Here is a 45,465-nt window from a genome sequence, read left to right as displayed (position 1 = left end):
ATGCAGCGTCTGGTGATGATGGCGGAGGGGACACACCCGTACCCATCCCGAACACGAAGGTTAAGCCCTCCAGCGCCGATGGTACTTGGACCGCAGGGTCCTGGGAGAGTAGGTCGTTGCCAGGCAATTTGCGGCGGTAGCTCAGGGGGAGAGCACCACCTTGACACGGTGGGGGTCGTAGGTTCAATTCCTATCCGCCGCACCATTTATAATAGAGTGTTGCGTAGTGAATCGTCGTTTGACGAATGACTATGCAACACTCTTTTTTGTATTGAAATCGACAACTACCATGTCAAATTTATATATTTGCCAAGGTTTGTAAGATGCTTACTATGCTTTGTATCTTTTTTTCTTTGGCTTGGTGTGATAGGGTTACAAGGAGAGGAGTGAGTATCTTGTTGTTACTTATATTCATTATTTTAGTCGTTATCATTGTAATTCCTGTTCTTGTGTTCTTAGTAACCGCTTTTATTTTAGCAAGAAAACCGCAACATGCCATTATACGATCACATCCGTATTTAGGTTGGGTGCGTTATGCACTTGAAAAAGTGGGTCCTGAGTTTAGACAATATTGGTTTGATGGAGATGAACAAGGGCGTCCGTTTTCGCGCGCTGATTTTTTAGGACTTGTTTTTTCTGCAAAATATCGAACTGATTTAATTAGTTTTGGTTCGAAACGGAACTATGAAGATTCAGGATTTTACTTGGCGAATGATATGTTCCCTCTTTTAACATCAGAAATGAGCGTAAATAATACAGAGGATATTATAGCAAAGAAATACGTGGTACAAAAAGAAGGTTTATTTTCACGTAAAGAGCAGCTAGTACAAGATCATACGTCTCGTTGGTTATATTCTGAGGAAGATGCTGTGGTAGTTGGATCTGAACGCACTCATCCATGGCGTTTATACGGGATGTTTGGTGCTTCTGCTACTTCTTATGGATCTGTTGGAGAACACTATATTTTAAGTACTGGTAAGGGTGCTCATTTGGCTGGTGGGTCATGGATTAATACAGGTGAAGGTGGAGTAGCACCTGAACATTTACAGACCGGTGCTGATATTGTTTCACAAATCGGACCTGGTTTATTTGGTTATCGAACAAATGATGGAGAATTTTCATGGGAAGAATTTGAACGTAAGTCCCACGAAGAGAATATTAAGGCATTTGAACTGAAGTTTGCACAAGGTGCAAAAATTAGAGGCGGTCACTTAGAAGGCAATAAAGTAAATGATAAGGTAGCTCAAATTAGAAAAGTACCGATTGGTAAGACTGTCAATTCTCCTAACCGTTTTACTTTTCTTAAAACGAGTAGAGATGCCTTGGAGTTTATTTCTAAACTTCAAAAAGTAGGCGGAAAGCCTGTTGGCATTAAAATTGTAGTTGGGCAACAGAGTAAGCTTGATGATCTATTTGAATCCATGATTGCAATGGATGTATATCCTGATTTTATTACGGTTGATGGTGGAGATGGTGGCTCTGGGGCTACTTTTAAATCCATGGCTGATACGATGGGGTTACCTTTATTTTCAGCGTTGATCGTTGTTGTAGATACTGCATATTCGTATGGTATTCGAGATCGTTTTCGCATCTTTGCTTCGGGAAAGTTAATTGCTCCTGATAAGGTTGCAATTGCACTTGCTATTGGTGCAGATGCAGTGAACTCTGCGCGTGGTTTTATGATGGCCAATGGATGTATCATGGCTATGCAGTGTCATACGGGAAAATGCCCTACTGGTGTCACGACTACTGATCCGAAATACCAAGGTGCACTTGTACCTGAAGAAAAGAAGTGGCGTGTGATGAATTATGTTTTGAGTATGCGTCAAAGTCTTTTTGCGCTTGCTGCTGCTACTGGGATTGATAGTCCACGCAAGTTTACTCGGGAACATGTCGTTTATAAAAATGAGTACGGTCGTGCGGTACGTCTAAGTGATTTATTTCCACTCCCGGTTTCGAGATCTGCACCAGCTGTAGAACAAATTGGTCGTTCTATAGGATAATGAAAATAAACGCAAAGGTATTGGGGGATTAAGTCATATGTTAGATACACATGATACTCACTCACAGCAGGTTAACCAACCTAAGTTTTCAACGACCATGATTATGGTTAGACCTCGTCAAGAATCTCAAAAATTTGAGTTATTGTTGGTCAAACGAGCAAAAACTTTAAGAGTTTTGCCTGGCTTTATGGTCTTTCCAGGTGGTGTGATTGAGCAAGAGGATCTGCTTATGGCTGATGTCTGGTTATCCCAAAAACCTGTAATTACGTTCAACAGCATGGCACTAGATATGCAAGTGCCTTCTGACTTTGAAATAGAGAGTTCATTAGTGTTGGGAGAACATGTTGACAAGACAAAACTTTTCTGGTCACTTTACGCAACGGGGTTGCGCGAACTTTATGAAGAAACGGGCGTATTATTGCTTTCTAATATGTACAATTCGGCGCGAGTAGGTCAAGAAGGTCTAGCCGATGAGAAACTGATAGATTTACCAAGTTTGACAACATGGCGTCAGGTTGCACGCGATCTGAAATATTTGCCGCCTGCTCGATACTTTGGGAGAAGAGTGACTCCATCTCAGGTGAAGTATCGATTTGATACGCATTATTTCATCTGCACGTCACCTACAAACGTACAGTTGCAATTATCTTCTGATGAAATTGAAAGCGCAGTCTGGGCAACACCCAGTGAAATACTTAATGAGTTTGAAAAAGATGTATATCTGATGGCCCCACCTACTGTAGATGCTGTCAGTGCTCTAAATAATTATCAGACTCTTGATGAATTACTTGCTCAGGGACGAATGCCGCTGCAGGTTTATGATCAGAAACGCGTAAATGATTTTATTTCACGGATGTCGTAGACTCGATGTAATAGCTTATTTGATTGGCAACTGGATCAACTGTTACTGAGATAATCATGTCTTCTCTTATTTTTTGCAAATGTCCTTGGACAGTCTTCAAGGCTACCCAACTCATTTCTGTAGGCACTGATTCTTTATAAATCTCCTGTGTCAATTGTTCTAAGGTTTTGGGGGAACTTTGTAAAAGTGTTATGATTTGATGCTCGCGCATGAGGCGGCGTGCTTTCATCGCCGTCATTAAAGCATCAGGCTGATCAGTGACTACCCCATGTCCTGGGTATACAGTAGATGGTTTACGTGCGATTAGTTGATCGAGGGACTGTAGATAGTCGCGAAGATGACCATCTGGTGGTCCAATCCAAACAGTTCCTTGAGGTATAACTGTATCACCTGTAAACATGATTCCTGAAGTTTTATCGTGTAAAGCGATATGACCATGGGTATGTCCTGGGGTATGGATGACGTCAAGAGATTGGTTGTAATGTGTTACTGTACTGCCATTCACCAATGAAGGCATAATGTGAATGTTTTTGATTTCGATGGAGCGACTTGCATAGAGTTCTAGTAATGGTCTGTATTCTAACGGATGACAATATATTGGGCAATTTGTAAGCCTTGCTAGGTATGCTGCACCCAGGCTATGATCAGGATGGTAGTGGGTGAGATAGATACCATGCAGTTTTGCACGTCGTCTTTCGATTTGTTGCAAGATGGTCTGCGTCGAGTCAGCATATCCGGCATCTATCAACAAAGCATCTTCACAGTTATGAGTTAGCAGATAAGCATTTGCTTCGTGTTCTAACAAATGATCATTCGTGCTCACCGGAATACGATCAATCGACCACTGTTCCAAGGTACGTCATCCTTTCAAGTTTAAGATAAGGGGTTAGAGATCTATAATGAAAATATACACGAAAACAGGCGACGAGGGACAAACTAGTTTAATTTACGGTAGACGAGTTGCTAAAGACGACTTACGAGTGGAAGTATATGGGACAGTTGATGAAGCAAACTCCATCTTAGGTGTTGTGCATGCTCAAATGGTGCCTTACGCACATCAGTTACATGACTTGCAAAAGATTCTTTTGCGCATACAGCGCGATTTATTTGATGTAGGGCGTGATTTAGCTACGCCTGAAGATAAGGATGATCAACCACATGTTACAGCAGAGCATGTGGCATTATTAGAGCGAGTGATCGACCGCTTGGAAGGAGAATTAGCCCCGCTTCATCAATTTATCCTACCTGGCGGTCACATTGCAGCAAGTGAGCTCCATCATGCGCGAACTGTTGTTCGACGCGCAGAGCGCATGTGTGTGACACTCCTTCGTGAACAAGCAGCTAATCACGAGATAAGAAAGTATGTCAATCGACTTTCTGATTTATTGTTTGTTATGGCCCGGGTAGTGAATGCTCGACTAGCGATTGCAGAGCCAACTGTTGATTTTTCGGCACCTGCACAGGATGTAGAGTGATGGGATGGCGTCATGCGAAGGGTTTATTGTTAGATCTAGATGGAACTCTCATTAAAGGGAGCAGCCCCATTAACGGAGCAGTGGAATTTATGTGGGAAGTGGAGAAATTGCACATTCCATATCTCTATTGGACCAATAATTCGACAAGAACACCAGACATGGTCATTCAATTACTACATGAGCAGGGATTTCCAGGCGATGTAAACCATGTCTATACAAGTGGTACAGCGACTGCAGAGTGGCTCATAGAGCATGTGTCTAAAACCCCGACTGTCTATGTGATTGGCGAAATCGGATTGAAGCAAGTTTTACAACAAGCTGGGATTCACATCGTAGAAGGTACATCAGATTACGTGGATGCGGTTGTGTCTGGTCTTGATCGACAGGTAGATTATCTTCAATTGAGCAACGCGATGACACATGTAATAAGAGGTGCAGTATTTATTGGAACGAATTCTGATCATGCACTACCTACAGAATCAGGTGTGCTCCCGGGTGCAGGAGCGATCCTTGCATTTCTTGAGCGGGCAACCAAGTCTAGTGCATATATTATTGGTAAACCAAATCCTGCATTTGTAGTGTCTGCATGTGATCGATTGGGTGCACTTCCAGCAGATGTTGTTGTTATTGGTGATAACCCAGAAACGGACATAGCATCTGCTGTTTTAGCTGGCGCGCAAACCATTTGGGTAAAGTCAGGCATTCAATCTACAGTAACCGCAACAGCGGATCAAAAGATTGCTAGTATAGGTGATTTACTTATCTAGCAATCTATTTTTTATCTCTTGCTTTTTCTATATATAGTGCATATAATCTTAAATGCCGAGTCTATTACACTACATATAGTCATGGGGTGGAGGCATGCGTTGCCCGTTTTGTCAAGCATTAGATTCTCGAGTTATTGAATCCCGTGCAAATGATGATCAATACACCGTTCGGCGAAGACGAGAGTGTATCGCTTGTCAGCGGCGGTTTACAACCTATGAAAGGGTTGAGTTAGGGCCCTTGATGGTAGTGAAAAAGGATCGCACACGAGAAGAATTTGATCGTGAAAAGATTCGTCGGGGTATTGTACGAGCATGTGAAAAAAGACCGATTTCTTTTGTGCAAATAGAAGAAGTAGTCGATGAGATAGAGCGAGAATTACGGGCTGAGTACGAGCGAGAAGTACCATCTGCAGAAATAGGTGTAAAGGTCATGCAACGATTGCGCTCTTTTGATGGGGTAGCCTATGTTAGATTTGCAAGCGTATATCGCGAATTTCGCGATGTAGAGACGTTTGCCAAAGAGATATTGCAGTTATTGCATCAACAAGCAAATCAAGAGAACACGCAAGATTAAGTCATTCATCCATGATGTGGATGAAACTTGATCAGGAGAGTAGTTGGAGGAGGATGTAACGAAATGCCAGATATCAAACAAATATTGCCGTTTACTGAGGAAGATCAATTAGGAGTAACAGGAGAGCGCATTGTCGCCGATCGTTACTTGCTAAAAGACGCTAAGAAAGAGACGCTACAAGTCGGAAGTCTTGTGGTGGCAGTACTAGATCGCAAACGCGCATATCATGAACTTGCTCGCGTTATTGATGTCGATCAAGGCAATCGTTCAGTAACGGTACAAGTGCGTGATGGGTATGAAACAGAATTATCATTTGATCATGTGGATGTTCTACAAGAAGTGGCCCCTCGTCAGATGTGGCGACGAATTGCACATGCTGTCGCTAAAGCTACAAAGTCACCTAAACTATATGAAGATAAGTTTTATGAGTTACAGAGCCAATGGAGATACGTACCTGGAGGACGTATTAATGCTTCCATGGGAACTGGTATACAAACAACTAGTTATAATTGTTTTGTGATTCCCAATGTAGGTTCAACTGTTCGTGATTATGCGCGTTCTTTCGGACAAACACTAGAAATTCAGGCGCGTTCTGGTGGAGTCGGGATGAACCTAAGCCAAGTACCACCTGAGGGATGGGTGTCACCTGTAGAAGAACGCTCACGTAAATCGGAGTTGCTACTTGTCCTTGATACATGGCATGAGGATCTTTTGGAGTTTCTTATGCAAGATTATCCAAACAGTACAAAAGTCGTGCATGTGTCTACTGCATTTTTGCGTGCTGTTGAACATGGTGAGATGTGGACATTCGTATTTCCGGACACCACGGCACCTGAGTACGATGAGCAGTGGCAAGGTGATTTGCAGGCGTGGACAGAGGCCGATCTCCCAATTCGTTATGGAGCAACCCTTCCAGCACAAGTGATTTATGATAAAATCGTCGAAAGTGGCGCACAGATGATGCAAGACCTAATGGGAGTAGTGATGAATCCAGGCGATAGTCGCGGGACGATTGCGAGTACCCTTGCTGATATGTGGGAAGCTATGTTAGCACATAAACGCGTGGCTATGGTGTTGTCTTCTTTACGGCCACGCTATAGTTATGTACGTGGAGTCAATGGTCGCAGTTCAGGTGCGTACTCTTGGGGTCAGTTGTACGACAAGGGCAATCAAGTATTTGGACAAGGATTTGGACCTGTTGGCGTGGGTGAGATCATGAGCGTAGGCTGTCAGTTAACACTGCAAGGTGGATCTCGTCGCGGTGCACTGATGCTTATCTTAAATGATCGGCATGCAGATATTCTAAAATTCATTCGTTGTAAGCAAGTGGATGGAGTCATCACAGGAGCCAATATTTCCGTGGGGATATCTGAAGAGTTTATGGAAGCAAAGGCTAAAGATGAAGAATGGATATTAGGATATCCACCTTTAGAGTGCAGTTCAGAGTTTCACGGTGACTTCTTTGAGTGGGAGCGTCAAGAGAAACCTTTGCAGGTAACAGAATCGATTAAAACCACTAAGCTTTGGGATGAATTGATTGGTTCTGCATGGCAATCAGCAGAACCAGGTGTCGTATTTTTAGGACGATATAATGCGATGTCTAATTCACACTATTTTAATCCTATCATTGCTACTAATCCATGTGGTGAACAAGGTCTACCAGCATTTGGGATTTGTAATTTAGGAGCCGTGGTTTTAAGTCAATTTGCCGCAGGCTTTGAGGACTCAGGGGAATATGTTGAGTTTCACGATCTAGAAAAACAGTCGTATATTCGACATTGGCTGGCAAAGTATTTTGCCGCTGATCGAGTAGATTTTTTGTTGCACCATGTAAAGTGGGAAGAGCTTGAGGAAATTACGCGAACAGGGCTACGCTTTCAAGATGCAATTATTGATGCGACGTACTATCCGTTTGAAGATAATCGCCGCAATCAACTAAGTGAGCGTCGAGTTGGGTTAGGTATTATGGGGTTACACGATTTATTGATCTACTGTGGAATTCGCTATGGTTCAGAAGAGTCAGTACGATTTATTGATATTTTGCTTGGCTTAATGGCAGAGTGGTGCTATCTTGAATCGGTGGAATTGGCGAAAGAAAATGGACCATTTCCTATGTACAAGGAAGAACCATTTTTGCAATCTGGGTTTATGCAAACTATGGCGCAATATCGTCCACATGTTGTGGAAGCCATTCGAAAACATGGCGTTCGCAATGTCACTACAATGACGATTGCCCCAACAGGTACGACAGGTACGATGGTTGGCTGTTCAACTGGCTGTGAACCTTATTATGCGTGGTCCTATTACCGCAACTCTAGGCTTGGAATGTTTGAAGAGAGTGCTCTCATTGTGGAGAAATACAGGGCAGAACATGGAGGCAGTCATGATCTTCCTGATTATTTCGTTACAAGCATGGAATTATCTCCTGAAGAACACGTTCGGGTGCAAGCTGCATTGCAAACGTGGATCGACAGCAGTATTTCCAAAACCTGTAATGCTCCAAATTCGTATACCGTAGAAAACACGAAGCACTTATATGATCTTGCTTATGACCTTGGTTGCAAAGGAATAACCATTTATCGTGACGGATCACGCTCTGAGCAAGTATTGACTTTAACAGATCCTTCTAATACTGAGGCAAATGGTAGTATTGATGATCAATCTCTTATGCCACAACAAGTTGCGGCCACTTCTATGGATGGTACGAGATTATCCAATGCTGGATATACCGACGAAAGAGATTATCAAAAACGCAAGCGTCCTGATGTGCTTTATGGTGCAACATATAAGAAAGAAACGCCACTAGGGACTGCTTTTATCACGATTAATGATGATGAAAAGCATCTGGCAAGAGAAATTTTTGTGAATATTGGTAAGGCAGGATCAGATGTGTACGCGGCCAATGAAGCACTTGGGAGAGCTATTACCTTGTATTTGATGGATTCGCAGAATCCTGATAAAGAGGCTGTTTTAGTCAAGCATTTTAGCGGTATCGGTGGTCAGAGCTCCGTTGGCTTTGGAGAACGTCGCATTACAAGTGTACCGGACGCAATCGCCAAATCTTTGATTGATCACTCCGAGACGTTTCCATTACGTAACACGTCTCTTTCGGAAATGAGCGCAACGATTGAAGATGAGAACGGGATTCTCACTTCTTTGCAAGAACCAGTACACGGATCTTTGCGCGATGCGGAAGGTGGACGGGATTGGTGTCCGGAGTGTCACCAACATAGCCTTGTGCGCCATGGTGGATGCAATGAGTGCGAGGCATGTGGATACAGTAAGTGTTAAGAGATAGAGTATGATGTAGTGGCTGAACAAAGCAGGGAGATCGATGCTCTCCCTGCTTTGTTCATGCCTAACTAGTTTATTGCGGCTCCAGTGTAACCGGGTACCAGAAGGAAGAAGAGAACAAAGATAATTAAAAATACAACTGCCCAGCGAGTATAGCCTCCAAATGCACCGTACATGACAATCCCTCCACATGTTTGAGTCATGAACCTGATGGCCTTGTCAGTTGGCCCACTATTACTAGATGCAACTGGAGCTCTTTGTGATTGGACGTTTGCCCTGATCAGATATTCAGAATGTTAACAAGTGATGCTATATACTCTACACGGTTAAAAAACATGGTATGATCAATAAAGGTTATAGATTGAAAGTAGAGTGGAGTGTGTCACAGTAGAATGGAATATTTGTCTTATAGTCGTTTGTCATTATATGAGACATGTGGACTGCGATTTTATTATGAATATGTAGCACATGCAACTCCGACAGATGAGGTTCCGACGCATTATACGACTTTTGGAAAGTTGCTTCATGCACTTTATGAAGATCATGCTAATTCAAGCGGTGAAAAAGCATTTGATGAATTAAAATCGACATTTGATCAGCAATTTCCTGCTGTTTTGGATGAATTTCCTGATCGTAAAACGGCAGTAGAATTTTATAAAAATGGGATACGTGCTATTCACCGGTTTAGTGGATATAAAGTTAGTGATGTTGTTGCATCCGAACAAGAATTTTTATTGCCAATGGCACCTGGAGTTCCGCCTATTAAAGGATTTATAGATCGCGTGATCTATTCGCCTAAACACGGGTATATGGTTGCTGACTTAAAGACGGGTAAAACATTTTCTGCTCAAAATCCAAAGAAAATGTATCAATTAGTTATTTATTCAGCTGCTTGTGAGTCCATTTATGGCAAGCCTGCTGATAGTGGATACTTTGATTTTATTGTTTCGGGTCAACGCGAATGGGTGGATATCACAGAAGCAAAACGCGATCAGGCTAAGCAGTGGGTTGCACAAACGTGGAGAAAAATAGAAGAAGAGCGTTTTGATGCTAAGTATTCAAGTGGATTTTGTTCTCGCTTTTGTCCATTTCGATCCATGTGTGGAGCCTATCAAGAGCGTCAGACGCATGCAGAAATCGCTAGCGGACATGGACGTGGTTAAGGTAGTTATCGACATGTAAATAAGAGGGATGAAAACGATAGGTGGTCAGTAGCTATACGCACTCATCACCTATCGTTTTTATGTAATTTTATTCCACTTTAAGATGTCCGCTAAAATGCTCATCAATAATATGACCACAGGCTATACAGGCATATTGGTAAGTCACTTTATTGACTTGAGATGGAACGGACATACCACGTGTAACCATAACACTTGAATTCAGTTCTACTATTTTTTCTTCCCTAAATAACGTACCTCCACATTTGGGGCAAAGTATGGAATGGGCTGGTGCATCTGACATAAAAATTCCTCCTATATACATCGATCAATTGGGCTATAGAATCCATGCTTAGTATACCACTGTTTTGTCTTTGCTTTCTAAAGCTTTGTACTAAAACCATCCTTTGCGATGGATGATCAATATCGATATGCCAGCCACTACTGCCATGAGTGACAATGAGTAAGGATAACCATATGTCCAACCGTATTCTGGAATTTTAAAATTCATTCCATAGATACTAGCAATTAAATTAAGCGGTAGGAAAATGGTGGCTGCAACTGTTAGGATTTTCATTACACGATTCATTTCATTTGACTGTAATGAAGTATACCCTTCCACATTGGATAATAAGTTATCGCGAATTGTATCTAAGTCATCGATTAATTCTTCTGTGCGATCAGAGAGATCTATAAAATAAGCTTTATTTTGTATAGATGTATAAGTGAAACTATCAGTTCCGAGAATATTGAATATACGCGCTTGAGGCGCCAATAATTGTAACACAGTAAATGCTGTATGACGTGTTTCACGAATATCTAAAAAAAGGTTTGTTTGTTGATTCAAGTGATCTGACACATGTTCTGCATTACGTATGACCTGAGTGACGAGTGCTGCAAATGACTGTATAAAGCCTTGTACGATATAATAGAGAACAAGTTCTATACCTGAAGCTAGAATGTCTTCTTCTTTGGCACGCATGACCATCGCATCGATGTGCAACACGTGATCAGAACACAATGTCAAAAGAAAATGTTCACCTAATATAAAATCAACACGTACTGGTTTTATATGTATATCAGGAGTTGTGAAATAATAAAGCGAGAAAGCGACGTAGTGAGGATGAACAATAAACCTGGATCGCTTTGTATCGGTACGTTTACAATGCACAATATCAGTTTCATGCAATTCATACATAGTTTGTATTTGATTCAGTTCATTGTCATTTACATGAGACCCAAACACCCATATAGTATGATCGTTACTTGGATGTTGGAGTTCATCACTCTCTACGGTCACTCCTTGCAAAAGAGAGTGGTAAAATGTCTGTATCAGATGGAATCCTCCTTTAAAGCTGCATGGTCATGAGTACTTAGACAATGGTATACTTACACTTGTCCAAATGTGGGGGTTATATATAAGTATTGGCGAAGGGCGAAGAATGATACGTTGCGTCCATTTGTCGAAAGATCATTGCGACGAAGTTCGTAGTCACCCCGCGCGCGATTTTAGTAAGGGAAGGTGCCTCGATGGAGCGGGGAATTAAAAATTGGATGTTAGCTTCTATGGCTATTTTATTAGCTGAGGTGGGGCGTATAATAGGTGCAGAATTTCACATTCATCGAGTTGAACAGGTGATTGATGGGATAGCCATTGTCATTTTCTTAGTAGCTGCTGTGCGATTTATTGTGGATAAACGGAAACGCTAATTGACAGATTATGATACAATAAAAATGATTGACTGATCAGTCAAAGGAGGAAGTTTAATGTCAGAATTAGTGCGAATCGATAAAGAACCTGGGATTGCCATTGTAACAATTGCAAATCCACCTATGAACGTTCTTAGTAAAGCGGTTGCAGAGGGGTTGTTGCAAGCATTTCGCGATCTACAAGGTGATGTGGATGTTCGTGTGATCGTGTTAGCAGGTGAAGGGGAACGCGCCTTTATGGCTGGGGCAGATATCAAAGAGTTCCCAACTGCACTTGGTAAAGTCGGTATGGCCTATGCATTGGCGGAACAATTGCATGAACTGATGAATCTCATAGATCATATGAAGAAACCAACAATTGCAGCTCTGCATGGTTTCACTTTTGGTGGAGGGCTTGAAATGGCTTTGACATGTGATATTCGCATTTGTGACGAAGGTTCGCTGCTTGGTCTTCCTGAGATAAAACTCGGCATTTTTCCGGGAGCTGGAGGAACACAACGTCTGCCACGTTTGATTGGTGAGGCGCGCGCAAAAGAGATGATGTATACAGGTGAACCTATTGATGCAGTCAAGGCTAATCAAATTGGACTTGTTAACCGCGTTGTTCCAAAAGGGCAGTCATTACACGCAGCACTCGAATTAGCGCGTGTGATCGCACAAAGGAGTCTTTCTGCGCTCTCTTTAGTTAAGCAAGCCATTGACGAAGGCGCAGAATTGACTTTGGCACAGGGTTTGGAAAATGAGGCTAAAAGATTTGATGATGCTTTTCAAACGGCAGATAGCAAAGAAGGAATTCAAGCTTTTATAGAAAAAAGAAATCCAGTGTTTAATCAAAGGTAGTTTGACAGTCAGTTATAGTGCCTGTTCAAAAAGGGGGCAGGTAAGACACGCGCAGTGCAAGGAAGCGAGCCAAAAATATACTGAGGGTACGTTTTGGGTACGTGAGGGAGCGTTCTTGGCGCTGACGATGCAATGCGCTGGGGAGTTCTGACTCTTTTTGAACAACCTCTTATAGAATGTGTAGGTTTCGCTAAGGCTACATCAGGTGTAGATAGCCTTAACGTGCAGTCATGCTAATGTCTGAAGGGTGGAATGACAAGTGGTCGACTTTACTCGGTTAGACGAGCATTTAAAAGCAAGTGCTCGTGATCACGGCAATGATTTTGCATATTCTTATTTAGACAAGCGAGTGACTTACTCAGAATTATATAGTCGGGTTCTTAAAATTAGTGGGTATCTTTATGAAGCAGGGTACCGCAAGGGTGATGGTATTGCACTTATTTTACCAAATAGTGATGCTTTTTTAGAAATGTATCATGGTGCACTTGCAATTGGCATGTTTGTTGTTCCTCTTAATCCACTGTATACACCCAATGAACTTTTGTATATGTTAAAGGACAGCGGAGTTAAAGTGATTGTTGCACCTGTGCAGATGGCGCCTATTGCCCCTATGGTCATGCAAGCGCTTCCGGGGGTTTCATTAATTGTGGCTGGAGATTCTTACGAATCCATAGTTGCGCCCTTGATCACCTTTGATACTGTTGTTGCACATCAACCGATTCAGAAACTAGATGAAAAGTTGATGATTGATGATTTGGCTGTAGTTCTATATACATCTGGTACCACTGGTAAACCAAAAGGTGCGATGTTAACACATCAAAACCTGAGCTCTAATGCCATGATGGCAGGGATTCATCTGCGTTTTTCAGGGGATGATCGCATTGTTACTGTGCTACCTATGTTTCATGTATTTAGTTTGACTGTATGTGTGAATGCAGGAATCTTTAGCGCCGCTGAGTTAATTATATTGCCCAGATTTAGTCCCAAAGAGGTCATTAAGGTTATTGAAGAAACAAAAGCTACTATTTTTGCGGGCGTACCAACGATGTATAATTTTATTATGCAGGCAGCTGGAGATACACACGTGGACTTCCACTCACTGCGTTATTGCATTTCAGGCGGAGCCGCAATGCCTGTTGCTATACTCAATGCATTTGAGAAGCGTTTTGATGTGATTGTACTTGAAGGATACGGCTTATCAGAAGCTTCACCAGTGACAGCTTTTGCTCCTGTTGATGGTCGTCCGCGCAAGGTGGGATCCATAGGTGTATCTTTACCCATGGTTGAACAAAGAGTAGTTGATGAACAAGATCAGGAAGTCCCTGTGGGAGAAGTAGGCGAATTGGTTGTACGTGGACCTAATGTTATGAAGGGGTATTTGGGGCGGCCTGAAGATACCCAAAAAGCACTGCGTGATGGGTGGTTACACACGGGTGATATGGCTAAAATGGACGAAGATCAGTATTTTTATATAGTGGATCGCAAAAAAGACATGATTCTTGTGGGTGGCTTTAATGTGTATCCTCGAGAAGTTGAAGAGGTGCTCTTTACATGCGATGGAGTTCTTGAAGCAGCTGTTGTAGGTGTGCCTAATTCCGATTATGGGGAAGAAGTCGTAGCGTGTATTGTTCGGAAAAATGAATCGATTACAGCGGAGTACATTGAGCGTTATTGTGAATCTCATTTGGCCAAGTATAAGTTGCCAACTAGAATCTTATTTATGGATGATCTCCCCAAAAACATGACTGGAAAAGTTGTTCGTCGTGAATTGCGCGAACAACTACAGGATAAGGCCATCAATAACATGTAAGACATCCATTGACGGATGCAAGATGAGCTCATTTATCTTAAAGGATAAATGGGCACATCTTTTGTTTTAGGATGAATGTGTCTTTGTATTTTGCGTATGATTAGATTATATGGGATTTTAGGCTTGAACAAATGACTCATTAGTAAGCCATGTGTTATACTAAGATACAATTATGTCCTTATTTTAATGTGGCGATCCAGTCGGAGGTGAATTCCCGTCGTGATCCTTAATTTTACCTTCTATGTATGGGCTAGAATATGGGAGTAAGCACGGGGAGTGTGTGGGAATAACCACGAACGAATTAGTTGATTTGCTTTGGGATTTTGTTTTAATTGCCGTTAATGGCTACTTTGTTGCTGCGGAATTTGCTATTGTTCGATCGCGTAGAACGCGTTTAGAACAATATGTACAACAGGGTAATAAGATTGCTCGTCACGCGATGGATGTCATCGATAAGATTGATGCATATTTATCTGCAACACAACTTGGGATTACATTGGCTTCGCTGGGATTAGGGTGGACTGCACAGCGATCAATAACTCCAATTCTTGTGGCGATATTCGGTGAGGTTCATGACATATCTCATCGTGTTCTTGGGTTTATTTCGGCCATTATTGCTTTTTTACTGGTCACTTTTTTACAAATAGTTTTTGGTGAGCTTGCGCCTAAATCATTGGCCATATCACGTGCTGAATCCTGGTTAATGGTAACTGCTCTTCCGCTCAAGGGTTTTTATCGTGTGATGTATCCTGCGATTTGGTTACTTAATGCAACGGCAAGAAATGTGCTACGCATGGCACATATTACTGCATCCACACGAGAAATTGCACATTCAGAAGAAGAATTGCGCATGCTTGTTGCACAGAGCCATGAGAGCGGTGTGATCGATGAGACAGAGCGTGAGTTATTTAACAATGTATTTGTATTTGCTGACCGAGTTGCACGGGAAATTATGGTGCCAAGAACAGATATGATAGCATTGTTTACAGATCAAACCATCGAAGAATGCTTGGAAGAGATTCAACGTGAACGGCATACGCGATTTCCACTATGTGAAGACGATAAAGATCATGTAATTGGTATCATTCATAGTAAAGACTTGTTTAGTTTTGCGTTACAAACACCTAAACGAGAAGGATCCATTCGCTCACTTGCGCGTAAAGTGGTTAGTGTACCTGAAGCGTTAGGTATTGATGATGTGTTAAAGGTTTTGCAAAAAGAGCGATCAAGCCTGGCCATTGTCATTGACGAGTACGGCGGAACAGCAGGTATGGTTAGTTTAGAGGATGTTATCGAGGAACTTGTCGGAGAAATTCAAGATGAGTTTGATGAAGAACGGCCACCTATTGAAGAGCGAGAAGGCTATCTGTCTGTTGACGCACGCATGTTGATTGAAGAAGTTAATGAATTATTTGGTTTCTCATTGTCCGATGAAGAAGTGGATACGGTAGGTGGTTGGGTTTATGCACAACTAGTGGATCCGCTCAAAGTTGGAATTGAGGTTGAATATGAAGGGGCTCGTTTTGAAGTTGCGGAAACGGATAACTTGCGAATTACGCGGTTACATGTGTATCCCCCTGAAGTACCTTCTGACGATGAAGCAACCGATGAATGGAAAAAGGGCCAAGAAGAATAATCCTTTTTCTACATCGAATAGTAACACCCATGCATAAGAGATGTATGGTACAATAAATGATGTGGTGGCTTTAAAGAGGGATGATCCATGGGTGATAAGGTGGCGATTCGTTTTCAACCACAACGAGCTGAGATTGCAGTCGAACGCGGGCAAACAGTTCTTGAGGCTGCACGAATAGGGAAAGTCGGGCTCACGCATAAGTGTGGTGGGCATGGTACGTGTGGAACATGTAAGATTCAGATTGAAAGTAAGACACCTTTAGAGAGCCCAACAAAAGTTGAGCTTAGGCATTTGTCCGATAGTCGTCTTGAGATAGGCTTTCGTTTGGCATGTCAGTGCAAATTGACAGGTCCTGCAACAGTCATGATACCGGAAGATCCTTTGCGTCGTGTTGTACGTGAGTTGCTTGATGCACAACGGCAAGAGCGCCAACTATCTGTACTTGAATTTGAAGGACAGCCATTTGAGGCTGCAGATACGCGCGATTAGTATGATTGAAGTCACAGGAGCAGATCACATGCGCTCATCGCACATGTGATCTGCTCCTGTGTTTCTGGGGGTGAGAAGAGTGGTAGCGTACATCTATATCCTCGAGTGTTCAGATGGGACATACTACACTGGTTGGACAACACAAGTCGAGCGAAGAGTCGCCATGCACCAACGTGGAAAAGGCGCACGCTATACGCGCGCGCGATTACCTGTTACACTTTGTTATGTAGAGGAAGTAGCTGATCGCAGTTTGGCATTAAAGCGAGAATATCAAATCAAGCAATTATCACGGGTTGAAAAAGTGCGACTTATTGACTCTTCAAGTATAGGACTCGCTACTGAGATGATGGAGAATTGAAGAAACGTAGTTTTCCGTCTGTGTAAATGGTGGGATTCCTTGATAGGTGTCAACTGCCTCTGGACCAGCATTATATGCTGCAAGTGCAAGTGAAGTGTCTCCGTTATAACGATTTAATAATCCACTTAGATACTGCATTCCACCCTCTAAATTTGACACTGGATTATAAGCATTTGATACGCCGAGCATCTTGGCTGTAGAAGGCATGAGTTGCATTAATCCCATAGCACCTGAAGATGATGTAGCAGTAGAGGAAAATCCAGACTCTTGTTGTACAACTGCTGCCACAAGCTTTGGATCAAGTCCATAGCGCGGTGAAAGTTGGTTAATTAATGGCATAATAGAAGAAAACCCTGTCATTCCTGATGAATCTGGTGGGACGTTAGTTGGTTGTTGCGTTGTATCGGTCGAAACGATAGGATTACCAGGAATGCTATCTATAGGATCTGAAAGTAGAGATTGCCCTAATCCTGAAATCGAAGACATTTGACTAGGGTCAAAGTTTTGCATGGGTAGTGAAGGTAAAAGATTTAACAGATTGGAGTTTACTGAACCATCGGCTCCGTTACTGCCGCTTAATTGAGCAGAAAAATCACTTTCTAATTGCATAGTAAGCAGAGCTTCCAACAGCATAGCTGACTCCGCGGTGGAAGGGGACCATGGTGTTTGATTGCTTGAGGGTATGCTAGATTGATTTGCGGCAGTTAAATAACTTGCAAATGAGTTGGCAAGGTTAGATGTGGGTGTTGTTTTATTGCCAGTATTATTGGTGTGTGCCGGTGGCGTTAGATCGTTAACAATTCGCAAAACATTCACTTCCTTTTTTCTTTCCCCATGCTAGTAGACTCGATTATAATAAGTATGCAAGTAGTTTATCAAATGGCTGATGTGGCGTAAACCACAGATAGGAGATTGTATGCGGTTATTAAGAAAGTATTTTGTAAATGGTGTAATAACTATTGTACCGATTGGTATCGTCGTATGGGTTGTCGTCCAATTATTTAATTTCTTCGATAATATCTTAGGTAGCCAAATCACAACTATTGACCACCATTATATACCGGGTCTCGGATTGTTATTGACAGTGATTCTCATAACGATAGCAGGAGCACTTACGACACATTGGTTTAGTCGTACGCTATTTACGAGTGTGGATCATATGTTAAAGCGTGTTCCTTTTATTAAAAGTTTATATGGTCTAGTGAAAGATACGATTGAATCTGTGGTAGGTCAACGACATGCTTTTCAAAAGGTCGTATTACTCCATCTTCCAGGTTCCGATGTAGAGTTAATTGGTTTTCTCACGCGTTCAGAAGGTCTTGAAATGTTTACGCAAGAACAAGATGGCGTGCAAAGTGTTGAAAAAATGGCGGTTTTTATTCCTCAGAGTTTTCAAATGGCTGGCATAACAATACTTGTTCCAAAGGATCGAGTCAAAATTCTTGATTTACCTGTTGAAGAAGGAATCAAGTTTGTCTTTTCTGGTGGTTTATCGCGGCAACAAGAAATGAATCCGCAAGGACCTGCATTAACGCTTTTTCACATTTTTGGGGATAAAAAATCACCGCCACTCATTTGAACGATGTGGATAAGTCATGAGTCCTGACAAGGGTCACTGCTTTTTGTAGGTACTGTCTCGTCAGTGACCGTTCTTACATTGGCTTGTAGTGAACTGACAAGAAGATGCGCTAAGGGATCTACAAGTTCCTCAAGTGATTGACCATCTGGCTCGATTAACGACATCATCAAAACCTCGTGGATGGCACCAAGCCATGCGTATGCAGTCATCTGAACATTGAGTGGAGCTACAGATCCATCGTCAACGGCAGTTTGTAAATGTTTGGCGATAAGCGTTGCAAATGCGCGATGCGCTGCCATGACTTGCCGATCAAACGCCCGCCCTAGCCCCGTGGCCTCGATAAATAAGAGCCGTGTGGCTTTTTCGTGTCTTGAAAAGGTGCGCAATACAGTTTGTAATGCTCCTTCGATTTTATCTACAGCACCTTGTCGAACATCAATTGCATCGTCGACATCGCGTACAATCCGGTGTACAAGAGTTTGGAGCATAGCTTCAAAGATAGCCTTCTTACTTGGAAAGTGAAAATAGAAGGCGCCTTTTGATGTTTCTGATTCTCTTGCTATATCGTCGACTTGTGTATCTGTATATCCCTTTTCGGAAAATAAATCGACTGCCGCATCTAAAATGCGCTGTCGTGTCTGTTCTTTATCTCGCCGTTTGATAAGTCTTCCTCCTTGCTATTATTTCATTTGGAAACTATATCCTAATGTCAAAAATCTCTGACGTAATTCTTCAATATGTTCTTCGTTCCTTGTTTCTACAGCCATATCAACTTCTACATGCCCAAGGATAAGCGATTGCCCTAGTCGATGATGTTCGATAGAGACGATGTTTGCTCCCACATCAGCTACTGCTGCAACAAGGTTGGCAAGTGATCCAGGACGATCAGGAAGAGTAGTGACGAATCGTGCATGCCTTCCTGCTGCTACGAGCCCGTGTTCAATGATGCGAGAAAGTAGCATCATATCAACATTGCCACCAGATATGACAACAGCTACGTGTTTATTTTCAAAGGGAAGATGATTGGTTAAAATCGCAGCTAATGCAGATGCACTTGCGCCTTCAGAGACGACTTTGGAACGCTCCATGAGCATGACCATAGTTCTTGCAATGGCCTCATCTTCAACTACAAATACATCATCCACAAGGTTCTTCACTGTATCATAGGTTAAATTACCTGGCCGTTTGACTGCGATGCCGTCTGCAATCGTTGAAACAGTGTCAAGCGTTGTAATATCTCCTGCGTCTAGTGAGCGACGAAAACAGGCTGCACCAGAGGCTTCAACGCCGTATATCTTAATGTCAGGTTTGATGGCTTTGGCTGCAATGGCAATACCCGATATAAGCCCACCTCCTCCTATGGGCGCCACAATGGCATCTAGGTGTTGGTTCTGTTCAAGCAGTTCTAACCCAATGGTACCTTGACCTGCGATGACATCGGGATCATCAAAGGCATGAATAAAAGTGTAACCTGTTTCTTCTTGTAATTCTTTAGCTTTTGCATAGGCATCATCGTAACTTTGTCCATGCAAGACGATCTCAGCACCATAGCGGCGCGTAGCTTCAACTTTTGAAAGTGAAGCCATTTTTGGCATTACAATCGTACAAGGGATATTTAGTAGGCGGGCAGCATAAGCCACGCCTTGAGCGTGATTTCCAGCTGATGCGGCGATCACGCCGCGACTGCGCTCATCGGGTGCAAGTGCGGAAATTTTGTTATATGCACCACGAATTTTAAAAGATCCGGTACGTTGCATGTTTTCAAGCTTAAGATAAATATGATTGTGACTTAACTGACTGTACGTTTGTGAACGGTCTAAAGGCGTGGTGTCAATAACAGAAGCGAGCCGACTGGCCGCGGCTTGAATATCTGAGAACGTAACTTGCATGATTGATCCTCCCTAAATAGTTTTGCGCAAAATTGCATGACTACTTCATTTTAGGTCTTTGCGTGAGTCCTAGACTGTGTTACATTGTAGCAAAAACATGCGTAAGAAGGGAGGCAAGATTAGTTGGGAGAGCAAAAAGATGTGTTAACTTCAACTCTTTCTCTCGAAGAACGAGTGAGACGGCTAGTGCGACCAAACTTACATGTCATTAAGCCGTATGTTCCTGGTCGCCCGATTGCAGATGTGCAACGTGAATTTGGATTGCACGATGTGGTAAAACTCGCTTCCAATGAAAACCCTCTCGGGCCTTCACCAAAGGCACTTGATGCTATTTCAGACTTGCTTCTGGAGTTAAACCGCTATCCTGATGGAGCAGCTCAAGATGTGCGCACGGCAATTGCACAACATGTTCACTTACAACCTGAGCAAGTATTTGTAGGAAACGGATCAGATGAGATTATTAAAATGATTGCTGAGACGTTTTTACAACCAGGAGATGAAGTGATTGTTCCTTTTCCATCATTTGCACAGTATAACTTTGGTGCGCAAGTAATGGAAGCGAAGATTATTCCTGTTCCTTTAACTAAGCATTTTCAATATGACTTTTTAGCCATGCAGAATCAGATTACTGACAAGACCAAACTGATTTATGTATGCTCGCCCAATAACCCTACGGGTACGTGGGTAACACATACGCAAGTTAAAGAATTTCTGGAAAGCATCCCCGATGGGGTTATTGTCGTACTTGATGAGGCATATCTCGAGTATGTGGATACACCTGACCCATTGCGTTCATTAGAATTTGTGACAGAAGGTAAAACGGTTTTATCTTTACGTACTTTTTCAAAAATGTATGGCCTTGCAGGATTACGCCTTGGATACGCTCTAGGTGATGCAGGTCTAATTAAATATTTGCATCAAGTACGGGAACCCTTCAATGTAAATGCTGTGGCACAAGTAGGAGCAACTGCTGCACTACAAGATACGGAACATGTAATTAAGTGTAAAGTTGCGAATCACGAAGGCCGCTTGCAATATTACGAAGGTCTTACACAACTTGGTTTAGAGTATATTGAGACTCAAGGTAACTTTTTATTGGCTAAAGTGGGCAATGGAGTGCATGTATTTCAAGAGTTAGAGCGTCATGGTGTGATCGTACGTGCAGGCTTTCCTGGTCTTGATGAGTATATACGAATTAGTATTGGCACGGAAGAGGAAAATAGAAGATGTTTGCAAGCACTCGAACAAGCACTCAAAGAGATGTAAAATAGAGAAGTACAATAGAGATAAAATAGTTGTATAGAGAGAGGGAGTTTTGGAGATGGCTGAGGATCGATTAAGAGAATTACGTAACGAATTGGATGAAATTAATGACGATTTATTGTCCTTATTAAGTAAAAGAGCTGATATTGTTCAGCGCATTGGCCAGATTAAACAGGCGCGTGGGATGCTTACTTTTGATCCAGAGCGTGAAAAAGAACAACTTGATCACTTGGTTCAACAAAACCCAGGACCCTTTTCTGATGGTGCGATTCGTCATTTATTTAAACAAATTTTTCAGGTTTCACTTGGATTACAAGAAGAACAACGCAAACTACTTGTGAGCCGTTCTCGTACAACTGTTGACACGGTTGTGAGTGTGAAAGGAATAGAAATTGGTGGCGGAAAGCCAATTGTTGTAGCTGGGCCTTGTTCTGTAGAAACGCCAGAGCAGATGGAGAAAGTAGGCGCAGAATTACAAGCGCAAGGTATTCTTGTAATGCGTGGAGGTGCGTTTAAGCCACGGACGTCACCGTATGATTTTCAGGGTTTAGGAGAACCTGGGCTTCGTATGCTTAAACAGATAGGTCAAAAATATGGAATGGCCGTTGTTTCTGAAATTGTAAGTCCAAATGACGTAGAAATGGCTATACAGTATGTGGATATGATTCAAGTAGGGGCACGTAATATGCAGAATTTCGAGTTGTTAAAAGCGGTGGGTAGCACACGCGTACCTGTTCTTTTAAAACGTGGGTTATCTGCTACTATTGAAGAGTTAATCTATGCGGCTGAGTATATCGCTTCTCGGGGAAATGAAAAGATTGTACTGTGTGAGCGGGGGATCCGCACATATGAAAAGGCAACACGTAATACTCTTGATATCTCTGCTGTTCCGATCCTTAAACAAGAGACACATCTACCGGTGTTAGTAGATGTCACTCATTCCACAGGGCGCAAAGATATTATGACTCCAGTGGCGAAAGCCGCACTAGCAGTTGGAGCGGATGGAGTGATGGTTGAGGTTCATCCTGATCCAACAGTTGCTTTGTCAGATGCTAAGCAACAAATGAATTTTGCGGAGTTTGAATCATTTATGGCTGAGCTTCGTCAGAGTCATATGATCCCTGATCTTGAGGCCATTGTAAATCGCGGCTAGTTTTCATGATCGTAGCCATAGACAAATGCAAACAGAGTAGCCACATCCTATGTGGCTACTCTGTTTGCATTTGTCACAAACTAATCATTAACCACTTCTATAAGTGGTTGATCATGAGAGATAAAAATGGGAAACTAAATATGCAAAATAAAGTATATATAGTATTTTTATGGAGGAATGGTTTATGTACGTCGATTTGCTGATCAGTAACGATAAACCTGATCAGGATTCTACCCAGAGGGTATTTTTTTCATGGCTGTCTAATGATGAGATGTCTAGCGTTATACGTAACATCATCATGGAGTGGGGGAGGGTTGTTGGGTATAGTGAAAATCAACGCGCATTGAGTGACGTCCAGTTTCGCATATGGGAAAGTACGATGCGACTTGCCCCTTTTCCTATGATCGGGATCATCACTAAAAATAATACAAAAATCGGTTTGGTCTGTGCATCAAATTGGGCAATTGCTTCTTGCATATATATTGAGCATCTCGAAGTAGCTCCTACTGTACAGCATGAAATAGAGCGGTTAACATTAAGTGAAACATTATTGCGAGCAGTGATTGATTGTAGCATGGATTGCGGATATCACGGGTGGATTGCGTTTTCACCAAGGAACATGAATGTAAGTTTTTACACACAACTGGGGTTCTCTAAATATGATGAATTCACTTACCGAAGAATGGGCTATTATTCAAATGTGCAACTTCCACTCGTATAACCGAGTGGAAGTTTATATAGTAAGTTTGGAGAAACGGTTAAGCCCAAGGTTTATGTACCATAAGGTATCCTATTCCTCCGAGTAGTCCTAAAGCCGCTCCCATGACACAGTAACTTTCTACACGCAAAAGTTTTAATTCATCACGAGCGTATAATTTTTGGCTGTCTGCGATGATCCGCAGTCTGCGAAAAACAATGCCGCGAATGAGTAAAAAGACCAGTATGTATAGTAACATGGAAACAAGCAACCACATTTGCAATAATAATTTCCACGAAGTTACTACAAGTAGTAACGCTCCAGTAATCCACATGGTGTAGTTAGCGATGCGGTCAGTTACTTGATAACGCCGAAAAAATGATTGCACGCTTTCCACATCTTTTAGTCTCGGAATCGTGAAGAAGACGCTTATTTTTGCCAATACTGCGAGTAGATGTACGGATAATATAGAATAGAATAACATATCGAGCCTCCACTAATTGCTTATGTACATTTGTCCGTACAACAGTTTAGCACATTCTGAATTGATTTGGGAGTGAGTGAAGTTTTCATGCATATATCTATACAACCTGAAACGAAAAGGATCCTACATCATTATCACTCCTTGAGAATTTTTGAGGTAGCTGGTAATGCAGGATGAGGAATGTCAGAACAGGTGAGGATCGCCTGTATGATTGGGTCAAAAGATGATGTATACTGGGAAGAAGATGGACTTAGTATTTATGTCACCCCGAGCGTTCGACAGTATTTCGGAGAATATCTTATTTTACGAGGTACAAAGACATTTATTTTGTCTAATGGCGAAGAGTCGGTTTATCTCGGTACGGTGGATCCATCGTAAAGCAAAAAAATGTTGCCTATATCCTGCAACCTTTTTGTATTGCGAGCGTAGATACTGTTAGGAGATTAAGGGAGGTTGGGTGAGTATGGCGTTATTTAAAAGGATTCGCGATATCACAGCTGCATCGGTTAATGATATATTAGATAAGGCAGAAGACCCAGTGAAGATGGTCAATCAATTCTTGCGAGATATGGAATCGGATATTAACGAAGCAGAAGGTGCAGTAGCAAAGGAAATTGCTGTAGAAAAACGATTTTTAGAGCAACGTAACGAAGCGCTTGCCATCGTAGCAAAGCGTCAGGAACAAGCTGAAAAAGCCTTGGTACTTGGCAATGAGGATCTTGCACGCAAAGCACTTCAAGATAAAAAAGAACAGCAAGAAAAAGCTGATGCCCTTGGTCAGGAGTATGATAAGGCAAAAGCTCTCTCTGATAATCTACGAATGAAACTTGATGAAATGAAAAACGAGTATCAAAAGATGAAAAGTAAACGCGAGATGTTGGTCGCTCGTGCAGAAGCCGCTAAGGTTCAAACACAAGTCAACCATGCATTAAATGGATTTAACTCTGACAGTGCAACTCGCGGTTTTCAACGGATGGAAGAACGAGTCAATGTCATGGAGTCGCAAGCACAAGCAAGTGAAGAAATGAGACATCAAAAACCTTCATTAGACGACGAATTTAAACAACTTGGCGATAGTGAAGTCGATGATGAGTTGGCCGCATTGAAATTAAAGCTTGCGCAAAAGGCAGATGCCTAATTAAAGCAAGGATACTGCACATGCCGTATTCCCATTGCGTACATGTATTGAGTGTGCGTGGGTATGGCACGTGCAGTTTTGTATTTCATAAAGGGCGATACAATTGCAGTTTACTCTAGTTATTCCTCGAGTTGGTTACCTGGCGGTTCACTACCTGGTGGTGGAACTGTGCCGCTAGAAAATGCTGGATTCTCATCTTTAAATGCAGATGTGACTTGCTGCTGTGGTTCCCATGGTGTTACTTTTCCTAATCGATCGTGAGGATATAGGGAGGCACCATATGGTCCTTCTGGGAACTCCTCGTTTTGTATGGTTTGCCACGTATTCGTGATGTACCTTAATTCATTGGTCAATTTTTCTTGATGGCTTTTATCGTTGTTTTGAACCATGCAAACTCCCTCCTCCATTAAATAGGTGTAAAACACTCAGGTACAAGTTTATTGCAGTATGAAAAAACATAAATGTCTGCGTCTGCGTATAGGTTGCCCTAAAAGAACAAAAAACAAAAGAAAAAGTATTGAAAAGGAGAATAGATATGGTCTTTGGAAGCCAATTGGGCATGTTGTGGCTGGTCTTTTTTTTGGTTTCAGGTTGTTCTTGGCTGATGTATGTATTAATTGTGAAGCAACAAAATAGGCGATTGAAAACAGATGTGTTATTACAACTACGTGGTGCTAGAGGTATCGCAGTTACTTCGATGCAAGAAGGTGGAGGAGGATTTGTACGGATTGGTAGCGATATTTGGCCTGTAGTCGCATTAGGGATACAATGTTCTAGTATCTCTGCAGGCCAATTTGTTCGTATTCAAGATATTCGAGACAATCAGTTCATTATATCGGGGATAGAAGAATAATCATGCAATTGCACTTGTAACATGGTGCAATTTATAGGGATTGAAGAAATTTATGTGATGGATGAGGAATGGGTGATCGTTTGACAACGTCATGGGAAGAGTTACGCGCAAAATTAGCATTACTTCCAGAGAAACCGGGATGTTACCTGATGAAGGATGCAGATGGGAAAGTCATCTATGCAGGTAAAGCGAAAGTGCTGAAAAATCGAGTGCGATCTTATTTTACGGGCAGTCATGACGGAAAGACCCAACTCCTCGTGAGCCACATTGTGGATTTTGAATATATTGTAACTGATACTGTCGCAGAGGCACTGGTTTTAGAATGTAATCTGATTAAACACTACAGTCCACATTATAATATTATGTTAAGAGATGATAAAACATATCCATATATCAAGATTACGCGTGAAGAGCATCCACGCTTAGAAATCGTGAGAAAGATTCAGAAAGATAAAGCGGCTTATTTTGGCCCCTATCCAAATGGAGGAGCGGCATCTGAAACAAAAAAACTTTTAGATCGGTTATACCCATTGCGCAAATGTAAAAAACTAAAACCCAAGGTCTGTCTTTATTATCACATTGGACAATGTTTGGCACCTTGTGAATTTATTGTAGAAGAACAAACATATCAACAACTAGTAAAAGAAATTACTGATTTTTTGAATGGTGGATATGAGGCGATTACAGCTGATTTAGTTAAAAAAATGGAACATGAAGCAGAAGCAATGAACTTTGAACGAGCCGCTGAGTTACGTGATTTAGTGATACACATTGGACGTGTCATGGAGACACAAAAAGTAACGCATGCAGATCGCGTGGATCGTGATGTGTTTGGCGTTTATGCAGACAAAGGGTACATGAGCATTCAAGTGTTTATTATCCGTCAAGGAAAAATGATCGAGCGTGCTGCATCTGTTTTCCGATATCACAGTACAGAATCTGAAGATATTTCGTCATATATTGCACAGTTTTACTTTGATAATCCGGATGTGCCAAAGGAAGTATGGATTCCTGAAGATGTGGAATTGGATGGATTTCAGGAGTTTTTAGGTGCTAAAATCATGCAACCCAAACGCGGTAAAAAATACGATTTAGTTGAATTGGCTACTAAAAATGCAAGGCTTGCACTTGAAGAAAAGTTTCGATTGATGGAACGGGATGAGCGCAGAACAGTGAGTGCCATGCAGGAATTAACAGATGTACTTGGGCTTCCTGAACTTCATCGCATAGAAGCGTTTGATAACTCCAATACGCAAGGAACAGATCCCGTGGCTGCTATGGTTGTTTTTGTGGATGGACAGCCAGCGCGAAATGAATATCGTAAATTTAAAATAAAAACAGTTATTGGTCCTGATGACTATGCCTCTATGCGTGAAGTCATTCGAAGGCGGTATACGCGTGCTTTAAAAGAACAGCTAACACTACCTGACCTCATCATGGTTGACGGTGGTAAAGGGCAAATTGCGGCCGCTATTGATGTATTAGAAAATGAACTATCGCTAGACATCCCTGTCTGTGGTCTTGCGAAAGATGATAGACATCGCAGTCATCAATTATTTTTAGGAGAGGAACTTGATCCAGTAGCATTAGATCATGGAACATCAGCATTTCATTTATTGCAGCGGATTCAAGATGAAGTGCATCGTTTTGCAATTACATTTCATCGTGGGACTCGACAAAAAAATTCATTGCACAGCTTATTGGACGAGATTCCTGGTATCGGGGAAGCACGACGAAAACAATTATTAAGACACTTTAATTCTCTTAATGAGATGAAAAATGCACCGCTCGAAGAGTTTCGTAAGGCAGGTATTGGGGATCGATTGGCACGCCAAATTGTTGCGCATTTACAATCATCGTAAATGCTTTTAAAATATTTATAAATTAATTTCTCATTTCGCGAGATTCCATTAGTAATACCTATGCTTTTCAAAAGGTTACGTTAGGTCCATGGGGATTGGTCGTACCGCTTGCAGCAAAAGCAGATGTTACATTGCCGCTTGATCGTATGGCGCGTTTGGCTCTTGCAAAAGATGCCAATGCTATTGTAACTGTTGATGATGTCAGTGGATTGTCATGGAGCGCCAGCATTCCTGTTTCATAGTAACGAATAAGTTGTTTTAAAACCATTGACTTAAAAAGTCACAGTGTGATAAAGTGATTCAATAATAAATTTAAAATTAAATACTCTTATCGAGAGTGGCGGAGGGACTGGCCCGACGAAGCCCGGCAACCGTCCTTTGCATATGCAAAGGAAAGGTGCCAATTCCAGCAGAACGTTGTGTTCTGGCAGATAAGAGGGAGACGTGAGCGATTGGCACCCCCTCTTTTACTAAGAGGGGGTGTTTTGATATGGGATTTATTGATATAAAGAATCAACCTCCTTTCAAGTTTTCAGTGGCTCAGCTGCATGATTACCAGACGGAGTTTGGAGAATTAATGGTACAAATCAATGTTGCGTATGAGACTTACGGTACACTGAATGCACAGGGAACTAATGCGATTTTACTATGCCATGCACTAACAGGTGACGCGCACGCTAGTGACGATGCCAATGGAACTGGGTGGTGGGAACCACTTGTGGGACCCCATCGAACGATAGATACAACTCGTTATTACGTTATTTGTATGAATGTACTTGGGGGGTGCTCAGGCACGACAGGACCTGCAAGCATCAAGCCATACAGTGATCAAGTATACGGCCAAACGTACCCAGTAATCACAATACGCGATATGGTACACGTGCAATATCGCGTATTACAACAGTTAGGCGTAAAACAATTGCATGCGGTGATAGGTGGATCAATGGGTGGCATGCAAGCACTAGAGTGGTCAATTATGTATCCGGACATTGTTGAACACGCTGTGATTATTGCAGCAAATGCAGAGTTTTCTGCTATGGGACTCGCATATAACGAAGTGATGCGGCAGGCCATTACCAGTGATCCTGAGTATGCGGATGGCAACTATGCTAATCTTGGGAAGTTTCCTGAAAATGGTATGAGGATTGCTCGCATGGTTGGCATGATCACATACAGAACAGCCAAATTATTTGACGAACGATTTGGCCGCTCATTCTCAGATCAACATCTATTTGATCCTGAAGTAGGAAGATATTTGCGATATCAAGGCGATAAATTTTTGGCGCGGTTTGATCCCCAATCCTATTTAACATTACTGCGTGCAATGGACTTACACGATATTGGCACTGAACGTGGTGGAATAAGCGAAGCCTTTAAAAAAATTCGAGCGGAGTTGCTTTGGATTGGCATTCGCGATGATCTTCTTTATCCACCCGAAAAAATCAGAGAAACAGTAGCAAAGGCGCAAGCCAATGGTGTGATTGCCTCATTTGCAGAGATCGACAGCGATTATGGACACGATGCATTTTTATTGGAATTCGAACAACTAGAAGCACTCATTTCTCCTTTTATCAATCAATTGTATTTGGGTGAACAGGCATTGTAGGAGGATGAAAAGAGAAAATATGAAGACGATACATGTAGGCTTATTTGGTTTAGGCACAGTAGGTGCAGGCGTGGTGAAGTCGCTGATCACTAATGAAGAGCATATTGCGAGTAGAACTGGTTTTCGAGTGCAAGTTAAGCACGCATTAGTGCAATCTTTTGTAAAAGAACGTTCGGTGAGCGTTCCAGCTGAGTTTTTGACGATGGACGCGCAAACTATTTTAGTGGATCCTGATATATCGATTGTGGTAGAAGTGATGGGTGGGGTTGAGCCTGCACGCACGTATATTTGTGCAGCACTGCTCGCACGTAAGCATGTCGTTACTGCAAATAAGGAACTCCTTGCGAAGCACGGTCCTGAGCTGATGGCTCTAGCTGCTCACATGGGAGTGCGGTTGTTATTTGAGGCTAGTGTAGGCGGTGGGATTCCTATTGTTCGAACATTACAGGCGTATCTCACAGCCAATCGAGTATCCTCTATTCGAGGAATTCTCAATGGTACATCCAACTATATGTTAACTCAAATGCAAGTCAAACAAGTAACATTCGCTGATGCATTGATGGATGCACAAAGATTAGGTTATGCGGAAGCAGATCCACAAAGTGACGTAGAAGGATATGATGCAGCCTATAAGTTGTTAATACTTTCTAATATGGTTTTTCCCGTTCAAAGTACGCTAAACGATATAAAGCGTAAGGGAATCGTCGACATTACACCGGATGACATCGATTTTGCTAGTCAAGTAGATTGTGTTGTGAAACTGATTGCACAAGCCTCTTATGTAGACGGTTGTGTTCATTTAGATGTTTCTCCTAGACTGATTGATCGGTTAGATCCTCTAGCTACAGTTCGAGATGTTTTTAATGCAGTCACGGTTAGCGCGGATGTTGTGGGAGATCTCACGTTTATAGGGCGTGGTGCAGGAGAAATGCCAACTGCGAGCGCGATTATTGAAGATATTGTAGAAGTTTTGCGCTCCCCACGGACAAGCGTACAACCATTAGAACAACATAAAGCGGTTGGACAAGACGAGCAGGTAGAGTTTTTGAAGCGTAAAGAGTACTATGTTCGAATTGATTTGGCAAATCCTATATCCAATGATCGGATCAATGAAGAGATGCGTGTGTCCTTTCGTGAATCAGAAAAGGTTATACAAATAGGACATTCTAAACATCAATTGTCTCATGGATTTCTTATAGCTACTGAGGATGAAGAGCGCATTTTACTTTTTGTAAGAAAGCTGAAGGCCATTAAATGTGTTGTATTCCCGTACGAAGGGGATAAACTAAGCATTTTACCCGCTCAAGCGATGGTTTTGTAAAGAACGTAGCCAGAGTTAAAAATAGTTGCAGGTAGGGGTGTTGTCCTTGACATTGTCATTCCAATATCGCTACAATTTAGAATGCATGCATAGGCATTAATGCAATGGTTAGGAAGGGGGCTAGTCGGTGTCTACTGTAACTGCCAATCATCGTGACTTTTTATTTCGCCGACTTCATACACTCGCTGGAGTAGTGCCAGTTGGTTTGTTTTTGATTGAGCATTTTTTCACCAATGCAACAGCGACGGAGGGACCAGCCGCTTTTAATAATGCGGTTAACACGATTCAACATATTCCATATTTACATGTGGTCGAATTTGTATTTATCTTTCTTCCGCTGATTTATCATGGGGTATACGGACTTTATGTAGCATTTACATCGGGATATAATGCACAACAATATTCGTGGCTTAGAAACCGGATGTTTGCGCTACAACGTATCACTGGGGTTATAACATTTATTTTTATTGTCTATCACTTATGGACGACAAGGTTTAGTGGGCATGAACCGAATTTTAATTTTGTACATACCCTTGTATCTGATCCAATTAATTTTTGGATTATGGTTATCGGCGTCGTTGCTTCTACATTTCATTTTTCAAATGGATTGTGGTCTTTTATGGTTCATTGGGGTATCACAGTGGGGCCGCGTGCACAGCGTATCTCTGCAGTTGTGTTGATGGTATTTTTTGTTTTAATGGCGTTTGTTGGGATTGATTCGTTGATCGCTTTTGTGCAAACTGCGTAAGGGCGCTGTGGAATGGCTCAACCTGTTTAGGGGGAATGTAACATGGCTTCGCAACGAATTATCGTTGTGGGTGGCGGACTTGCGGGTCTTATGGCCACAATCAAGATTGCAGAATCAGGGATTCCAGTGGACTTGTTTTCATTGGTACCTGTCAAACGTTCACATTCAGTGTGCGCGCAAGGTGGAATTAATGGTGCTGTAAATACAAAGGGAGAAGGCGATTCTCCTTGGGTACACTTTGATGACACAATTTATGGCGGGGACTTTCTGGCCAATCAGACACCTGTCTTAAATATGTGTGAAGCAGCTCCAGGTGTGATTCACTTACTAGATCGCATGGGTGTCATGTTCAATCGTACACCTGAAGGATTACTTGATTTTCGCCGTTTTGGAGGCACAAAACATCACCGAACGGCTTTTGCAGGAGCGACGACAGGTCAGCAAATGTTATACGCACTCGATGAACAAGTACGCCGATTTGAAGCGGGTGGACTTGTTCAAAAATATGAGGGCTGGGAGTTTACAAAAGCTGTAATCGATGAAGATCAAGTATGTCGCGGGATTATTGCTCAAGATTTACGGACAATGGAAATCAAGTCGTTTGCGGCTGACGCAGTCATTCTTGCCACTGGTGGAAATGGAATTATATTTGGCAAAAGCACGAACTCTATTATCAATACTGGTACTGCAGGTTCTTCTGTTTATCAGCAAGGGTTGACATATGCAAACGGGGAATTTATTCAAATTCATCCTACAGCCATTCCTGGTGATGATAAGTTGCGGTTGATGTCTGAATCCGCACGTGGTGAAGGTGGACGCATTTGGACGTATAAGGATGGTAAGCCGTGGTATTTCTTGGAGGAAAAATATCCTGAGTACGGTAATCTTGTACCTCGTGATATAGCCACAAGAGAAATTTTTCATGTTTGTATTGATGAAAAACTTGGTGTCAATGGCGAGAATATGGTGTATTTAGATTTATCCCACATTCCGGCAGCTACACTTAATGTGAAACTTGGTGGCATCCTAGAAATTTACGAAAAGTTTGTCGGAGATGATCCGAGGAAAGTACCTATGCGTATTTTTCCAGCAGTACATTATTCGATGGGCGGACTTTGGGTAGATTTTGAACAGATGACGAAGGTAAAAGGTTTGTTTGCATGTGGCGAGGCTGAATATCAATATCATGGAGCGAACCGTCTTGGGGCAAACTCATTATTGTCATCGATCTACGGTGGCATGGTGGCTGGACCATCTGCTGTTCGTTATATTCATGGATTGAGTAAGTCTGTTGATGCTATGTCAAATACTACATTTGAACGATATCGTCAAGAAGAGCAAGATAAGTATGAGTCCCTTCTAAAAATGGATGGCACAGAAAATCCGTATGTGATTGGTCGAGAACTTGGTCAATGGATGACTGACAATGTTACGGTTGTTCGTTACAATGATCGCTTGAAAAAGACGGATGATAAGATTCAAGAACTTATGGAGCGATACAAACGGATTGGGATGGCAGACAAGTCTAAATGGCAAAACCAAATGGCGCCTTATACGCGTCAGTTATGGAATATGCTCGAACTTGCGCGTGTTATTACGATTGGTGCATTGTTGCGCGATGAGAGCCGCGGGGCTCACTATAAGCCGGATTTCCCGACACGCGACGACGAGCGGTTTCTTAAAACAACACTCGCCAATTGGACGCCTGATGGTCCTAAAATCACTTATGAAGAAGTCGATGTCTCTTTAATTCGTCCGCGGGAACGCAGGTATGATGTGAGCAAGGAGGCGACGGTCTAATGAGTGCGATTGAACAAGACGTACAATCAAAGAAAAAAAATATTCGCTTACTCATTGAACGGCAGGATGATCCCAATAGTCCTTCATACACGGAAACATTTGATATCCCTTGGCGACCGGGAATGAATGTCATCGCGGCGTTGATGGAAATTCAACGTAATCCCGTGAATGCTCGTGGTGAGAGTGTACGCCCGGTCACTTGGGAGTCCAATTGTTTAGAAGAAGTATGTGGAGCTTGCACTATGGTTATTAATGGGAAGCCACGGCAGGCATGTTCGGCATTGCTCGATCAACTTACGCAACCTATTCATATCAAGCCTATTCGGACATTCCCTGTAGTGCGTGATCTTGTGGTGAATCGTTCACGCATGTTTGACGCATTAAAACGAATTAAAGCCTGGATTCCAATTGATGGTACGTATGATTTGGGTCCTGGTCCGCGCATGCCAGAAGTAGATAGAGAATGGGCGTACGAACTAGCAAAGTGTTTTACATGTGGTGCTTGTGTTGAGGCTTGCCCGAATGTGAACGAAAAGACTTCTTTTATTGGTCCATTTGCAATTTCACAAGCGCGCTTATTCAATACTCATCCAACAGGAGCCATGCACAAACAAGATCGTTTTGAGGCACTAATGGATGAAGGTGGTATTCATGAATGTGGCAATTCGCAGAACTGTGTGCAGGTATGTCCAAAAGGCATTCCTTTAACCACATCGATTGCTGCGATGAACCGTTCTATTGATGGGTATGCATTTTCAAGCTGGTTAGGGAGATAAATAGATTTAGATATGTTCGATACATCTGGCTTTATCGTTGACCTTAAGCATGTCATGCTTAAGGTTTTTATTTATCCACTAAAATGGGAACGATTGTCTAGAACTTTTTTATTCTTTCCTGCATTTTCTATTGATATAAGGTGTGATGGTCATAGCCCAATATCAAATTCTTGTTGCACACCCTTTTTTATTGACTCATACAATACGATAACTGTATCCCTGAACCTTGTGAATGCGAACTGGAGCAAGGAGGGATAGGATAAAGTGTCCGCCGTAAGGGATGTGCGTGCAAAGTCACTCCTGACAATTCGTGAGAGAGAAGTGTTTGAACTCCTAGTACAGGATAAGACGACAAAGGAGATCGCAGAAACGCTTTTCATAAGCGAAAAGACAGTACGTAACCATATTTCTAATGTGATATGGTCATTGGTGTGAGATAAAACGCTAAAGCCTTTATATAGCATGTGGATGGATCTTATCTACCCTTGACCTTGACATAGCTAATCTTAGATTCTAGTATTGATAAGCGTAATAAGGATCTATTATCGGAGGATTAGTTATGCCATATTATTTATTGAAATATTTAAGCGTACATACGGTTGAGCAATTTTATTCATTATTACTCGCTACGGTTGGATTTCTCATTTTAATGATTGTATCCATCGTCTATATGGTTGGTCTAAGGAAGGCACGCATAGTAGAGCAGAACACCATTGAATTGAAAAATTCGTTTTCCGCTCTCAATACAGCGAATGAACATGGGATGCTAGAGGAGCAACGATCTAAGAAAGTGCATGTGTATTTACTGGGTAGATCTTTTTTATGGTATGGATTAGCCGCACTTTGGTTTATTGATGGGCTATTACAAATTCAACCACCGATGGCTAGTAGTATGTTTGTGGATATGGTGTTGGCACCAGTCTTAGCAGGACAACCTGCATTTTACTTACGGATGATGGGCCAAGGAATTCAGTTATGGACTGATCATCAGTTACTATCGGCAGTATTTGCGGCAATTATTCAGTTAGCTATTGCTGTCCTGCTCTTTGTGGGTAAAGATAAGTGGCTTGGGAAAGCAGGTTTATGGATCTCAATTTTCTGGGGATTGCTTGTCTGGATTTTTGGTGAAGGGCTAGGAGGCATTCTAACAGGGAATCCATCCTTTATTACAGGGAGTCCTGGTTCAGTTACTCTCTATGTTGTTTCTGCTATTTTTCTTCTAATGCCAATGAAGTTGTGGATAACAGGCAAAATGGGGAGAGTAGAACGAGCGTTTGTATCACTTTTTTGGTTTATTTGTGCTTTATGGCAAATAGTTCCTTCTGATGGCTTTTGGAATGCAAATGGTATATCCTCGCTATTTGAAAACTCGATCTCTACGCCACAACCAGCTATTCTTCAAGTGCCAATTCAATCGATTTCTTCGATTGCGACGCAAGCAGCGGTGCTATGGAATGGCATTTTTTCATTCGTGATGTTGTTACTTGCGGTTATATTTTGGTTTAAAATCGCTAAACGATTTACAATGATCCTTACTTTTACCTGGCTTTTATTTACGTGGTGGGTAGGACAAGATTTTGGTGTTGTGGGCGGTGTAGGTACTGATCCTAACACTTCTCCAATCTTCGCCCTGATCATTGCATCGTTGTGGGTACAGGATAGTGTGGATATACCAGCTATTTTTCTTTGGTTAAAAACATTTTTAGCAAAAGTAGAGAAGTCTCTTGCACCTGTTGTTCGCAGGGCTCCGTTACTCTATAGTGCACTAGCTACCATGATGTTAATCGTGAGTCTTCATCTGTATGATATTCCCGCACAAGGTGATACCACACTGAAAAACATTGAACAATATGCTAATCAAAGAGATCACTTTTCTAATCGCGGATTGACAAAAAAGTGGATGACGATTGACGCTAGAAAAAAACAAGTGCATATCCTGTTAATCGCTACTCAAACGGCACTTGGTGATATTGACTTTGATGGATATGCCAATGGATATATGACAATTGTTGTCCCGGTGGGGTGGACTGTTTTTGTCCTGTTTAAGAATGAACAATCCTTAGTCTATAATAGCGCGATGATCGTACCCTTTCGTGAAATTCAAGCAGGCGCTTTTACTCCTGCATTTAAAGGAGCATCAACTGTGAATCCCACAGTAGGAATACCATATGGACAAGAACAAGATTTTCAGTTTAAGGCAATACACACTGGAAAGTATGGAGTGGTATCTGCTGTCTCTGATGGTCAAGAAGATTCTGGCATGTGGGATGGTTTCGACGTTTCAGCGTCTGCCAAAAGCCCTTATATTACAGCTAAATAATGTCCATATGAATCGCATGCTACTATTCGATAGAACTTAGCATGCGATTCATAGTGCCAATGTTACTTGCAAGTCTAACAAATATCTCTTCTAGTGCAGGTGGTATATGGTTCGTATGGACATGTATAGCATCTTCTATTTCTTTCAACTGTACAGAGGTCTCTATAGTATTGAATTGTGTGTTTGTTGTAGCTATCATTCGTGCGACCAATAATTGTTCCAAGCTATTTAATGCGGCTTCAGTAGCCGCAATAAAATGTTGTACATCAGGTTGCTCTATATATGGTGCCAGTATCGTATCAGAATTTGCTTCTAAGGCAACTAGTGTGTCTGCAAAACGATGTAATCCAGTGAGAAGCCCCATGATATTGACAACAGGTAGTTTGAGTTGCACTGGTTCTGCCAGTGCTTGTTCTACAACGGTTACCGTATTCGTGCGGGCTAAACGTGTATTTTTGCGGTACTTCGATGTATTAGAATCGAGATGAAATACTGCATGAAAGTATTTCTGTTCTGCAACAATGAGCCGGTTAAAACTTTCCGGAACATTTCTTCGTTGCCATGTCGGCCATATTGCATATGCAACAAATGCTAATATGCCGCCAATTGCTGTATCGATCAGACGATCCATTGCCGTAGCAAGTGGTGCGCTTTGTTCGAAAAATGATAGCAGTACAACTACTTCAGCCGTTAATAAAGTGGTATAAATTGTATAGTTGAAATTAATGGTCGTATAGAGTGCCCACGCAAAAAGTACGACAAGTGAAAGTCCAAGTAGATGGTGAGAGTCAGGAATAAATATCATGAATAGAGTTGTGAAAGCTACACCTAAAAGAGTGCCGAGAATCCTTGCAGATCCTCGACTAAACGTTGTGAAAAAATCAGGCTTTAAAATAATGAGAGCGGTTAGTGGGATCCAGTAACCGCGCGGTAAGTGTAAGAAACGGTAAAGCAATACAGCTACTGTAAGTGTTCCTGAAAGTCTGATGGCATGTCGAAAAGCAGATGAGCGCAGTGTTACATTGGCTTTTAAAGTAGAGGACACGTCATGGATGACAGATAAAGTAGACCTTCTCAGTGTAGGCATTTCTTTTGTTGTCATTGTTATCTCAAGTGAAGGTTGACCGGAAGTAATAAAGTTACTCATGTCAAGTAAACGGCTTATGAGGTCGTTTAGACGTTCTTTTAGTTCTTGTGCTCGATCCTCATGGTCTAGCGTAGAGATCATAGTAGTGGAAATAAGCTTTTGTAACTGAGATACAGAGTCCGCAAAAGACGGATCAACGAGTGCATTCTTCTTGATAATGGGGCTGACTTTTGCAAGAATCTCACTCACCTGCTGCAAAACAGTGCGAATAAGATGTTGGTAGAGTTCAATATGACTTACACGTTCGGCATGGGTGCCATGTTCTCTATGCATAAAAAAAGCTCCATCTAAAGCTACAATATCGAGGCGTAAGCGTTCTGCTATATCTAGAAGATGAGACAAGTGATACCAATAACTTGTTTTCAGAGAAGAATCTTTTAATGATGAATTGGCTATGAGGAATGACCTTGCAACAAGTACATCTGCATCGCGTGTACGAGCTTTGGCATAGGCGGATAATGCCTTAAAGACAGTAGCTACGTCAGAAGCTTCAGTTGGAGATGGACGCACTGCATTATCAATCATCATAAGGATGATTTGGATCAGCGCTCCTGCTGCTACAAGTAGTCCTTGATAGAATGCATGCAGTGGTGTTTCGGGAAAGTTTGCAATCAGAATGAGGGAGTTTGTAGAGAGCAGCCCAATTTGTGCAGCTTCAGGACTTACAGCGACTAATAATCCAGCGATGAATCCACTGATCATCATGACAAATACTGCAAACCATAAAATATTGCCTGTGGCCGCACCAATAAATGTGGCCACGCTCATCCAAACAGCTGTTAATAGCATCGTGCGCAGACGTTTGCGATAGGTGCCTGTCATGGATGCAAAACCTGCTACGAGAGCACCTACCGCCCCCCCTAGTCCGTAAAGGATATGCCCACATAGCACTCCTGCGATGAGAGGCAGCGAGATTCCTAAAGCATTGCGCAATGCCTGACGCCATGTGATTTGTCCCATGTCTAACCGAAGTAACGAGTTTATGTAGCTCATTCTTTTTTTCTTTTTCAATGGTTAATCATCCTTTGGTATACAACCGGTGCGAGATCGCTCAGTCCTCTATCATGATCATTCTACTTATCATAAGACATTGTCATGCGTGTGCTTAGTATACAAAACAAAGCTATGTCTGTCATGTAGTGCAGTCTAGTATGCTTACATTGGATAGTTGTAAAACGGACGGTTGAGGCTTCTTATGCAATCGTGTACTCTTAGGTAGATAAGATGGATAAAAAACCATTAGAACAGGGGAGAGAGTCTATTTGAATCCATTTGTTTTTGCTTGTATCACCCCTCATGGATCAGAAATCATTGAGGAATTGGCTAAGCCGTACCCGGAACTCATGAAAAAAACGCGTCTTAGTATGGAGAGTTTAGGCGCCTCGATGAAACAGTCCAACCCGGATACGATCATTGTACTTACACCACATGGTACACGGATTGATGAACAATTTGCCATAGTTAATTGTGAACATATGTTTGGCGAAATGGAGGATTACGGAGCAAAGATATCCATGGACAGAAAAGTAGATCGGATGCTTGCAGGCGCTATCGCAGATCATGCAAAGAAAAAAGGACTTCCGGTAGCTACTTTAGGCTTTGCTACGAGTGAAGGACCGTTATCCTGTATGCCACTAGACTGGGGTGTCGTAGTACCACTTTATTTCATGCCAGAAACGTCTATTGTCGTGATTACTCCATCGCGATCACTTAGTTTTGAAGATCACTTACTATTTGGATCTGCAATGGCTGAAGCTGTTGCACAGTCTGGTAAACGTGTTGGTCTTATTGCTAGTTGCGATTGGTCTCACGCTCATGACGAAACAGGACCGTATGGATTTCATGAAGCGGCAAGACAATTGGATGAGCAAGTAGTTACACTTTTACACACTGCACATTTGGAGGGAATGATGCAGTTTGAGCCTGAGTTTATTGAACATGCTAAACCAGACGGTATTTGGCAAGCATTAATGCTAGCTGGGGCGATCGCTCCCAATGAGCGCAAGGTAGAGTTCCTTTCCTATGAAGTGCCCACTTACTTTGGCCTCATGTGTTGTGCGTTTCATTAAGATTAACAATGATTTGTGCTATACTTACTTTTGATAGCTAACTTCCTAATGTCCACTGTGACATTTTTATAAGGGCCGAATTCGTTTTGTAAACGAAACGGGGGAACCACGATTCTGGGGTGAGTAGAGAGGGTTGTGCCCACAATCCTCTCTTAGGCGAATGGCTCGCCGAACCCGTCAGCTAACCTCGTAGGCGAATAGTAGGAATGTCATCGCCATTCTACATATTCCGATGACTTGTTTACCTCATGATCTGAATTCAAACCACGGGTGCCATGTGGTTATTTTCACACGTTTTAAAAAAGGGGGCAGTCTCGAGAATGCATACTGGATTAAAAAAAGATCTATCATTTCTTGACTTAACGATGGCTTCTGTAGGAGGAATTATCGGCTCTGGATGGTTGTTTGGGGCACTCTATGCGGCCCAAGATGCTGGACCTGCTTCGATTGTGTCTTGGATCATTGGGGGAATTGCAGTTCTCTTTATAGGATTGGTATATTCTGAGTTAGGGGGTATGCTCCCGGAGTCTGGTTCAATTGTGCGTTATCCTCATTATAGCCATGGACACGTAACAAGTTTTATCATGGGGTGGGCGGCGTGGATTGCCTATTCCTCTGTGCCAGCAGTGGAGGCGGAAGGTGTGATGCAATATGCATCGCATTGGTTTCCACAACTTTGGAACTCGCATACCAATCTCTTGACAGGTTTTGGTCTTACCTGTGCGGCCATTTTAATGTTTGGATTTTTCTTAGTGAACTATTTTGGTGTGCGTTACTTTGCAAAGGTCAATACAACGATTACCTTTGTGAAATTTATCATGCCAACGCTAACAATTATTATCTTTTTGTTTACAGGATTGCATTGGGGTAACCTTACTTCTGCTGGTGGGTTTGCTCCTGAAGGTAGCTCTGGTATTTTAGTTGCGGTAGCAACATCAGGAGTCGTGTTCGCTTATTTAGGATTTCGCCAAGCGCTTGATTTAGCTGGGGAAGCACGTAATCCGCAACGAGATGTACCTCTTGCGTTACTCATTTCTATTGTTGTTGGAGTCGTTTTGTATGTTCTCTTACAATTAGTCTTTGTTGCCGGTGTTAGTCCGTCAGCACTTTCTCATGGATGGCCAAGCGTGTCATTTAACGCACCATTTGCACAATTGGCTGTCAGCTTAAATTTAGGGTGGATGGCAGTTCTGTTATATGCAGATGCCATTATTTCACCTGCAGGAACTGGGAATGTTTACATTGCCTCTACGACAAGAGTTTTATATGCATTGGCTAATAACGGGTACTTTCCACGTGCTTTAGCAAAGGTTGATCAACGCACAGGTGTACCATATGTAGCGCTTATTTCAGCTTTTATTTTAGGATTAATTTTCTTGTTACCATTTCCCTCATGGCAATCTCTAGTCGGATTAGTGTCATCTGCAACAGTCTTTACGTATATCATTGGACCGGTATCACTTACTGTGCTGCGTAAAACAGCAAGTGATGCAATCAGGCCATACCGCCTAGCAGGAGCGAGTATTATTTCTCCGCTTGCCTTTGTTATTGGATCGTTAATCATTTATTGGACTGGTTGGGCCATTGATTCTAAGCTATTGATTGCACTTCTTATTGGCATCATTTTGTATGGGATTTTTTCATTGTTGCTGCCAAGTGAAATCGAACGTCCAAGTGGTCAATCGTTCAAAAGTGGGATTTGGCTAATTCTATATTTACTTGTCATGCTTTTCTTTTCATATGCTGGATCAACTAAACTTGGCGAGTTGAAAAATTGGATTGCTTATCCATGGGACATGGTGATTGTCGCCATGACTTCACTTGTATTTTTTTACGTTGGCGTACAGAGTGGGTATCGTACAAAAGACGTAGAAGAGGCTCTAGAAGCGGTTGAACAATCGCGTCAAGAGCGCACGGCATTACTGTAACATAGCATCAAATAGACAAGACTACGGCGTATTGATCACAATGGGTACGCCGTAGCCTATCTAGGAGGAAGAACACGAAAGACAAATCCTTGTTTACGCAAATCGCGAATAATAATGGGAAGTGCAAGTGCGGTGAACTGACTTTGTGTAATGCCATCGTGAAATAGGATGACTGAACCTGGTTTTACTTGTTTTTCTACGAGAGAGATAATCGATTCTTTTGTTGTGGCTTTCCAATCTAATGAATCTACATCCCAACGTTTAATGGGATGACCACATTGTTGAATGATGGCGTTTTTTTGTGAATCGAGCGCTCCATAAGGTGGTCGATAATAGAGAGGACGGATACCGCCTGCGCGAATAATTGCATCATCTGCTTTACGTATTTGTTCTTGAATCGTCGTTGCATTGGCGAGGGCAAGATTCTGGTGGTCATATCCATGACTTCCTATCTGATGACCTTCCCGAATTTCACGTCGAATGATGGGTGGGCATTCAAGTGCACGATAGCCTAAAATAAAAAAAGTAGCTTTGCAATGTTCTTTACGCAGAATATCTAAAATAGGAGGGGTGTATTGTAAAGAAGGACCATCGTCAAAAGTTACATAGAGCGGTTTTACCTGTGTTTTAGCACTGCTAAAAGGTGTTAAGAACATAAAAACCGCAAGAATAAAGACACATGTAGTAGTAACATACCGCATCCATTCATAACACCTTTCTGGCTAGAATCAGCATATCACTACATACATTTCCCCGTGTTCACGCTTTTTATGAATTTCTTTGTACAAGAAAGCAGTTAGTAATACATGGTGGCATGGATGATCGTCGAAAAAGATGGTTCTAGAGCATGTAAGCGCACAGTATGTACGTGTGAACGACGATTGATATTTTGTGTAATGAGAAGAGTATCATTTTTTTCTAATTGAAAATGTTGAGTAGCTATGGGTAGTTGTGGTGTAGATATTCCACTCACGGAAACAGAAGCAGCGTCATGGACGCAGAAAAATGCATCTGTCCGTATTCCATACGAACGATGTTGATCATCTGATAAGTGTACTGTCTGTGGATTTTTCTGTAGATCCAGAGCGGCTAGTCTACCGAAACAATTTGATGACATCATCAAATTGAAGTCGCGAGCTTGTCCTTTACTATGCGTAGTCCACGATCCGTCAAACTCATCTTGTGCGAACGGCGTCAAATGTTTGTGGTGATGATGTTCATGTGTAAGAGACATTGCTCCTTCTAGTATCAGTAGTTTTCTGCGAATTCCAGGTAGGGGAGTGAAGGTAGATTGATCTGCTGTGACTGTTGCATAGCTCAGCCTCCATATAAACGATCGTGATGTATACTCACTATCTCTTGGATATATAGCTATCTGAGTAGTCTCGCCTCCAGCCCATATGTTTGTGTGGTAGTCCCTTTTGCGAATCCATTCTATGGATTCGTCATCTAACAAGTTATGAGTCATCATGGGTAACTACATGCTCCTTAAAAATCGTCTTTGGGAACATCTGTGGATCAGAAGAGGGTTTGATGACGATCTATGGTAGTACTCACTGTTGCCAAGTAAATAAGACAGAAATGTCTCCGTTTGTAGAAAAGATAATTTGATCTACAACCGCTTGCAATGCTAAACGTTGTGTCATCGAATTGTACAAATGCATGTGCTTAAAGATATTTAACACAGAATGTTGTGATCGTATCGAGTCTATCATGTTATGATTACGTGCAACAAGTTCGGTTAAACGTGTTATTTCTGATTGTAGATAAACGGCTTGTTCTGTAAGCTCTTTTTGACCTAGTTCAATAATGTCTTTAGTAAATATCCCATTTCGAAATGCGCGTAAATTTTCTATTTGCTCATGCTGGTTATGTGCTAATGCTTTGCGCAATTGAGTTATTTTAGCCTCCGCAAGATGGCTCGATGTATACTGGCTTATACTGAGTAACTCCCTATCATCAGATGGGGTCATAGCTATTGCTGATTGGAGTAGTTTTTGTAGTGGTGAAAGTAATGCAGACAAAAGATCATCGTATTTTGTGATAAAATGATTAGAACAAGCTGACTTTCCAATTCTGCGTGTTGTTGCACAGACAATATAGCGGTATTGATGTGTTTCGTTATGACTTGATCGCGTGTTTCCTGTCACGATCATTTTACCACCGCATTCATTGCAATACATGAGTCCAGCTAGAAGATTTGACGTTCGTTTCATGCCTCGGTTGGTCGCCTTTTGATTCAAAAGGTCTTGTACTTGTTGAAATGTGGTGTCATCGATTATGGGGTCATGTGCTTGTGTAACAGTGATCCATTCGCTTTCGTTGCGTTTACTTGGTTTCGTGATGAGCTCGTCATGCAGGCGTGATGCTTCGATGTGTCTTGCAGTTGTATATCGGTGTGCCACAATCGTTCCTACATAAACTTCATTGTGTAAGATAGACGTAATGGTAGATGCTTGCCATAAAGTATCTTTTCCTGATCGTCGCTTGGATGCTGTAGGGATATGCTGTTCATTTAATATGTGAGCGATAGACCTCGCACTTTCACCTGATAGATATAAGCGAAAAATGTCTCGTATTATATTTGCTTCATATGGTTCTTGTTCCAATTTTTGATCCAATCCTTTGCGATATCCGTAGGGTGTCACATTACCAATATGCCTCCCTTTTTTAGCGGATTGACGAAGACCACGCAAAATGGCTACTGACATTTCTTTGGACTTATGAGCGGCTAACATCGCATGAACGGTGAAAACCATTTCATTGTTTCGTCCTTCAATAGCGCTATCATATCCTTCTTCGATAGAAATTAAGCGCACACCGTATACAGATTCTAATTTTTTCTTCATATTAAACGCATCAGACATATCCCGACTAAAACGACTGATCGCAGTAAATAATACCGCTTCAAATTCCCCGTTTCGCGCATCGTGCATCATGCGACTCACTTCGTTTCGCATCGTAATCTCTGTACCACTCAATCCAGCATCATTGTATACGTGTGCTGGTGAAGTAGATAGACCAATAGAAGCTGCATATTCCTTACATGCAGCTAACTGATGATCTGGACTATCTTTTTGAGATGCATAATCAGTACTCACACGCACATAGATGGCTGCTCGATCCATACAAGTTACCTCGCTTGTCAACGTTTCATGATGATGGCAACTGACGATGTAATGATTCCATACATAGTGCAATGAGCTGATTATAGACGTTTTCCTTCGATTGACCATGTTTAGGACAATAAAAAGTAACCGATTGCCTGTTGGCAACATGTTGGTTGTCGATCTTGATCCACTGCTCTTCTGTCACCTTTTTGTACATACAATAGCCTCCATTGAAGTGATGTACACGGAGCGGTCTATTATAAAATGTATGAAGAGATGGCTTGGCTACTTGCTACTTTGCGAAAGAGAACGATCGTTTTGCTTACACGAGTGACTGTATCTCTAATGTCATGAAAAAACTGAACGTCAAAGGCCGTTCACAAGCTGTTGTGGAGTTGGTCAGAATGGGCGAATTGCAAATTTAGTTCGCCACCCCCTGTCGTCCATTGCGATAGGGGAATTTTTTTATAAAAATAAAGATTGCCTAGGGAATAGTAAAATTCGTTTTGAAAAGACAATAAGCGACAAGATGAGCGAAACCCAATTGAATGTGTTGTCATATCGCACAATTAAATGAACATTGGATAAGTGGAGTGTGAAAAAGCAGGATTTTATACATATCATTGAGGAAAATGTTGATTACATGTACTATGATAAAGTGGACAAAAGGAGTATTAAGGCTAAGTTATACCATGAGGAGGGTGTCTGTGGCTGCAGGATGGGCACTATTTAATGAAAGTACAA

45 protein-coding genes, 1 tRNA gene, 1 rRNA gene, 2 pseudogenes and 2 riboswitches (1 of these 51 cut by a window edge) are annotated in these 45,465 nt (G+C 41.9%); of the genes and pseudogenes, 35 read left to right on the top strand and 14 right to left on the bottom strand.

Going from position 1 to position 45,465, the window contains the following annotated elements:
* Window positions 1-8 precede the first annotated feature (8 nt).
* The 4 genes from rrf to MM817_RS07625 all read left to right on the top strand — a co-directional run bounded on the left by rrf (window position 9) and on the right by MM817_RS07625 (window position 2,865).
* Window positions 9-125 (top strand): 5S ribosomal RNA (rrf, locus tag MM817_RS07640).
* Window positions 126-130: 5 nt separating this feature from the next.
* Window positions 131-205: transfer RNA gene (locus tag MM817_RS07635), tRNA-Val, on the top strand.
* A 190-nt stretch (window positions 206-395) separates the two neighbouring features.
* Window positions 396-2,003 carry a glutamate synthase-related protein gene (locus MM817_RS07630; protein WP_419723375.1) on the top strand — a complete coding sequence of 536 codons (1,608 nt, stop codon included), beginning with the start codon at window positions 396-398 and terminating at the stop codon, window positions 2,001-2,003.
* 37 nt (window positions 2,004-2,040) lie between these two features.
* Window positions 2,041-2,865 carry an NUDIX hydrolase gene (locus tag MM817_RS07625; protein WP_241713300.1) on the top strand — a complete coding sequence of 275 codons (825 nt, stop codon included), beginning with the start codon at window positions 2,041-2,043 and terminating at the stop codon, window positions 2,863-2,865.
* Here MM817_RS07625 and MM817_RS07620 read toward each other — a convergent pair.
* A complete protein-coding gene (locus MM817_RS07620; RefSeq protein ID WP_241713298.1) occupies window positions 2,846-3,718 on the bottom strand; it encodes an MBL fold metallo-hydrolase in 873 nt (290 codons plus the stop codon). The two genes, MM817_RS07625 and MM817_RS07620, sit on opposite strands and share 20 nt — an antisense overlap.
* Window positions 3,719-3,764: 46 nt before the next feature.
* Between MM817_RS07620 and MM817_RS07615 the strand changes: the two genes are divergently transcribed.
* The 5 genes from MM817_RS07615 to MM817_RS07595 all read left to right on the top strand — a co-directional run bounded on the left by MM817_RS07615 (window position 3,765) and on the right by MM817_RS07595 (window position 10,138).
* The gene (locus MM817_RS07615) at window positions 3,765-4,340 is read left to right on the top strand and encodes a cob(I)yrinic acid a,c-diamide adenosyltransferase (protein ID WP_241713297.1); all 576 of its coding nucleotides are present in this window, start codon (window positions 3,765-3,767) and stop codon (window positions 4,338-4,340) included.
* Window positions 4,340-5,107, top strand: coding sequence for an HAD-IIA family hydrolase (locus tag MM817_RS07610; protein ID WP_241713295.1), 768 nt, complete (start codon window positions 4,340-4,342; stop codon window positions 5,105-5,107). Before MM817_RS07615 ends, MM817_RS07610 begins: the two co-directional genes overlap by 1 nt.
* 94 nt (window positions 5,108-5,201) lie before the next feature.
* Window positions 5,202-5,681, top strand: a complete 480-nt coding sequence (nrdR, locus tag MM817_RS07605; protein WP_241713293.1) for a transcriptional regulator NrdR — start codon at window positions 5,202-5,204, stop codon at window positions 5,679-5,681.
* 63 nt (window positions 5,682-5,744) lie between these two features.
* Entirely contained in the window at window positions 5,745-8,972 is a 3,228-nt protein-coding gene (locus tag MM817_RS07600) for an adenosylcobalamin-dependent ribonucleoside-diphosphate reductase (protein ID WP_241713291.1), read from the top strand.
* A 395-nt stretch (window positions 8,973-9,367) separates the two neighbouring features.
* Window positions 9,368-10,138, top strand: a complete 771-nt coding sequence (locus MM817_RS07595) for a RecB family exonuclease (protein ID WP_241713289.1) — start codon at window positions 9,368-9,370, stop codon at window positions 10,136-10,138.
* 88 nt (window positions 10,139-10,226) lie between these two features.
* On the opposite strand, the gene MM817_RS07590 is transcribed toward MM817_RS07595, so the two are convergent.
* Complete coding sequence (locus tag MM817_RS07590; protein ID WP_241713287.1) at window positions 10,227-10,439, bottom strand: hypothetical protein; 213 nt, start codon at window positions 10,437-10,439, stop codon at window positions 10,227-10,229.
* 90 nt (window positions 10,440-10,529) lie between these two features.
* Window positions 10,530-11,435: a magnesium transporter CorA family protein gene (locus tag MM817_RS07585; RefSeq protein WP_473828218.1), complete on the bottom strand. Its 906-nt coding sequence runs from the start codon at window positions 11,433-11,435 to the stop codon at window positions 10,530-10,532.
* 230 nt (window positions 11,436-11,665) lie between these two features.
* Between MM817_RS07585 and MM817_RS07580 the strand changes: the two genes are divergently transcribed.
* From MM817_RS07580 to MM817_RS07555, 6 genes are all read left to right on the top strand, one after another.
* Entirely contained in the window at window positions 11,666-11,845 is a 180-nt protein-coding gene (locus MM817_RS07580; protein ID WP_241713285.1) for a hypothetical protein, read from the top strand.
* Between the two features lie 57 nt (window positions 11,846-11,902).
* A complete protein-coding gene (locus MM817_RS07575; RefSeq protein WP_241713283.1) occupies window positions 11,903-12,685 on the top strand; it encodes an enoyl-CoA hydratase/isomerase family protein in 783 nt (260 codons plus the stop codon).
* Window positions 12,686-12,944: 259 nt separating this feature from the next.
* Window positions 12,945-14,495: a long-chain-fatty-acid--CoA ligase gene (locus MM817_RS07570; protein WP_241713281.1), complete on the top strand. Its 1,551-nt coding sequence runs from the start codon at window positions 12,945-12,947 to the stop codon at window positions 14,493-14,495.
* Between the two features lie 280 nt (window positions 14,496-14,775).
* A complete protein-coding gene (locus tag MM817_RS07565) occupies window positions 14,776-16,131 on the top strand; it encodes a hemolysin family protein (RefSeq protein ID WP_241713279.1) in 1,356 nt (451 codons plus the stop codon).
* Between the two features lie 87 nt (window positions 16,132-16,218).
* Window positions 16,219-16,620 (top strand): 2Fe-2S iron-sulfur cluster-binding protein, encoded by a 402-nt coding sequence (locus MM817_RS07560; RefSeq protein WP_241713276.1) that lies wholly within the window; start codon window positions 16,219-16,221, stop codon window positions 16,618-16,620.
* A 79-nt stretch (window positions 16,621-16,699) separates the two neighbouring features.
* Window positions 16,700-16,978 (top strand): GIY-YIG nuclease family protein, encoded by a 279-nt coding sequence (locus MM817_RS07555; RefSeq protein WP_241713275.1) that lies wholly within the window; start codon window positions 16,700-16,702, stop codon window positions 16,976-16,978.
* Here the strand turns inward: MM817_RS07555 and MM817_RS07550 are convergent.
* A complete protein-coding gene (locus MM817_RS07550) occupies window positions 16,940-17,785 on the bottom strand; it encodes a lytic transglycosylase domain-containing protein (protein WP_241713266.1) in 846 nt (281 codons plus the stop codon). The two genes, MM817_RS07555 and MM817_RS07550, sit on opposite strands and share 39 nt — an antisense overlap.
* A 109-nt stretch (window positions 17,786-17,894) precedes the next feature.
* On the opposite strand from MM817_RS07550, the gene MM817_RS07545 reads away from it, so the two are divergent.
* Window positions 17,895-18,557, top strand: coding sequence for a DUF502 domain-containing protein (locus MM817_RS07545; protein WP_241713264.1), 663 nt, complete (start codon window positions 17,895-17,897; stop codon window positions 18,555-18,557).
* A gap of 14 nt (window positions 18,558-18,571) precedes the next feature.
* Here the strand turns inward: MM817_RS07545 and MM817_RS07540 are convergent, their stop codons facing one another.
* The 3 genes and pseudogenes from MM817_RS07540 to ilvA form a co-directional block, all read right to left on the bottom strand.
* On the bottom strand, window positions 18,572-19,045 hold the full coding sequence (locus MM817_RS07540; protein ID WP_241713262.1) for a TetR-type transcription factor C-terminal domain-containing protein: 474 nt from the start codon (window positions 19,043-19,045) through the stop codon (window positions 18,572-18,574).
* A 9-nt stretch (window positions 19,046-19,054) separates the two neighbouring features.
* Window positions 19,055-19,183, bottom strand: a pseudogene (locus tag MM817_RS17405) (helix-turn-helix domain-containing protein); the annotation flags it as partial.
* A 54-nt stretch (window positions 19,184-19,237) separates the two neighbouring features.
* Window positions 19,238-20,446, bottom strand: coding sequence for a threonine ammonia-lyase (gene ilvA / locus MM817_RS07535; protein ID WP_241713259.1), 1,209 nt, complete (start codon window positions 20,444-20,446; stop codon window positions 19,238-19,240).
* A 123-nt stretch (window positions 20,447-20,569) separates the two neighbouring features.
* On the opposite strand from ilvA, the gene hisC reads away from it, so the two are divergent.
* From hisC to MM817_RS07520, 3 genes are all read left to right on the top strand, one after another.
* On the top strand, window positions 20,570-21,712 hold the full coding sequence (gene hisC, locus MM817_RS07530) for a histidinol-phosphate transaminase (protein ID WP_241713257.1): 1,143 nt from the start codon (window positions 20,570-20,572) through the stop codon (window positions 21,710-21,712).
* 55 nt (window positions 21,713-21,767) lie between these two features.
* A complete protein-coding gene (locus MM817_RS07525; RefSeq protein WP_241713255.1) occupies window positions 21,768-22,862 on the top strand; it encodes a bifunctional 3-deoxy-7-phosphoheptulonate synthase/chorismate mutase in 1,095 nt (364 codons plus the stop codon).
* A 184-nt stretch (window positions 22,863-23,046) separates the two neighbouring features.
* Complete coding sequence (locus MM817_RS07520) at window positions 23,047-23,583, top strand: hypothetical protein (protein WP_241713253.1); 537 nt, start codon at window positions 23,047-23,049, stop codon at window positions 23,581-23,583.
* 37 nt (window positions 23,584-23,620) lie between these two features.
* Here MM817_RS07520 and MM817_RS07515 read toward each other — a convergent pair whose 3' ends face one another.
* Entirely contained in the window at window positions 23,621-24,043 is a 423-nt protein-coding gene (locus MM817_RS07515) for a DUF2269 family protein (protein WP_241713251.1), read from the bottom strand.
* Between the two features lie 180 nt (window positions 24,044-24,223).
* Here MM817_RS07515 and MM817_RS07510 point away from each other — a divergent pair, with 180 nt between their 5' ends.
* Together MM817_RS07510 and MM817_RS07505 are read left to right on the top strand one after the other, a co-directional pair.
* Window positions 24,224-24,421, top strand: coding sequence for a hypothetical protein (locus MM817_RS07510; protein ID WP_241713249.1), 198 nt, complete (start codon window positions 24,224-24,226; stop codon window positions 24,419-24,421).
* Between the two features lie 85 nt (window positions 24,422-24,506).
* Window positions 24,507-25,181, top strand: coding sequence for a PspA/IM30 family protein (locus MM817_RS07505; protein WP_241713247.1), 675 nt, complete (start codon window positions 24,507-24,509; stop codon window positions 25,179-25,181).
* A gap of 119 nt (window positions 25,182-25,300) precedes the next feature.
* Here MM817_RS07505 and MM817_RS07500 read toward each other — a convergent pair whose 3' ends face one another.
* On the bottom strand, window positions 25,301-25,570 hold the full coding sequence (locus MM817_RS07500; protein WP_241713245.1) for a hypothetical protein: 270 nt from the start codon (window positions 25,568-25,570) through the stop codon (window positions 25,301-25,303).
* Between the two features lie 146 nt (window positions 25,571-25,716).
* Here MM817_RS07500 and MM817_RS07495 point away from each other — a divergent pair, with 146 nt between their 5' ends.
* The 10 genes from MM817_RS07495 to MM817_RS07450 all read left to right on the top strand — a co-directional run bounded on the left by MM817_RS07495 (window position 25,717) and on the right by MM817_RS07450 (window position 36,467).
* A complete protein-coding gene (locus MM817_RS07495) occupies window positions 25,717-26,034 on the top strand; it encodes an NfeD family protein (RefSeq protein WP_241713243.1) in 318 nt (105 codons plus the stop codon).
* A 68-nt stretch (window positions 26,035-26,102) separates the two neighbouring features.
* Window positions 26,103-27,896, top strand: coding sequence for an excinuclease ABC subunit UvrC (gene uvrC / locus MM817_RS07490; protein WP_241713241.1), 1,794 nt, complete (start codon window positions 26,103-26,105; stop codon window positions 27,894-27,896).
* 32 nt (window positions 27,897-27,928) lie between these two features.
* Window positions 27,929-28,138 carry a TQO small subunit DoxA domain-containing protein gene (locus tag MM817_RS07485; RefSeq protein WP_336605158.1) on the top strand — a complete coding sequence of 70 codons (210 nt, stop codon included), beginning with the start codon at window positions 27,929-27,931 and terminating at the stop codon, window positions 28,136-28,138.
* An 83-nt stretch (window positions 28,139-28,221) separates the two neighbouring features.
* Window positions 28,222-28,334: riboswitch (SAM riboswitch) on the top strand.
* A 52-nt stretch (window positions 28,335-28,386) separates the two neighbouring features.
* Window positions 28,387-29,502 (top strand): homoserine O-acetyltransferase MetX, encoded by a 1,116-nt coding sequence (gene metX, locus MM817_RS07480; protein WP_241713236.1) that lies wholly within the window; start codon window positions 28,387-28,389, stop codon window positions 29,500-29,502.
* Between the two features lie 4 nt (window positions 29,503-29,506).
* Complete coding sequence (locus MM817_RS07475) at window positions 29,507-30,823, top strand: homoserine dehydrogenase (protein ID WP_241713234.1); 1,317 nt, start codon at window positions 29,507-29,509, stop codon at window positions 30,821-30,823.
* Window positions 30,824-30,950: 127 nt separating this feature from the next.
* A complete protein-coding gene (locus MM817_RS07470; RefSeq protein ID WP_241713232.1) occupies window positions 30,951-31,571 on the top strand; it encodes a succinate dehydrogenase cytochrome b558 subunit in 621 nt (206 codons plus the stop codon).
* A gap of 42 nt (window positions 31,572-31,613) precedes the next feature.
* Complete coding sequence (gene sdhA, locus MM817_RS07465) at window positions 31,614-33,371, top strand: succinate dehydrogenase flavoprotein subunit (protein ID WP_241713230.1); 1,758 nt, start codon at window positions 31,614-31,616, stop codon at window positions 33,369-33,371.
* The gene (sdhB, locus tag MM817_RS07460) at window positions 33,371-34,147 is read left to right on the top strand and encodes a succinate dehydrogenase iron-sulfur subunit (RefSeq protein ID WP_241713228.1); all 777 of its coding nucleotides are present in this window, start codon (window positions 33,371-33,373) and stop codon (window positions 34,145-34,147) included. Before sdhA ends, sdhB begins: the two co-directional genes overlap by 1 nt.
* Before the next feature lie 264 nt (window positions 34,148-34,411).
* Window positions 34,412-34,582 carry a LuxR C-terminal-related transcriptional regulator gene (locus tag MM817_RS07455; protein ID WP_419723374.1) on the top strand — a complete coding sequence of 57 codons (171 nt, stop codon included), beginning with the start codon at window positions 34,412-34,414 and terminating at the stop codon, window positions 34,580-34,582.
* 124 nt (window positions 34,583-34,706) lie between these two features.
* Window positions 34,707-36,467 carry a sulfocyanin-like copper-binding protein gene (locus MM817_RS07450; RefSeq protein ID WP_241713226.1) on the top strand — a complete coding sequence of 587 codons (1,761 nt, stop codon included), beginning with the start codon at window positions 34,707-34,709 and terminating at the stop codon, window positions 36,465-36,467.
* A 22-nt stretch (window positions 36,468-36,489) separates the two neighbouring features.
* Here MM817_RS07450 and MM817_RS07445 read toward each other — a convergent pair whose 3' ends face one another.
* Window positions 36,490-38,625, bottom strand: coding sequence for an FUSC family protein (locus MM817_RS07445; RefSeq protein WP_241713224.1), 2,136 nt, complete (start codon window positions 38,623-38,625; stop codon window positions 36,490-36,492).
* A 251-nt stretch (window positions 38,626-38,876) separates the two neighbouring features.
* On the opposite strand from MM817_RS07445, the gene MM817_RS07440 reads away from it, so the two are divergent.
* Both MM817_RS07440 and MM817_RS07435 read left to right on the top strand, forming a co-directional pair.
* Complete coding sequence (locus MM817_RS07440; RefSeq protein WP_241713221.1) at window positions 38,877-39,683, top strand: class III extradiol dioxygenase subunit B-like domain-containing protein; 807 nt, start codon at window positions 38,877-38,879, stop codon at window positions 39,681-39,683.
* A 63-nt stretch (window positions 39,684-39,746) separates the two neighbouring features.
* Window positions 39,747-39,893, top strand: a riboswitch (cyclic di-AMP (ydaO/yuaA leader).
* A 110-nt stretch (window positions 39,894-40,003) separates the two neighbouring features.
* Window positions 40,004-41,611, top strand: a complete 1,608-nt coding sequence (locus tag MM817_RS07435; protein WP_241713219.1) for an APC family permease — start codon at window positions 40,004-40,006, stop codon at window positions 41,609-41,611.
* A 56-nt stretch (window positions 41,612-41,667) separates the two neighbouring features.
* Here the strand turns inward: MM817_RS07435 and MM817_RS07430 are convergent, their stop codons facing one another.
* The 4 genes from MM817_RS07430 to MM817_RS07415 all read right to left on the bottom strand — a co-directional run bounded on the left by MM817_RS07430 (window position 41,668) and on the right by MM817_RS07415 (window position 44,938).
* Window positions 41,668-42,312, bottom strand: a complete 645-nt coding sequence (locus tag MM817_RS07430) for a polysaccharide deacetylase family protein (protein WP_241713217.1) — start codon at window positions 42,310-42,312, stop codon at window positions 41,668-41,670.
* Window positions 42,313-42,407: 95 nt separating this feature from the next.
* Window positions 42,408-43,082: a HutD/Ves family protein gene (locus tag MM817_RS07425; protein ID WP_241713208.1), complete on the bottom strand. Its 675-nt coding sequence runs from the start codon at window positions 43,080-43,082 to the stop codon at window positions 42,408-42,410.
* Window positions 43,083-43,164: 82 nt separating this feature from the next.
* Window positions 43,165-44,739, bottom strand: a complete 1,575-nt coding sequence (locus MM817_RS07420) for a recombinase family protein (RefSeq protein WP_241713206.1) — start codon at window positions 44,737-44,739, stop codon at window positions 43,165-43,167.
* A gap of 25 nt (window positions 44,740-44,764) precedes the next feature.
* The gene (locus MM817_RS07415) at window positions 44,765-44,938 is read right to left on the bottom strand and encodes a hypothetical protein (RefSeq protein ID WP_241713204.1); all 174 of its coding nucleotides are present in this window, start codon (window positions 44,936-44,938) and stop codon (window positions 44,765-44,767) included.
* Window positions 44,939-45,059: 121 nt separating this feature from the next.
* On the opposite strand from MM817_RS07415, the pseudogene MM817_RS07410 reads away from it, so the two are divergent.
* Window positions 45,060-45,146 (top strand): annotated as a pseudogene (locus MM817_RS07410) (helix-turn-helix domain-containing protein); the annotation flags it as partial.
* 282 nt (window positions 45,147-45,428) lie between these two features.
* Window positions 45,429-45,465 carry the beginning of a DUF420 domain-containing protein gene (locus tag MM817_RS07405; RefSeq protein ID WP_241713202.1) on the top strand. 422 nt of this gene lie beyond the right edge of the window, so only the first 37 of its 459 coding nucleotides appear in the window; its start codon is at window positions 45,429-45,431; the stop codon falls past the right edge of the window.

Origin of the sequence: Sulfoacidibacillus ferrooxidans (assembly GCF_022606465.1) — a bacterium.
GTDB classification, from domain to species: Bacteria; Bacillota; Bacilli; order Alicyclobacillales; family SLC66; genus Sulfoacidibacillus; species Sulfoacidibacillus ferrooxidans.
The sequence above is the reverse complement of the archived record's forward strand: the minus strand, read 5'-3'. Positions and strand labels throughout refer to the sequence as shown.

Excerpts from the sequence above, each read along its gene's own strand:
- MM817_RS07505 (WP_241713247.1), top strand. The coding sequence starts at position 24,507 with ATGGCGTTATTTAAAAGGATTCGCGATATCACAGCTGCATCGGTTAAT.
- MM817_RS07545 (WP_241713264.1), top strand. The coding sequence starts at position 17,895 with ATGCGGTTATTAAGAAAGTATTTTGTAAATGGTGTAATAACTATTGTA.
- MM817_RS07560 (WP_241713276.1), top strand. The coding sequence starts at position 16,219 with ATGGGTGATAAGGTGGCGATTCGTTTTCAACCACAACGAGCTGAGATT.
- nrdR (WP_241713293.1), top strand. The coding sequence starts at position 5,202 with ATGCGTTGCCCGTTTTGTCAAGCATTAGATTCTCGAGTTATTGAATCC.
- MM817_RS07495 (WP_241713243.1), top strand. The coding sequence starts at position 25,717 with ATGGTCTTTGGAAGCCAATTGGGCATGTTGTGGCTGGTCTTTTTTTTG.
- metX (WP_241713236.1), top strand. The coding sequence starts at position 28,387 with ATGGGATTTATTGATATAAAGAATCAACCTCCTTTCAAGTTTTCAGTG.
- MM817_RS07435 (WP_241713219.1), top strand. The coding sequence starts at position 40,004 with ATGCATACTGGATTAAAAAAAGATCTATCATTTCTTGACTTAACGATG.
- MM817_RS07580 (WP_241713285.1), top strand. The coding sequence starts at position 11,666 with ATGGAGCGGGGAATTAAAAATTGGATGTTAGCTTCTATGGCTATTTTA.
- MM817_RS07420 (WP_241713206.1), bottom strand. The coding sequence starts at position 44,739 with ATGGATCGAGCAGCCATCTATGTGCGTGTGAGTACTGATTATGCATCT.
- MM817_RS07520 (WP_241713253.1), top strand. The coding sequence starts at position 23,047 with ATGTACGTCGATTTGCTGATCAGTAACGATAAACCTGATCAGGATTCT.
- MM817_RS07540 (WP_241713262.1), bottom strand. The coding sequence starts at position 19,045 with ATGCTCCAAACTCTTGTACACCGGATTGTACGCGATGTCGACGATGCA.
- MM817_RS07600 (WP_241713291.1), top strand. The coding sequence starts at position 5,745 with ATGCCAGATATCAAACAAATATTGCCGTTTACTGAGGAAGATCAATTA.
- MM817_RS07425 (WP_241713208.1), bottom strand. The coding sequence starts at position 43,082 with ATGATGACTCATAACTTGTTAGATGACGAATCCATAGAATGGATTCGC.
- MM817_RS07575 (WP_241713283.1), top strand. The coding sequence starts at position 11,903 with ATGTCAGAATTAGTGCGAATCGATAAAGAACCTGGGATTGCCATTGTA.
- MM817_RS07510 (WP_241713249.1), top strand. The coding sequence starts at position 24,224 with ATGTCAGAACAGGTGAGGATCGCCTGTATGATTGGGTCAAAAGATGAT.
- MM817_RS07595 (WP_241713289.1), top strand. The coding sequence starts at position 9,368 with ATGGAATATTTGTCTTATAGTCGTTTGTCATTATATGAGACATGTGGA.
- MM817_RS07615 (WP_241713297.1), top strand. The coding sequence starts at position 3,765 with ATGAAAATATACACGAAAACAGGCGACGAGGGACAAACTAGTTTAATT.
- MM817_RS07430 (WP_241713217.1), bottom strand. The coding sequence starts at position 42,312 with ATGCGGTATGTTACTACTACATGTGTCTTTATTCTTGCGGTTTTTATG.
- sdhA (WP_241713230.1), top strand. The coding sequence starts at position 31,614 with ATGGCTTCGCAACGAATTATCGTTGTGGGTGGCGGACTTGCGGGTCTT.
- MM817_RS07625 (WP_241713300.1), top strand. The coding sequence starts at position 2,041 with ATGTTAGATACACATGATACTCACTCACAGCAGGTTAACCAACCTAAG.
- MM817_RS07475 (WP_241713234.1), top strand. The coding sequence starts at position 29,507 with ATGAAAAGAGAAAATATGAAGACGATACATGTAGGCTTATTTGGTTTA.
- MM817_RS07590 (WP_241713287.1), bottom strand. The coding sequence starts at position 10,439 with ATGTCAGATGCACCAGCCCATTCCATACTTTGCCCCAAATGTGGAGGT.
- MM817_RS07415 (WP_241713204.1), bottom strand. The coding sequence starts at position 44,938 with ATGTACAAAAAGGTGACAGAAGAGCAGTGGATCAAGATCGACAACCAA.
- MM817_RS07610 (WP_241713295.1), top strand. The coding sequence starts at position 4,340 with ATGGGATGGCGTCATGCGAAGGGTTTATTGTTAGATCTAGATGGAACT.
- MM817_RS07525 (WP_241713255.1), top strand. The coding sequence starts at position 21,768 with ATGGCTGAGGATCGATTAAGAGAATTACGTAACGAATTGGATGAAATT.
- MM817_RS07500 (WP_241713245.1), bottom strand. The coding sequence starts at position 25,570 with ATGGTTCAAAACAACGATAAAAGCCATCAAGAAAAATTGACCAATGAA.
- MM817_RS07515 (WP_241713251.1), bottom strand. The coding sequence starts at position 24,043 with ATGTTATTCTATTCTATATTATCCGTACATCTACTCGCAGTATTGGCA.
- MM817_RS07450 (WP_241713226.1), top strand. The coding sequence starts at position 34,707 with ATGCCATATTATTTATTGAAATATTTAAGCGTACATACGGTTGAGCAA.
- uvrC (WP_241713241.1), top strand. The coding sequence starts at position 26,103 with ATGGGTGATCGTTTGACAACGTCATGGGAAGAGTTACGCGCAAAATTA.
- ilvA (WP_241713259.1), bottom strand. The coding sequence starts at position 20,446 with ATGCAAGTTACGTTCTCAGATATTCAAGCCGCGGCCAGTCGGCTCGCT.
- sdhB (WP_241713228.1), top strand. The coding sequence starts at position 33,371 with ATGAGTGCGATTGAACAAGACGTACAATCAAAGAAAAAAAATATTCGC.